Origin of the sequence: Rhodococcus daqingensis (assembly GCF_042665615.1) — a bacterium.
Classification (GTDB): Bacteria; Actinomycetota; Actinomycetes; order Mycobacteriales; family Mycobacteriaceae; genus Rhodococcus_G; species Rhodococcus_G daqingensis.
Map to the genome: position 1 here is coordinate 1 of NZ_JBHTCS010000022.1, position 57,671 is coordinate 57,671.

51 protein-coding genes (1 of these 51 running past the window's edge) are annotated in these 57,671 nt (G+C 69.3%); 28 read left to right on the top strand and 23 right to left on the bottom strand.

Going from position 1 to position 57,671, the window contains the following annotated elements:
- Window positions 1-301 (top strand): TIGR03118 family protein (locus ACFQS9_RS17825; protein ID WP_378407080.1); only part of this gene is annotated, 301 nt, incomplete at its 5' end.
- Window positions 302-330: 29 nt separating this feature from the next.
- Entirely contained in the window at window positions 331-1,728 is a 1,398-nt protein-coding gene (locus ACFQS9_RS17830) for a hypothetical protein (protein WP_378407082.1), read from the top strand.
- A gap of 85 nt (window positions 1,729-1,813) precedes the next feature.
- On the opposite strand, the gene ACFQS9_RS17835 is transcribed toward ACFQS9_RS17830, so the two are convergent.
- From ACFQS9_RS17835 to ACFQS9_RS17875, 9 genes are all read right to left on the bottom strand, one after another.
- The gene (locus ACFQS9_RS17835) at window positions 1,814-2,419 is read right to left on the bottom strand and encodes an MspA family porin (protein WP_378407494.1); all 606 of its coding nucleotides are present in this window, start codon (window positions 2,417-2,419) and stop codon (window positions 1,814-1,816) included.
- A gap of 221 nt (window positions 2,420-2,640) precedes the next feature.
- The gene (gene narI / locus ACFQS9_RS17840) at window positions 2,641-3,375 is read right to left on the bottom strand and encodes a respiratory nitrate reductase subunit gamma (protein ID WP_378407084.1); all 735 of its coding nucleotides are present in this window, start codon (window positions 3,373-3,375) and stop codon (window positions 2,641-2,643) included.
- Window positions 3,372-4,088 (bottom strand): nitrate reductase molybdenum cofactor assembly chaperone, encoded by a 717-nt coding sequence (gene narJ, locus ACFQS9_RS17845; protein WP_378407085.1) that lies wholly within the window; start codon window positions 4,086-4,088, stop codon window positions 3,372-3,374. The genes narI and narJ overlap by 4 nt, the downstream gene beginning before the upstream one ends.
- Window positions 4,088-5,713, bottom strand: a complete 1,626-nt coding sequence (gene narH, locus ACFQS9_RS17850; protein WP_378407496.1) for a nitrate reductase subunit beta — start codon at window positions 5,711-5,713, stop codon at window positions 4,088-4,090. Before narH ends, narJ begins: the two co-directional genes overlap by 1 nt.
- Window positions 5,714-5,721: 8 nt before the next feature.
- On the bottom strand, window positions 5,722-9,435 hold the full coding sequence (locus ACFQS9_RS17855; protein WP_378407087.1) for a nitrate reductase subunit alpha: 3,714 nt from the start codon (window positions 9,433-9,435) through the stop codon (window positions 5,722-5,724).
- Window positions 9,436-9,514: 79 nt separating this feature from the next.
- Window positions 9,515-9,856 carry a Rieske (2Fe-2S) protein gene (locus ACFQS9_RS17860; RefSeq protein WP_378407089.1) on the bottom strand — a complete coding sequence of 114 codons (342 nt, stop codon included), beginning with the start codon at window positions 9,854-9,856 and terminating at the stop codon, window positions 9,515-9,517.
- Window positions 9,853-12,330 carry a nitrite reductase large subunit NirB gene (gene nirB / locus ACFQS9_RS17865; RefSeq protein WP_378407091.1) on the bottom strand — a complete coding sequence of 826 codons (2,478 nt, stop codon included), beginning with the start codon at window positions 12,328-12,330 and terminating at the stop codon, window positions 9,853-9,855. Before nirB ends, ACFQS9_RS17860 begins: the two co-directional genes overlap by 4 nt.
- 191 nt (window positions 12,331-12,521) lie before the next feature.
- Window positions 12,522-13,382 carry a haloalkane dehalogenase gene (locus ACFQS9_RS17870; RefSeq protein WP_378407093.1) on the bottom strand — a complete coding sequence of 287 codons (861 nt, stop codon included), beginning with the start codon at window positions 13,380-13,382 and terminating at the stop codon, window positions 12,522-12,524.
- 181 nt (window positions 13,383-13,563) lie between these two features.
- Complete coding sequence (locus ACFQS9_RS17875) at window positions 13,564-14,460, bottom strand: PAC2 family protein (RefSeq protein WP_378407095.1); 897 nt, start codon at window positions 14,458-14,460, stop codon at window positions 13,564-13,566.
- A 51-nt stretch (window positions 14,461-14,511) separates the two neighbouring features.
- Here ACFQS9_RS17875 and metH point away from each other — a divergent pair, with 51 nt between their 5' ends.
- The 4 genes from metH (at window position 14,512) to hisG (ending at window position 20,075) form a co-directional block, all read left to right on the top strand.
- Window positions 14,512-18,081: a methionine synthase gene (gene metH / locus ACFQS9_RS17880; protein ID WP_378407097.1), complete on the top strand. Its 3,570-nt coding sequence runs from the start codon at window positions 14,512-14,514 to the stop codon at window positions 18,079-18,081.
- Complete coding sequence (locus tag ACFQS9_RS17885) at window positions 18,074-18,787, top strand: HAD family hydrolase (RefSeq protein WP_378407099.1); 714 nt, start codon at window positions 18,074-18,076, stop codon at window positions 18,785-18,787. Before metH ends, ACFQS9_RS17885 begins: the two co-directional genes overlap by 8 nt.
- 105 nt (window positions 18,788-18,892) lie before the next feature.
- Window positions 18,893-19,156 (top strand): phosphoribosyl-ATP diphosphatase, encoded by a 264-nt coding sequence (locus tag ACFQS9_RS17890; RefSeq protein ID WP_027501839.1) that lies wholly within the window; start codon window positions 18,893-18,895, stop codon window positions 19,154-19,156.
- 67 nt (window positions 19,157-19,223) lie between these two features.
- Complete coding sequence (hisG, locus tag ACFQS9_RS17895; protein ID WP_378407101.1) at window positions 19,224-20,075, top strand: ATP phosphoribosyltransferase; 852 nt, start codon at window positions 19,224-19,226, stop codon at window positions 20,073-20,075.
- Window positions 20,076-20,154: 79 nt separating this feature from the next.
- Here hisG and ACFQS9_RS17900 read toward each other — a convergent pair whose 3' ends face one another.
- From ACFQS9_RS17900 to ACFQS9_RS17910, 3 genes are all read right to left on the bottom strand, one after another.
- Entirely contained in the window at window positions 20,155-21,213 is a 1,059-nt protein-coding gene (locus ACFQS9_RS17900) for an oxidoreductase (protein WP_378407498.1), read from the bottom strand.
- Between the two features lie 56 nt (window positions 21,214-21,269).
- Window positions 21,270-21,785 carry a nuclear transport factor 2 family protein gene (locus ACFQS9_RS17905; RefSeq protein ID WP_378407103.1) on the bottom strand — a complete coding sequence of 172 codons (516 nt, stop codon included), beginning with the start codon at window positions 21,783-21,785 and terminating at the stop codon, window positions 21,270-21,272.
- Between the two features lie 84 nt (window positions 21,786-21,869).
- Window positions 21,870-22,595, bottom strand: a complete 726-nt coding sequence (locus ACFQS9_RS17910; RefSeq protein WP_378407105.1) for an IclR family transcriptional regulator — start codon at window positions 22,593-22,595, stop codon at window positions 21,870-21,872.
- 272 nt (window positions 22,596-22,867) lie between these two features.
- On the opposite strand from ACFQS9_RS17910, the gene ACFQS9_RS17915 reads away from it, so the two are divergent.
- Both ACFQS9_RS17915 and ACFQS9_RS17920 read left to right on the top strand, forming a co-directional pair.
- Window positions 22,868-24,013 carry a Rieske 2Fe-2S domain-containing protein gene (locus ACFQS9_RS17915; protein ID WP_378407108.1) on the top strand — a complete coding sequence of 382 codons (1,146 nt, stop codon included), beginning with the start codon at window positions 22,868-22,870 and terminating at the stop codon, window positions 24,011-24,013.
- Window positions 24,013-24,240: a hypothetical protein gene (locus ACFQS9_RS17920; RefSeq protein WP_378407110.1), complete on the top strand. Its 228-nt coding sequence runs from the start codon at window positions 24,013-24,015 to the stop codon at window positions 24,238-24,240. Before ACFQS9_RS17915 ends, ACFQS9_RS17920 begins: the two co-directional genes overlap by 1 nt.
- 53 nt (window positions 24,241-24,293) lie before the next feature.
- Here the strand turns inward: ACFQS9_RS17920 and ACFQS9_RS17925 are convergent, their stop codons facing one another.
- Both ACFQS9_RS17925 and ACFQS9_RS17930 read right to left on the bottom strand, forming a co-directional pair.
- Window positions 24,294-25,103, bottom strand: coding sequence for a thioesterase family protein (locus ACFQS9_RS17925; RefSeq protein ID WP_378407112.1), 810 nt, complete (start codon window positions 25,101-25,103; stop codon window positions 24,294-24,296).
- Complete coding sequence (locus ACFQS9_RS17930; RefSeq protein WP_378407500.1) at window positions 25,100-25,990, bottom strand: RecB family exonuclease; 891 nt, start codon at window positions 25,988-25,990, stop codon at window positions 25,100-25,102. The genes ACFQS9_RS17925 and ACFQS9_RS17930 overlap by 4 nt, the downstream gene beginning before the upstream one ends.
- 115 nt (window positions 25,991-26,105) lie before the next feature.
- Between ACFQS9_RS17930 and ACFQS9_RS17935 the strand changes: the two genes are divergently transcribed.
- Window positions 26,106-26,969 carry a tRNA (adenine-N1)-methyltransferase gene (locus tag ACFQS9_RS17935; protein ID WP_378407502.1) on the top strand — a complete coding sequence of 288 codons (864 nt, stop codon included), beginning with the start codon at window positions 26,106-26,108 and terminating at the stop codon, window positions 26,967-26,969.
- Between the two features lie 82 nt (window positions 26,970-27,051).
- Here ACFQS9_RS17935 and ACFQS9_RS17940 read toward each other — a convergent pair whose 3' ends face one another.
- On the bottom strand, window positions 27,052-27,543 hold the full coding sequence (locus tag ACFQS9_RS17940; protein WP_378407113.1) for a WKL family lipoprotein: 492 nt from the start codon (window positions 27,541-27,543) through the stop codon (window positions 27,052-27,054).
- Between the two features lie 184 nt (window positions 27,544-27,727).
- Between ACFQS9_RS17940 and arc the strand changes: the two genes are divergently transcribed.
- Complete coding sequence (gene arc, locus ACFQS9_RS17945) at window positions 27,728-29,503, top strand: proteasome ATPase (RefSeq protein WP_378407115.1); 1,776 nt, start codon at window positions 27,728-27,730, stop codon at window positions 29,501-29,503.
- Between the two features lie 83 nt (window positions 29,504-29,586).
- Here the strand turns inward: arc and ACFQS9_RS17950 are convergent, their stop codons facing one another.
- The gene (locus tag ACFQS9_RS17950; protein ID WP_378407117.1) at window positions 29,587-30,141 is read right to left on the bottom strand and encodes an NUDIX hydrolase; all 555 of its coding nucleotides are present in this window, start codon (window positions 30,139-30,141) and stop codon (window positions 29,587-29,589) included.
- Window positions 30,142-30,176: 35 nt separating this feature from the next.
- Between ACFQS9_RS17950 and ACFQS9_RS17955 the strand changes: the two genes are divergently transcribed.
- The gene (locus ACFQS9_RS17955) at window positions 30,177-30,557 is read left to right on the top strand and encodes a nitroreductase family deazaflavin-dependent oxidoreductase (RefSeq protein ID WP_378407119.1); all 381 of its coding nucleotides are present in this window, start codon (window positions 30,177-30,179) and stop codon (window positions 30,555-30,557) included.
- On the opposite strand, the gene ACFQS9_RS17960 is transcribed toward ACFQS9_RS17955, so the two are convergent.
- On the bottom strand, window positions 30,471-31,730 hold the full coding sequence (locus ACFQS9_RS17960) for a DUF418 domain-containing protein (protein WP_378407121.1): 1,260 nt from the start codon (window positions 31,728-31,730) through the stop codon (window positions 30,471-30,473). The two genes, ACFQS9_RS17955 and ACFQS9_RS17960, sit on opposite strands and share 87 nt — an antisense overlap.
- A 220-nt stretch (window positions 31,731-31,950) precedes the next feature.
- On the opposite strand from ACFQS9_RS17960, the gene ACFQS9_RS17965 reads away from it, so the two are divergent.
- The 5 genes from ACFQS9_RS17965 to prcA all read left to right on the top strand — a co-directional run bounded on the left by ACFQS9_RS17965 (window position 31,951) and on the right by prcA (window position 36,316).
- Window positions 31,951-32,682, top strand: a complete 732-nt coding sequence (locus tag ACFQS9_RS17965; protein WP_378407123.1) for a carbon-nitrogen hydrolase family protein — start codon at window positions 31,951-31,953, stop codon at window positions 32,680-32,682.
- Between the two features lie 127 nt (window positions 32,683-32,809).
- Window positions 32,810-34,309, top strand: coding sequence for a depupylase/deamidase Dop (dop, locus tag ACFQS9_RS17970; protein ID WP_378407124.1), 1,500 nt, complete (start codon window positions 32,810-32,812; stop codon window positions 34,307-34,309).
- A gap of 128 nt (window positions 34,310-34,437) precedes the next feature.
- Complete coding sequence (locus ACFQS9_RS17975; protein ID WP_072749874.1) at window positions 34,438-34,632, top strand: ubiquitin-like protein Pup; 195 nt, start codon at window positions 34,438-34,440, stop codon at window positions 34,630-34,632.
- Window positions 34,629-35,507, top strand: a complete 879-nt coding sequence (gene prcB, locus ACFQS9_RS17980; RefSeq protein WP_378407126.1) for a proteasome subunit beta — start codon at window positions 34,629-34,631, stop codon at window positions 35,505-35,507. The genes ACFQS9_RS17975 and prcB overlap by 4 nt, the downstream gene beginning before the upstream one ends.
- Window positions 35,504-36,316 (top strand): proteasome subunit alpha, encoded by an 813-nt coding sequence (gene prcA / locus ACFQS9_RS17985; RefSeq protein ID WP_378407128.1) that lies wholly within the window; start codon window positions 35,504-35,506, stop codon window positions 36,314-36,316. The genes prcB and prcA overlap by 4 nt, the downstream gene beginning before the upstream one ends.
- Before the next feature lie 18 nt (window positions 36,317-36,334).
- On the opposite strand, the gene ACFQS9_RS17990 is transcribed toward prcA, so the two are convergent.
- Window positions 36,335-37,753: a bifunctional phosphatase PAP2/diacylglycerol kinase family protein gene (locus ACFQS9_RS17990; RefSeq protein WP_378407130.1), complete on the bottom strand. Its 1,419-nt coding sequence runs from the start codon at window positions 37,751-37,753 to the stop codon at window positions 36,335-36,337.
- A gap of 87 nt (window positions 37,754-37,840) precedes the next feature.
- Here ACFQS9_RS17990 and pafA point away from each other — a divergent pair, with 87 nt between their 5' ends.
- The 8 genes from pafA (at window position 37,841) to ACFQS9_RS18030 (ending at window position 47,057) form a co-directional block, all read left to right on the top strand.
- Window positions 37,841-39,199, top strand: a complete 1,359-nt coding sequence (pafA, locus tag ACFQS9_RS17995) for a Pup--protein ligase (RefSeq protein WP_378407132.1) — start codon at window positions 37,841-37,843, stop codon at window positions 39,197-39,199.
- 26 nt (window positions 39,200-39,225) lie between these two features.
- A complete protein-coding gene (locus tag ACFQS9_RS18000) occupies window positions 39,226-40,233 on the top strand; it encodes a helix-turn-helix transcriptional regulator (protein ID WP_378407134.1) in 1,008 nt (335 codons plus the stop codon).
- Entirely contained in the window at window positions 40,230-41,204 is a 975-nt protein-coding gene (locus ACFQS9_RS18005; protein WP_378407135.1) for a helix-turn-helix transcriptional regulator, read from the top strand. The genes ACFQS9_RS18000 and ACFQS9_RS18005 overlap by 4 nt, the downstream gene beginning before the upstream one ends.
- A gap of 71 nt (window positions 41,205-41,275) precedes the next feature.
- Window positions 41,276-41,536 carry a Sec-independent protein translocase subunit TatA gene (gene tatA / locus ACFQS9_RS18010; protein WP_378407137.1) on the top strand — a complete coding sequence of 87 codons (261 nt, stop codon included), beginning with the start codon at window positions 41,276-41,278 and terminating at the stop codon, window positions 41,534-41,536.
- Between the two features lie 71 nt (window positions 41,537-41,607).
- Window positions 41,608-42,549, top strand: a complete 942-nt coding sequence (gene tatC, locus ACFQS9_RS18015) for a twin-arginine translocase subunit TatC (RefSeq protein WP_378407139.1) — start codon at window positions 41,608-41,610, stop codon at window positions 42,547-42,549.
- A gap of 111 nt (window positions 42,550-42,660) precedes the next feature.
- A complete protein-coding gene (locus ACFQS9_RS18020) occupies window positions 42,661-45,360 on the top strand; it encodes a DEAD/DEAH box helicase (protein ID WP_378407141.1) in 2,700 nt (899 codons plus the stop codon).
- Window positions 45,361-45,479: 119 nt separating this feature from the next.
- Entirely contained in the window at window positions 45,480-46,493 is a 1,014-nt protein-coding gene (locus ACFQS9_RS18025) for a DUF4333 domain-containing protein (RefSeq protein WP_378407143.1), read from the top strand.
- Window positions 46,494-46,616: 123 nt separating this feature from the next.
- Window positions 46,617-47,057: a MarR family winged helix-turn-helix transcriptional regulator gene (locus ACFQS9_RS18030; protein ID WP_378407145.1), complete on the top strand. Its 441-nt coding sequence runs from the start codon at window positions 46,617-46,619 to the stop codon at window positions 47,055-47,057.
- Window positions 47,058-47,073: 16 nt separating this feature from the next.
- On the opposite strand, the gene ACFQS9_RS18035 is transcribed toward ACFQS9_RS18030, so the two are convergent.
- A complete protein-coding gene (locus ACFQS9_RS18035) occupies window positions 47,074-48,036 on the bottom strand; it encodes a 5'-3' exonuclease (protein WP_378407146.1) in 963 nt (320 codons plus the stop codon).
- A 37-nt stretch (window positions 48,037-48,073) separates the two neighbouring features.
- On the opposite strand from ACFQS9_RS18035, the gene ACFQS9_RS18040 reads away from it, so the two are divergent.
- Entirely contained in the window at window positions 48,074-49,219 is a 1,146-nt protein-coding gene (locus ACFQS9_RS18040) for a M24 family metallopeptidase (RefSeq protein ID WP_378407148.1), read from the top strand.
- A gap of 14 nt (window positions 49,220-49,233) precedes the next feature.
- On the opposite strand, the gene ACFQS9_RS18045 is transcribed toward ACFQS9_RS18040, so the two are convergent.
- Both ACFQS9_RS18045 and ACFQS9_RS18050 read right to left on the bottom strand, forming a co-directional pair.
- Window positions 49,234-50,157 (bottom strand): NADP-dependent oxidoreductase, encoded by a 924-nt coding sequence (locus ACFQS9_RS18045; RefSeq protein WP_378407150.1) that lies wholly within the window; start codon window positions 50,155-50,157, stop codon window positions 49,234-49,236.
- Between the two features lie 89 nt (window positions 50,158-50,246).
- Entirely contained in the window at window positions 50,247-53,522 is a 3,276-nt protein-coding gene (locus tag ACFQS9_RS18050) for a BTAD domain-containing putative transcriptional regulator (RefSeq protein WP_378407152.1), read from the bottom strand.
- 119 nt (window positions 53,523-53,641) lie between these two features.
- On the opposite strand from ACFQS9_RS18050, the gene ACFQS9_RS18055 reads away from it, so the two are divergent.
- Together ACFQS9_RS18055 and ACFQS9_RS18060 are read left to right on the top strand one after the other, a co-directional pair.
- Window positions 53,642-54,283 (top strand): hemerythrin domain-containing protein, encoded by a 642-nt coding sequence (locus ACFQS9_RS18055; protein WP_378407154.1) that lies wholly within the window; start codon window positions 53,642-53,644, stop codon window positions 54,281-54,283.
- 38 nt (window positions 54,284-54,321) lie between these two features.
- Window positions 54,322-54,759 carry a DUF4267 domain-containing protein gene (locus ACFQS9_RS18060; protein ID WP_378407156.1) on the top strand — a complete coding sequence of 146 codons (438 nt, stop codon included), beginning with the start codon at window positions 54,322-54,324 and terminating at the stop codon, window positions 54,757-54,759.
- A 54-nt stretch (window positions 54,760-54,813) separates the two neighbouring features.
- On the opposite strand, the gene ACFQS9_RS18065 is transcribed toward ACFQS9_RS18060, so the two are convergent.
- Both ACFQS9_RS18065 and ACFQS9_RS18070 read right to left on the bottom strand, forming a co-directional pair.
- The gene (locus tag ACFQS9_RS18065; protein WP_378407158.1) at window positions 54,814-55,959 is read right to left on the bottom strand and encodes a site-specific integrase; all 1,146 of its coding nucleotides are present in this window, start codon (window positions 55,957-55,959) and stop codon (window positions 54,814-54,816) included.
- A gap of 217 nt (window positions 55,960-56,176) precedes the next feature.
- Window positions 56,177-56,878, bottom strand: a complete 702-nt coding sequence (locus ACFQS9_RS18070; RefSeq protein WP_378407160.1) for a helix-turn-helix domain-containing protein — start codon at window positions 56,876-56,878, stop codon at window positions 56,177-56,179.
- A gap of 324 nt (window positions 56,879-57,202) precedes the next feature.
- Between ACFQS9_RS18070 and ACFQS9_RS18075 the strand changes: the two genes are divergently transcribed.
- Window positions 57,203-57,671, top strand: partial view of a hypothetical protein gene (locus ACFQS9_RS18075; protein ID WP_378407162.1) — the 5' end (the start) only. Its footprint extends 497 nt past the window's final position; the window shows 469 of its 966 coding nt (coding positions 1-469); the start codon lies at window positions 57,203-57,205; the stop codon falls past the right edge of the window.

Below are 57,671 nucleotides of genomic sequence, written 5' to 3' on the forward strand. Positions count from 1 at the left end.
GGGCCGACTCAACGCCCCGTGGGGTGTCGCGCTGGCCCCGGCGGACTTCGGTGCGCTCAGCGGCAAGCTGCTGGTCGGCAACTTCGCGGGCGCCGGACGCATCCTCGCCTTCGACGACGGCACCGGGGAGTTCGTGGACTATCTGCGGGACGAGGCGGGCGACCCGGTGGCGGTGGAGGGACTGTGGGGACTGCTGTTCGGCAACGGAGAGAGCCTGGGCGACGCCAACGCGCTGTACTTCGCCGCCGGCCCCGAGGACGAGAAGGACGGCCTCTTCGGCGCGCTCCGCGCAGCCAATTGACCGCACACAGCGTCGACAGGACAGGGGAGATGACACCTGGCATCGGATTGACCATCGGGACGACCGACGCGGTGGCCGCGACCCGGACCGATGATGCCGCGCCGGGGCGGACCGTGCGGCGTGCGGCATTCGCCGGCGAGGTCCCGGTTGGCGCCGCGGTGCGCTGCCTCCTCGACGAGGTCCGCACGAGCGATCCCGCGGTGCGCACTGCGGGGGTCGTGCTCACCTACCCGGCCGTCAGTACTGAGCACACGGTCGTCGCGTTGCGGGAGGCGTTGGACGCCGACGGTTTCGTGGATGTCGAACTCGTTGCCGAGCCGACTGCCGCGGTCGCCTGGCTCGCGGCCGACCGGGGGACGCTCGACGACGGGCTGGTCCTGGTGTACCACCTGGGTGGTTCGAGCCTGGACATCTGCCTGGTCGCTGTCGGGCCACACTGTGGGCACCATCCGATCGTCGGGCGACCGTTGCGCTCCACGCAGTTCGAAACCCAGCCGACCGGACAGTCGAGCGCGTCGGTCGATCTGATTCGCGATTGTCTTCAGGTCGCGGGCGCCGTCCCCGCTGATCTGCAGTACGTGTTGCTGACGGGCGGCGCGGCCGAGATCCCGCTTGCCGGGGGCCTGATCGCCGAGGAACTGAACGTGCGGGTGATCTGCGGCCCGGATCCTGCCGCGACCGCCGCTCGAGGCGCCGCGATCCTTGCGTCGCGATTCTCGGAGATCGCCACCACGGAGGTCCTCCGTGGCACACCACGCGGCGCTGCCGGGGTGTCGGTGCGGCGCAAGCGATGGCGGGCCGCCGTGGGGATAGCCGCCGTGGGGATGGCAGCCGTGGCGACCCTGGCCATCCCCGGGGTGGTGCTGAGCCGTGGGACGGTTCCGCCGTCGAAATCGGCCCCACCGGCGGCGAGTGCACCGGGCCGGCCGGACGTGACCCCTGAACGCCGGCCGGACTTGCCCCCAGCACCGCCGCAGGCCGGGAGCGTCGAGCCGGGCGCGGCGCCGACGGGTGCCCTCACAGCGGTCGGGTACCTCCCCGCCATCCCGCGGCAAGGTGCGGCGGATCCGATTGGGGCACTCGAACAGGACGGTGAGCGGCCGGTCCGCCGCGAGGTCGGACCGGTTCCCCGCGCCACCGTGACCCCCGCGGACCCGGTCTCGTGGCCCGCAATCGTCATCGCGCCGACCGCCCCCGCTCGCTCCACGGGGGTCCCGGAAAGTCCGTCGGCGCCTGATCCGGCGACGACACCCCCGGGCGATGACGAGCGCGATGGCCAGGGCGAGCCGCCGTCGCCGCCGGCGGCCCCACCCGAACCCGAGCCGGCCACATCACCGGGGGTTGAGCATCCCGATTCCGTACCGGCGGCGCCGCGAGAACCCGATCACGATGCAGGCTCGGGGGAGCACCCGCCTGGAGTCGGCTGACAGTGCCCGACCAACAACGAGGTCGGGGACGCACGGTGGCGTCCCCGACCTCGATTGCCGTAGAGCATTGGCCCAGCGTGATCGCCTACAGCGGAACGGGCGCGCCGTAGGTCATCGCGATATCGCCCGAGGCCGTCTCGACCCGGGCGTACGGCCGGAGCGTGACCTGTCCGAGGGCGCCGGAGATGCTGCCGTGCACTCCCGCGAGCCGGATCCTGGCACCGGTACCGTCGAACTCCTTCTCGCTGACCAGCGGGACATCGGTGATGCCACCGGGTTCGAGGTCGAAGACCAGATTCTGCTGCGGGATGATGTCGCCGACCAGCATGCCGCGGTTCTCGAAGCCCAGTTCGGTGACCTCACCGAGGATGATCCCGTTGGTTTGCTCGAGTTCGAAACCGAGGCCAGGCGTGTTCAGCTGGATCGTCGCACCGGTGAGCGCGACCGGGTAGCCGATCTGGTAGCCGAAGGACAGCTTGGTGCCCGTGAACTCCCCTGCGGTGGGGCCGTCGATGCTGACCTGCGCGTAGCCGTCGTGGAAGAACTCCCGGCTCAGCGGCGAACTGTCGAGGGGTGGCACGGCGGTGATGCGCGTGTCGCCCTGTGAGACTTCGACCCGATTGCCCTTGTAGTCGATGAGGCTGTTCGCATTGTTCACCACAGCGGCCGAAGTGCCGTTGCTCAGAACCATTCCCACGGCCGCGATGGCGGCGATCGCAGCCGCCCGACCAGGCCCGGTACCGCGACGGCCCCGAGGTCCACGAATTCTTGCCATGAATCCACATCCGTTCGGTCGAGTTTCCAACCGCGCACTCGCGGTGGGTTCAAATCAACACTGGTCCCCGATGCTTCTCGAACGCTAGTTGATGGCGCTGGATCCCGCGACTCTTTCGGCGGTGTGGCGGCAGGTGTTCACGCGCGGTTTCGGTTCGCGGTTTCCCAAGCCTTGTCGTACCTGTTGCCGCCGGGACGCTTGACGTCCTTGCTGCGGTAGACCACGTACGGTCGGCCGAGGTATCCGATCGGCGCGCTGAACACGTGCACCAGGCGGGTGTAGGGCCAGATCGCCAGGAGCGCCAGCACGGTCAGGCCGTGCAACTGGAAGCTGAGCGGGACGCCGACCATCAGATCCGGCTGCGGGTTCAGCGAGAACAGGCTCCGGAACCACGGGGACACGGTGGTGCGGTACTCGTACGTGCCGAGGATCAGGTTCTCGCCGAGGGTGTTGAACATCCCGGTCGCGATGACGGCGATGAACAGCACGTACATGATCTTGTCGCTGGTGCTGCTGGACTGACGCACGGCAGGCACGCTGATCCGCCGGTACACGAGGATGGCCAGCCCCACGACGGTGGCGATGCCAGCAGGTACGCCCAGTCCCACCGCGAGCAGGTGATAGGTGTGATCGGAGATGCCCAGCGCGCGTGTCCAGCTCGCCGGGATCAGCACACCGCCCACGTGGCCCGCGAGCACGGCGAGGATCCCGAAGTGGAACAGCGGGCTGCCGAGCCGCAGCAGCCGGCTCTCGTACATCTGGGACGAACGGGTGGTCCAGCCGAACTGGTCCTTGCGGTAGCGCCAGACGTGCCCCACCACGAAAGAGGTGAGGGCGATATAGGGCAGGGTCAGCCACATCAGCGTGGTCACCGTCGTTCTCCCATCTGGGGGTACTGATCGACCTGGGGGTTCAGGGCAGGGTCGAGCGCGTAGGTGTCGAGGCCGACCGCTTCCTCGGGCGGCCCCTCGGCTGCCATCTTGGCCACCTTCTGCCGGTCGTCGGTGTCGAGCTCCGGCAGGGTCGCGCACAGCGCGTCCAGGACGGGGGCGAAGGGGGAATCCGCGTCGCGCAGGGACAGTCGCAGCACCTCGACCACGGCCCGGTGTTCGACCAGCAGCCGCCACCCGCGCGCGGCATCGGTCGTCGCCGCGAACTCGAGGACGACGGGCAGGTAGTCGGGCAGCTCGTGGTCACCCAGCGTCACGCCGCCGTTGCGGTAGGCGTTCTTGAAGCGCAGCAGCGCCATTCCGCGATTGCGGGTGTCGCCGTACGCGTAGTAGGACAGGTGCAGGCTGCTGCGCCTGCGCAGGTCGAACGTCTCGACGTACAGCGAGGACAGCTCGATCCGGGGCGTGCGCTGCATGAAGTCCACGCACGACACGAGGTTCGTGCCGGCCGGCCCCGGTACCGTCTCGGCCGCCGCGCGCAGGTCGTCGAGCATCCCGAGGGTCTGCTCGGTCGGGTAGTCGAGCAGGAGTGCGGCGATCCGCCACACCACCCGCTGGTCCCGCTCGGACAGGGACGTCTCCGCCCCCGGCCGGAACCTGTTGGACACCTTGCGGCGCAATCCGAGCGCGACCATCAGGCGCCGTCCCTGTTCGAGGCCGCCGCGGCGGGGATCAGGCCCGCCGTGCTCTTGCCATCCCAGTTGAGCAGGTTGATCCGGCCGGACTTGTTCTCCGGTGCCGCATCGGAATTGGTGTCGACGACCTGCTCGGTGAGGTGGAACTTGTCGGCCATCACGTCGAACGCCGTCATACCCGGTCCACCGTCGCCCTCGAGGCTGCACCCGGTGGCGAGCGCATCGAGCCGGTGCGCGTCCGAGCCGGCCCCGTTCGGGATGACATAGCGGTCCTCGTACTTCGCGATCGCGAGCAGACGGTACATCGACTCGAGCTCGGTCTCGGTGAGTCGAACCGCGTTCGCGACCTCGGGTCGGGTCGGCTCGCCCAGGTTGACCTTCCGCATGTGCGCACGCATCGCCGCCAGGCGTTGCAGGGAGGCGCGCACGGGTCCGATCTCGCCTGCCGTGAAGAGTTCCGCGAGGTACTCGACAGGGATGCGGAGCGAGTCGATGGCGCCGAACAGGTTGTCGGCCTCCTCGCCGTCGTGCCCGGTATCCGAGAGGGCCTCGACCATCGGCGAGAGCGGCGGAATGTACCAGACCATCGGCATGGTGCGGTATTCCGGGTGCAGCGGCAGCGCCACCTGGTAGTCCACGATCAGCTTGTAGACCGGCGAGTTCTGCGCGGCCTCGATGAACTCGGCGGAGATGCCTGCCCGTTCCGCCTCGGCGATCACGCGCGGATCATGCGGGTTGAGGAACACACCGAGCTGCGACGGGTAGAGGTCCTTGTCGTCGGTGACCGACGCGGCCTCCAGCACCGCATCGGCGTCGTAGAGCATCACGCCGATGTACCGCAGCCGGCCGACGCAGGTCTCCGAACAGATCGTCGGGATGCCGACCTCGATCCGGGGATAGCAGAACGTGCACTTCTCGGCCTTGCCGGTCTTGTGGTTGAAGTAGATCTTCTTGTAGGGGCAGCCGGTGACGCACTGCCGCCAGCCGCGGCACTTGTCCTGGTCGACCAGGACGATGCCGTCCTCGGAGCGCTTGTAGATCGCGCCCGACGGGCACGACGCCGCGCAGGCCGGGTTCAGGCAGTGCTCGCAGATCCGTGGCAGATAGAACATGAAGGTCTGCTCGAACTCGAGCTTGACCTTGTCGGAGACCTTGGCCAGCAACGGGTCCTTGCCGACCTGCTCCGGTCCGCTGCCGAGATCGTCGTCCCAGTTGGCACCCCAGGTGACCTTGGTGTCCTCCCCGGTGAGCAGGGACTTCGGGCGAGCGACGGGAACCGTGTCCATGGCGGGCGAGGCCAGCAGGTTCTCGTAGTCGTAGGTCCACGGCTCGTAATAGTCCGAGACCGTCGGCAGGTCGGGGTTGGCGAAGATGTTGAGCAGGCGCTTGAGCCGGGAGCCGGTGCGCAGCGTCAGCTTGCCGCGCTTGTTGAGCGTCCAGCCACCCTTCCACTTCTCCTGGTCCTGGTACTGCCGCGGATAGCCCTGCCCCGGGCGGGTTTCCACGTTGTTGAACCACGCGTACTCGACGCCGCCGCGGTTGGTCCACGCCTGCTTGCAGGTGACGCTGCAGGTGTGGCAGCCGATGCACTTGTCCAGGTTCATGACCATGGCCATCTGCGCCATAACTCTCATCAGTACGTCACTTCCTGGTCGCGGCGGCGGATCGTGGTGACCTCGTCGCGCTGATTGCCGGTCGGGCCGTGGTAGTTCATCGCGAAGGACTGCTGGGCGTAGCCGCCGATCAGGTGCGAGGGTTTGATCATCAGCCGGGTCAGCGCGTTGTGGATTCCGCCGCGCTTGCCGGTGCGCTCGGTGCGCGGCACGTCCACCGCGCGGTCCTGCGCGTGGTACATGAACACGGTGCCCTCCGGCATCCGGTGGCTGACGATGGCGCGGGCGACGACGATGCCGTTCCGGTTGCTCGCCTCGATCCAGTCGTTGTCCGCCACACCGATCTTGGCGGCGTCCACGTCCGACATCCAGATGGACTGACCGCCGCGCGAGAGCGTGAGCATGTGCAGGTTGTCCTGGTATGCCGAGTGGATCGACCACTTCGAGTGCGGGGTGAGGTAGCGGACGGTGACGGTCCCGCCGACCCCGTTGCCGTGGGTTTCCCCGACCGCGGGCTCGCTGAACAGCGCCGTCATGTCCAGTGGTGGACGGAAGATCGGCAACTGCTCACCGAGTTCGGCCATCCAGTCGTGGTCGAGGTAGAAGTGCTGCCTGCCGGTGAGCGTGTGCCAGGGCTTGAGCCGCTCGGTGTTGATGGTGAACGGCGAGTAGCGCCTGCCGCCCGTCTCCGACCCCGACCACTCCGGCGAGGTGATCACCGGCACCGGGCGGGCCTGGGTGTCCGCGAACCGGATCCGGGTGCCCTCGTTCTCGGCGGCCAGGTCGACCAGCTCGGTCCCGGTGCGCTCCTGCAGGTGTTCGAATCCCTGGGTGGCGAGCCGGCCGTTGGTGGTGCCGGAGAGGGCGAGGATCGCCTCGCAGGCGTGCTTGTCCTTGGCCAGGGAGGGCCGTCCGGCCGCGACGCCGGTCTGGACCGTCCCGTTCACGCCGCGCAGGTACTCGACCTCCTCGGTCGGGTGCGTGGTGACACCCTTGGTCGTCAGTCCGAGCTCCTCGACCAGCGGACCGAGCGCACCGAGCTTCTCCGCGATCGCGGAGTAGTCCCGCTCGACGACCACGAGCTTCGGCATCGTCTTGCCCGGGATCGGCTCGCACTCACCGCGTTTCCAGTCCAGCACCCGCCCGCCCGGCTGGGCGGTGGCGTCGTTGGAATCGTGGGTCAGCGGCACCGCCACGATGTCGCGCCGGGTGCCGAGGTGCTTCTCGGCCAGCCAGCTGAAACCGCGGGCGATGCGATGGAACGCCTCGAAGTCGGTCTTGGTCTCCCAGGGCGGGGAGATCGCGGGGGAGAAGGCGTGCACGAACGGGTGCATGTCCGTGCTGGACAGGTCGTGCTTCTCGTACCAGGTGGCGGCGGGCAGCACGACATCGGAGAACAGCGTGGTGCTGGTCATCCGGAAATCCAGCGTGGTGAGCAGGTCGAGCTTGCCTGCGGGGGCCTCGTCCCGCCAGATCAGCTCCTCGGGCCGGATGCCCTCGGAGTCACGGGCATTGAGGTTCGAATCGGCGCCGAGCAGGTGCTTGAGGAAGTACTCGTTGCCCTTCGCGGACGAGCCGAGCAGGTTCGAGCGCCACACCGTCAGGCAGCGCGGGAAGTTCTCGGGGGCGTCCGGGTCCTCGACGGCGAACTGGAGATGGCCGGTCTTGAGCCCGTCCACCACGTGCTCCGCGGGATTCTTGCCCAGCCGGTCCGCCTCGTCCGCCAGGTCGAGGGGGTTCCGGTTGAAGGTCGGGTAGCTCGGCATCCAGCCGAGGCGGGTGGCGAGCGCGATGTTGTCCGCCGCCGTCCGCCCCGCGAACGAGCCGTTCGCCAGTGGCGAGGACATCACCTCGGCGGTGAACGGGTCGTAGCGCCACTGGTCGGTGGCCAGGTACCAGAAGATGGTGCCCTGCATCTGCCGGGCCGGCCGCGACCAGTCCGAGCCGAATGCGAGTGTCGCCCAACCGGTGACGGGGCGGCACTTCTCCTGTCCGACGTAGTGCGCCCAACCGCCGCCGTTGACGCCCTGGCAGCCGGTGAGCATGGTCAGGGTCAGGAAGGACCGGTAGATCTGGTCGGAGTGGAACCAGTGGTTGGTGCCCGCGCCCATCAGGATCATCGACCTGCCGCCGGACCGGTCGGCGTTGTCGGCGAACTCGCGGGCGACTCGCGCCGCGGCGGCCGCGGGCACGCCGGTGATGCCCTCCTGCCATGCCGGGGTGTACGGCTCCTCGGTGTCGTCGTAGCCGGTCGGCCAGTTGCCCGGCAGGTCCGGACGCCCGACGCCGTACTGGGCGAGCATCAGGTCGAAGACCGTGGTCACCCGCCTGCCCGCGACCATCCGGGTGGGCACGCCGCGACGCAGCACCCCGGGGGTGGAGGTGTCGTAGCGCGGGAAGTCCACGGCGACCGCGTTGGCCGCCATGTCCGGATCCTCGTGCATGGTCATCAGCGGGTCCACGCCGTGCAGGTCGAGGTTCCAGTGGCCCTTGCCGGATTCGGTGAACCGGTGGCCGAGGGAGCCACCGGGCACCACCGACTCGCCGGTCTCCGCGTTCAGCAGCACCGTCTTGTGCTCGGCACCCTCGGCGGTGTCACCGAGATCGGCTGCGGTGAGGAACTTTCCGGGCACGTACCCGTCGCCACGCTCGTCGAGCGTGATCAGGTACGGCAGGTCGGTGTACTTCTTGACGTAGTCGGTGAACCGTTCGGTGTCCTTCTCGACGAAGAACTCCTTGAGGATCACGTGACCCATCGCCATCGCGAGGGCGCCGTCGGTGCCCGGGCGCGCGGGCAGCCACTGGTCGGCGAACTTGGTGTTGTCGGCGTAGTCGGGCGAGACCACCACGACCTTCTGGCCGCGGTAGCGGGCCTCGGTCATGTAGTGCGCGTCCGGGGTTCGGGTGACCGGGACGTTCGAGCCCCACATGATCAGGTAGCCGGCGTCGAACCAGTCGGCCGATTCGGGCACGTCGGTCTGATCGCCGAACACCTGCGGCGAGGCCTCGGGAAGGTCGGCGTACCAGTCGTAGAAGGACAGCATCGCGCCGCCGATCAGCGAGATGAACCGGGTGCCGACCGCGTGGCTGACCATCGACATGGCCGGGATCGGCGAGAAGCCGGCGACGCGGTCCGGACCGAACTTCTTGATGGTGTGCACGTGCGCGGCCGCGACGATCTCGGCGGCCTCCCACCACTCGGATCGGACGAACCCGCCCTTGCCGCGGGCGGACTTGTAACGCCTGGACTTCTCGGGGTCGGATGCGATGTCCTCCCACGCGAGGACGGGATCCTTGAGCCGTTCCTTCGCCTCCCGGTACATCTCGAGGAGCACGCCGCGCACGTACGGGTAGCGGACCCGTGCGGGCGAGTAGGTGTACCAGGAGAACGAGGCGCCGCGGGGGCAGCCGCGCGGCTCGTACTCCGGCTTGTCCGGGCCGATCGAGGGGTAGTCGGTCTGCTGGGCCTCCCAGGTGATGATCCCGTCCTTGACGTAGATCTTCCAGGAACAGGACCCGGTGCAGTTCACACCGTGGGTCGACCGGACCACCTTGTCGTAGGACATCCGGTCGCGGTAGAAGTCGTCCGACGAACGGCCACCGATCTGGTAGAGCGTGCGCAGGTCCTCGGACGCCTCGCCGCGCTGGAAGTGCTTGCCGAACTTGAGCAGGGAATCCGCGAGATCTGTTCCCGCGACACCGGTTGCGGTTCCGGGTTTGGTTGAGCTTGGCATTGGTACCTCTCCGAGGATCTCTCGGGGCCTGATCGCTGGCGGGCCCCACGTGTTGAGCTGCGTCTGATGTGCCCGGTGCCTAGATGTCCACCATCACCATTCCGTTGACGATCCGAGCCGCGTAGGTCTGCGCCGCGCCGACTCCCTCCGATGTGCACGCCCCCGTGTCGAAGGAGAATGCGTACTGGTGCAGCGGGCACATCACGACGCCGCCGTCGATCTGGCCGTCGGCGAGCGGGCCGCCCTTGTGCGGGCAGACCGCATCCATTGCACGAACTGTTCCGTCCGACAACAGGAACACCGCCAGCTGGAGGCCACCGATCACATAGGCGCGGCCCTCGCCCGGGGTCAGGTCGGTCACCGCGCCGAGCGTCGTCGGCGTCGCGCCCGCAAGGGACTTCGGCGAGCGGATCGCGGTCATCGGACCGGCACCTGGGGGAGCGGGAGCAGCGGAAGGGACGGCACGAACTGCGCCGGCGACTTCGGCTCGGTGCGTTCCTGCCACGGGTCGCGGTAGCCCGCGACCGCGATCGCCATGCGCTCGTCCAACCCGGCCACGGCCCCCTCCTCGTCGCGGACCAGTATGGCCTGTAAGTGTTCCAGGCCCACCCGTGGAACCCAGGTATATGTTCGTTCCAGCCACTTCGCGTCCTCGCGGTAGTACTGGATGAAGCGGCCGGCCAACTCGAGCACCGCACCGGCCGACTCGACCGTCGCGAGCAGATCGCCCTTGCGGATGTGTGCGCCCGCCGCACCTCCGACGTAGATCTCCCACCGGTCGTCGCCGACCGACACCACGCCGAAGTCCTTGCACAGCGCCTCGGAACAGTTGCGCGGGCAGCCCGCGACCGCCAGCTTGAGCTTGGCCGGCGTCTCGAGGCCCTGGAACCGATCCTCGAGCGCGATGCCCAACGCGGTCGAATCGCCGAGACCGTACCGGCAGAAGTCGCTGCCGACACAGGTCTTCACGGTGCGCATGCTCTTGCCGTAGGCGTAGCCCGACGGCATGTCCAGATCCCCCCAGACCTTCGGCAGATCCTCCTTGCGGATGCCGAGCAGGTCGATGCGCTGCCCGCCGGTCACCTTGACCAGTGGCACCTGGTACTTGTCGGCGACGTCGGCGATACGCCGCAACTGGTCCGGGGTGGTGACCCCGCCCTTCATCTGTGGCACCACCGAGAAGGTGCCGTCCCGCTGGATGTTCGCGTGGACCCGGTCGTTGATGAACAGTGCACCGCGCTCGTCGACCCAGTCCGGTCCCCAGATGGTGCGCAGCAGCGAGGCCAGCGGCATCTTGGCGCCCGCGTCCTCCGCGCCGTCGACGGCGAGCGCGGCGAACACCTGGGAGACCGCGCGCAGGTCCTGTTCGCGGATCGCGGCGATCAACTCGGCCTTGGTCATCGGGATGCAGGGGACGTACCAGTCGGCGGACGGGTCCGGTACCAGCGCACCGCCTGCGGCGCAGGCGACGATATCGGCCACGAGGCCCTTGCACGAGCCACAGCCCTTGCCCGCCCTGGTCTTCGCGATGACCTCGCCGAGCGAGGACGCGCCCGCGTGTACGCAGGACACGATGTCGCCCTTGCTGACCCCGTTGCAGTTGCAGACCTGGGTGTCGTCCGGCAGGTCGGCCGCGCTGGACCCCGCGCCGCCGTCGGCGAGATCGAACAGCAGGCTCAGCCTGTCCTTGGGAAGGTCGATCTTGCCGTCGAAGGCCTGGGTGAGCATCCCGGCCTTGCCGACCTCGCCCATCAGGGTCGCGCCGATGAGTTTGCCGTCGCGGACCACGACGTTCTTGTAGGTGCCGTTGCGAGAGTCGTAGAACTGCAGGAACTCGTCGTCCTCGAGTTCGGGGCCCTTGACGCCCATCGCCGCGACGTCGACGCCCGCCACCTTCAGCTTGGTGGTGGACCGCGAACCCTCATAGGCGGCTTCGGGATTCGATCCGGTCAGGTGTTCGGCCAGCACGACGGCCTGTTCCCAGACCGGGGCGACCAGTCCGTAGAGCTCGCCGCGGTGCTGAGCGCACTCGCCGACCGCGTAGATCGAACCCTCGTCCTCGCAGCGCATCTGGTCGTCGACGACGATGCCCCGCTCGATCACCAGTCCGCCGGCGCGGGCGAGTTCGGTGTTCGGCCGGATGCCTGCGGTGACGACGACCATGTCCGCGTCGAGGGAGCTGCCATCGGTGAACGAGACGCCGGTGACCCGTCCCTGCTCGTCCCGCAGCACCGCATCGGTGCGGACCGAGGTGTGCACGCCCACGCCCAGCGCCTCGATCTTGGCGCGCAGCACGGATCCGCCGCGCTCGTCGAGCTGCTGGTTCATCAGGTGACCTGGGGAGTGCACGACGTTCACCGTCAGACCCTGGGTGCGCAGTCCGTAGGCCGCCTCGAGTCCGAGCAGGCCGCCGCCGATGACCACGGCGGAGACGTCGTCGCCGGCCTGCGCCATCTGCAGCATGCCGTTCGTGTCGGCGATGGTCCGGAATCCGAAGACGCCGCGCGCGAGCCTGCCGTCGGACTCGCGCAGGCCGTCCATGTTCGGGAAGAACGTGTTGCTGCCGGTCGCCACGATCAGCACGTCGTAGCCGACCTCGCGGTCGCTCTCGCAGGTGACGGTCTTGGCGAAGCGGTCCAGCCGGACGGCCCGGTCGCCTGCGTAGAGGGTCACACCGTTCTCGCGGTACCAGCTCATCGGGTTGAGGATCAGGTCCTCGTCCTCGGTGGAGGACTCGCCCGCCAGCACGTGCGAGAGCATGATCCGGTTGTAGTTGCCGTACGGCTCGTCGCCGATCATCGTGATGTCGAACTGGTCGGAGCCGCCCCTGGCGAGGATTTCCTCCACCGTGCGGGCGCCGGCCATCCCGTTGCCGATCACAACCAGTCGTCGCATCAGATCACCACCTGTCCGAGGTCCGTGACGGCCTCGCCGGTGTGCCTGTCCACGCTGTGAAGGAACCGCCGTGTGCTCGCCATGGAATCGAGGGTGCTGCGCTCCGGTGACGAAGTGGCTGCGCAGAGGTTACGTGGGAATCAGGAAGAACTCACCGGTCGTACTGGACGCATGTCAGGACCGCGATGCGCTCAGCCGAAGCGGGCGACGATCGTATCGGCGATCCGGTCGGGCGCGTCCTCCTGGATGTAGTGCTTGGCCCTCGGCAGTTCGATGAGGACGTGGTCGGGGAAGGCGGCCTGCATTCGCGGCAGGTTGAGGCGGGGCGGGAAGGCGAAGTCCTTCATGCCCCAGACGAGCAGCGCCGGCTTGGATCCGAGCAGGGCGGGCACCTCCCGTGCGAGCCGCTGCAAGAGCGGCGCGGCGGCGCGGATCTGCCTGGGCATCTCTGCGATGCCCCGGCGTGCCTCTGGTGACGGCTGTACGAGTCGATAGTGGTCCATCTCCCTCGGCGAGAGATGTCTCGCGGTGCCGTTCGGCACCAGCCGTTCGACGAAGAAGTTCTTCTCGAGGATCGCCCGCTGCATCCGCCGGGTCGACATCACCCGGCTGAACGTCTTCATCCGCAGGGCGTCCGTCGGCCAGAACCACGTGTTGCCCAGCACCACACCCCGGATTCGGTCGGCGCGGGCGACGTCCACGGCCATGCTGATCGGACCGCCCCAATCCTGGCCCACGGTCACGAGGTTCTCGAGGCGCAGGTGGTCGACCAGTTCACCCACCACGTGGGAGTGCTCCTCGATCGTGTACCCGAATCCCGGCGGGCGGTCCGACAATCCGAACCCGAGGTAGTCGACCGCGACGCATCGGAACCGGTCCCGCAGTCCGATGACGATGCGTCGGTACAGGAAGCTCCACGTCGGGTTGCCGTGGAAGAACAGCATCGGCGGGCCCGTTCCCTCGTCGATGTAGTGCACCCGGCCGGCCGAACTGTCGAACCACCGGGACTCGAACGGATACAGCGCGGGATCGGGGGTGAACTCGATCTTCATGACCGCTCCTCGGTCGAGGGACACCCCGGGCCCGACCCGACAGCGCGCAGGTGGATCGGCCGGGTCCGTGGTTCCATGCTCCGCTCGACGGTCGCGGGTCACAAGGCTGCGATCGGGCGGTATCGGCCCCGCTAACCGGGGCCGAAACTGCCGAAAGGCGCCACGAGAGGGGAGATGAACGTCACAGTCCGCCGAAGCTGCCCGGTCCGCGCCTGCGCAGATAGCGTTCGAACTCGGCCGCGATGGCGTCGCCGTCGATCTTGGAGATCACCTCGGAGATGTCGACCTCCGCGTCGCCGCGCTCCTCCAGCGAGCGCACGTACTCGGTGATCTCCTCGTCGTCCTTGGTCATCTCGGTGACCGACTGCTCCCATTCCTCCGCCTGCGCGGGCAGCTCGCCGAGCGGCACCTCCACGTCGAGCACCTCCTCCACCCGCTGCAGGAGCGCGACGGTGGCCTTCGGGTTCGGCGGCTGCGACACGTAGTGGGGGACGGCGGCCCAGAACGAGATCGCCGGGACCCCGGCCTTGACGCATTCGTCCTGGAGCACCCCGGTGATCCCGGTCGGTCCCTCGTAGCGGGTCTGTTCCAGGTTGAACCGCTCGGCCGACTCCGTGCTGTACGCGGTCCCGGTGACCGGCACGGGACGGGTGTGCGGGGTGTCGGCGAGGAGGGCGCCGAGAATGACCACGGTGGTGACCCCGAGGTCCTCGATGATCTCGAGGAGGTCGTCGCAGAAACTCCGCCAGCGCATGTTCGGTTCGATGCCGCGCAGGATCAGCACGTCCCGTTCGCTACCGGGGGGCGAGCAGACCGACACCCGGGTGGCGGGCCATTCGATCTCGCGGGTGACGCCGTCGACCTGACGGACCGTCGGACGATTGACCTGGTAGTCGTAGTAGTCCTCGGAGTCGAGCTCGGCCAGCGGCCGCGCGTCCCAGATGAGTTCCAGGTGCTCGACGGCGCCGCTGGCGGCGTCGCCCGCGTCGTTCCACCCCTCGAAGGCGGCGACGAGGATCGGGTCACGCAGCGCGGGCGCGTCGTGCTCGGACGTGACTTCGGGTTCGAGTGGACTCACCCAACCAGCCTACGACCAGGGTCCTTCAGGGGGCCCACTACTCTGGACGGCATGTCTGCCCCATTTCACTCCGCCCTGTTGGATGCGCTCTCGCGGCGCGTTGTCATCGGCGACGGTGCGATGGGAACCATGCTGCAGGCCGCGGACCTCACCCTCGACGATTTCCTCGGCCTCGAGGGCTGCAACGAGATCCTGAACGAAACCCGCCCCGACGTGCTCGCGGACATCCACCGGGCCTACTTCGAGGCGGGCGCCGACGCCGTCGAGACCAACACCTTCGGATGCAACCTGCCCAACCTCGCCGACTACGACATCTCGCACCGCATCCGCGATCTGTCCGAGCGCGGCACCCGGATCGCGCGCGAGGTCGCCGACGAGATGGGACCCGGCCGGGACGGCATGGCGCGGTTCGTGCTCGGCTCGATGGGGCCCGGCACCAAGCTGCCCACCCTCGGGCACGCACCGTTCGCGGTGCTGCGCGACGCGTACACCGAATCCGCGCTCGGCATGATCGAAGCCGGCGCCGACGCCATCCTGGTCGAGACCTGCCAGGACCTGCTCCAGGTCAAGGCCGCGATCATCGGCAGCCAGCACGCCATGGAGAAGCTCGGTCGCCGGGTCCCGATCATCACCCACGTCACCGTCGAGACCACCGGCACGATGTTGCTCGGCAGCGAGATCGGCGCCGCGCTCACCGCGCTCGAACCCCTCGGCATCGACATGATCGGCCTCAACTGCGCCACCGGACCCGCCGAGATGAGCGAGCACCTGCGGCACCTGTCCAAGCACTCGACGCTGCCGGTGTCGGTGATGCCGAACGCCGGACTGCCGGTGCTGGGCGCGAAGGGCGCCGAATACCCGCTCACCGCACCGGAACTCGCGGAGGCGCTGAGCGGCTTCGTCTCGGAGTTCGGCCTCGGGATGGTCGGCGGCTGCTGCGGCACCACACCCGAGCACATCAGTCAGGTCGCCGAGGCGGTGCGCGCGGTCGAGAAGGCCACCCGCAATCCCGTCCCCGAGCCCGGCACGTCCTCGCTGTACGCGGCCGTACCCTTCGAGCAGGACGCCAGCATCCTGGTGATCGGCGAGCGCACGAACTCCAACGGGTCCAAGGCCTTCCGCGAGGCGATGATCTCCGGCGACTTCGACAAGTGCATCGACATCGCGAAGGACCAGACCCGCGACGGCGCGCACATGCTCGACCTGAACGTCGACTACGTCGGCCGCGACGGCGCCGTCGACATGACCGAGCTCGCGAGCAGGCTCGCGACCTCGTCGACCCTGCCGATCATGATCGACTCCACCGAGCCGGACGTGATCCGCGCCGGCCTCGAGCATCTCGGCGGCAGGTCCGCGGTCAACTCCGTGAACTACGAGGACGGCACCGGGCCCGATTCGCGGTTCCAGAAGATCATGCGACTGGTCAAGGAGCACGGCGCCGCCGTCGTCGCGCTGACCATCGACGAGGAGGGACAGGCCCGCACCGCGGAACACAAGGTGCGGATCGCCGAGCGGCTGATCGAGGACATCACGGTCAACTGGGGCCTCGACGAGTCAGACATCATCATCGACGCGCTCACCTTCCCGATCTCCACCGGTCAGGAGGAGGTGCGCAAGGACGGCATCGAGACGATCGAGGCGATCCGTCAGCTGAAGGCGGCCCACCCCCGCATCCACTTCACCCTCGGCATCTCGAACATCTCGTTCGGCCTCAACGCCGCCGCCAGGCAGGTGCTCAACTCGGTCTTCCTGCACGAGTGCACGGAGGCGGGCCTGGACACCGCGATCGTGCACGCCTCCAAGATCCTGCCGATGGCACGGATCCCGGAGGAGCAGCGACAGGTCGCGCTCGACCTCGTCTACGACCGCCGGAGCGAGGGCTACGACCCGCTGCAGAAGCTGATGGAGCTGTTCGAGGGCGTGTCCGCGGCCTCGGCCCGCGAGACCCGGGCGCAGGAGCTCGCCGGCCTCCCGCTGTTCGAGCGGCTCGAGCGGCGCATCGTCGACGGCGAGCGCAACGGCCTCGAGGCCGACCTCGACGAGGCGATGACCGAGAAGCCCCCGCTGGTGATCATCAACGACACGCTCCTGAACGGCATGAAGACCGTCGGCGAGCTGTTCGGTTCCGGACAGATGCAGCTGCCGTTCGTGCTGCAGTCCGCCGAGGTGATGAAGGCGGCCGTCGCGTACCTCGAGCCGCACATGGAGGCCACCGACGAGGACGGCAAGGGCCGGATCGTGCTGGCCACCGTCAAGGGCGACGTGCACGACATCGGCAAGAACCTGGTCGACATCATCCTCAGCAACAACGGCTACGAGGTGGTCAACCTCGGCATCAAGCAGCCGATCGCGACCATTCTCGACGCGGCCATCGACAAGAAGGCCGACGTGATCGGGATGTCCGGGCTGCTGGTGAAGTCGACGGTGGTCATGAAGGAGAACCTCCAGGAGCTCAACGCCAAGGGGGTCTCCGAGCAGTTCCCGGTGCTCCTCGGCGGCGCCGCGCTGACCCGGACCTACGTCGAGAACGACCTGGCCGACATCTACGAGGGCGAGGTGTCGTACGCCCGGGACGCATTCGAGGGCCTGCGGCTGATGGACACGATCATGACCACCAAGCGCGGCGGCGGACCCGATCCGGACAGCCCGGAGGCCCTCGCCGCGAAGGAGAAGGCCGCCGAGCGCAAGGCGCGGCACGAGCGGTCGAAGCGAATCGCCGAGGCGCGCAAGGCCGCCGAGGTCCCCGTCGTCGTGCCGGAACGATCCGACGTCGCCACCGACATCGGTGTCCCGGCGCCGCCCTTCTGGGGCAACCGCATCGTCAGGGGAATCTCGCTGGCGGACTACTCCGGCCTGCTGGACGAGCGAGCGCTGTTCCTGGGGCAGTGGGGTCTGCGCGGTCAGCGCGCCGGCGACGGCCCCACCTACGAGGAGCTGGTGGAGACCGAGGGCAGGCCGCGACTGCGCTACTGGCTGGACCGGCTGAGCACCGACGGGATCCTCGCGCACGCCGCGGTGGTGTACGGCTACTTCCCGGCGGTCTCCGAGGGCGACGACGTGATCGTGCTGACCGAGCCGGCTCCCGATGCGCCGGAACGGTTCCGGTTCACGTTCCCGCGCCAGCACCGGGACCGGTTCCTGTGCATCGCCGACTTCGTGCGTTCGCGCGAGGAGGCGCGTCGCACCGGGCAGGTCGACGTGCTGCCGATGAACCTGGTGACGATGGGGCAGCCGATCGCGGACTTCGCCAACGAACTGTTCGCGGCGAACTCGTACCGGGACTACCTCGAGGTGCACGGCATCGGGGTCCAGCTCACCGAGGCACTCGCCGAGTACTGGCACCGTCGCGTCCGCGAGGAACTGGTGCTGGCGGGTGGGCACAACCTCGCCGAGCAGGACCCGGACAACGTCGAGGAGTTCTTCAAGCTCGGCTACCGCGGCGCTCGCTACTCGTTCGGTTACGGAGCCTGCCCCGACCTCGAGGACCGGGCCAAGATGGTGGCGCTGCTCGAACCGGAGCGGATCGGCGTGACCCTGTCCGAGGAGCTGCAGCTGCATCCCGAGCAGTCGACCGACGCGTTCGTGCTGCACCACCCCGAGGCCAAGTACTTCAATGTCTGAGGCCTCGCTGTTCGAGGCTTCGACGTCGGTACGGGGTCCCGACCTCAAGGCCGTGCTCTGGGACATGGACGGCACGTTGCTCGACTCTGAGAAGCTCTGGGACGTCGCGATGCACGAGCTCGCGGCCGAACTCGGCGGCGTGATGACGCCGAGCACCCGGCACTCGATCATCGGGGCGTCGGGTCCGGATGCGCTGGCCGCGATCTTCGCGGCGCTCGAACTCGATCCGACGCCGGCCGCGATCGCCGAGGCCGCGTCATGGGTGAACGGCCGTGTCACCGAACTGTTCTCGCTCGGTATCCCGTGGCGGCCGGGTGCGCGCGAGGCGCTGGGCGCGGTGCGGGGGAGTGGGCTGCGCACCGCGCTGGTGACCAATACCGAACGAGTGCTGGCCGAGCAGGCCCTGGACACGTTGGGGCGCGAGCACTTCGACGTGACCGTCTGTGGCGACGAGGTTCCGCGGGGCAAGCCGCAACCCGATCCGTACCTGCGCGCGGCGGAACTGCTCGGCATCGCCCCCGAGCACTGCCTGGCCGTCGAGGACTCGCCGACCGGGTCGGCGGCGGCGGAGGCGGCCGGCTGTGCGGTCCTGGTGGTGCCGTGTGAGGTCGCGGTGGAGACCGGGCCGCGGCGGGTGCATCGCGCGAGCCTCGAGGGCATCGGGGAGTCCGGGTTCGTCTCGGCGTGGCGGGCCGTGCACGTCTGAGCGGCTCACTTTGTGCACCCGGACGCTGCTGTCATATGGGCCGCGAACGTGGGTTGTGGCGGGGCGGTGGGGAGCACCGGTTCGCCCGTGAAAGAATCGTGACCCGTGAAGACCTTCGATTCGCTGTTCGCCGAGCTGACCGACCGTGCCGCCACCCGTCCCGAGGGCTCCGGCACCGTGGCCGCGTTGGACGCGGGCGTCCATGCGCAGGGCAAGAAGGTGCTCGAGGAGGCGGGCGAGGTGTGGATCGCCGCCGAGCACGAGAGTGACGAGTCGCTGTCCGAGGAGATCTCCCAGCTGCTCTATTGGGTGCAGGTGCTGATGGTCGGCCGTGGACTCAAGCTCGAGGACGTCTACCGACATCTGTGAGTCGCGTTCCGCACCGACTCCGCACGTCCTCTGGCCACTCTCTCGCCACTTCCGGAAGGAACACACCATGCTGCGCGTCGCAGTACCCAACAAGGGCTCGCTGTCCGAGTCCGCCGCCGAGATCCTCGACGAGGCCGGTTACCGCCGCCGCACCGATTCTCGTGACCTGACCGTCCTCGACCCGTCGAACCAGGTCGAGTTCTTCTTCCTTCGTCCCAAGGACATCGCGATCTACGTCGGGTCGGGCGAGCTCGACCTCGGCATCACCGGCCGCGACCTCGCGCTGGACTCCGGGGCGCCGGTCTCCGAGCGGCTGTCGCTCGGCTTCGGTCGCTCGAGCTTCCGCTATGCGGCCCCCGCGGGCAAGGACTGGTCGCCCGCCGACCTGGCCGGCCTGCGGATCGCCACCTCGTACCCGAACCTGGTCCGCAGGGACCTCGATGCCCGCGGCATCGACGCGACCGTCATCCGTCTCGACGGCGCGGTGGAGATCTCCATCCAGCTCGGTGTCGCGGACGCCATCGCCGACGTCGTGGGTTCCGGCCGCACGCTGCGTCAGCACAACCTGGTGGCCTTCGGCGAATCCCTCTGCGACTCCGAGGGCGTGCTGATCCAACGGGACGGCGCCGACGGCTCCGACAAGGCGCGCAACCAGCTGGTCGCCCGCGTGGAGGGCGTGGTGCGCGCGCAGCAGTACGTGATGCTGGACTACGACTGCCCGCGTTCTCAGCTCGACGAGGCCATGCGGATCACCCCGGGACTCGAGTCGCCGACGATCGCCCCGCTGGCGGACGAGAGTTGGGTCGCGGTCCGCTCGATGGTGCCGCGCAAGGTGAGCAACGACGTGATGGACCAGCTCGCCGAGATCGGCGCGAAGGCGATCCTGGCCACCGACATCCGGACCTGCCGGGCCTTCTGACGCGCCGGTCTCTGCATCGGGGAACCTCGAACGGCCCCGGTCACACCCAAGGTGTGACCGGGGCCGTTCGGTTCCACGGTCAGTGCAGTCGGCGCTCGTGCAGTTCGCGGTCGAACGCCGGGATGGGCCGGCCGTCGCGGAGGATCGTCGCGAGGGCGGGATCGGCCAGGTGCAGTCGTCCGATGGCGACCAGGTCGAACTCCTCGTCCTCGAGCCGGCGCAGGAGCCCGTCGAGATCGGCGGGTCCCGGGGTGCCGGCATCACGAAGTGACCTGTCGAGCCCGACGCTGCCCACGGCCATGCTGATCGCGCCGGTGAGCTTCTTCGCCCAGCCGGCCAGGGTCAGCTCGCTGCCCTCGAACGCGGGGGCGTCGAACCGGCGGATGCTCGCGTCGAGCACGTCCACACCGGCCTCGACGAGCGCGTTCAGTACGACGGCGAGTTCGTCGGGGGTGTTCGCGATACGTGCCCCGTAGTCCTGTTGCTTGTGCTGCGAGAACCGGTAGAAGATCGGTAGGTCGGGACCAATCTCACGCCGGATCGCGCGGACCACCTCGACCGGGAACTGCGTGCGCCGACGCAGGTCGCCGCCCCAGCTGTCGTTTCGCCTGTTGGTCGACTCCCACAGGAAGGCGTCCAGCAGGTAACCGTGCCCGGCGTGGATCGCGATCCCGTCGAACCCGACGTCGACCGCGTTGCGCGCCGACCGCACATACGCGGCGATGACCTCCGCGATGTCGCACTCGGTCATCGGCGGGGTGGGGGCGCTCGCCCGCGCGAGGTAGTCCTCCGGATAGACGGTCTTGCCGACCTGGCCCCACAGCCCGGAGGGGCGCATCGGCGTCAGTGCCGGATCCACCGCGCTCATCGCACCCCACAGCGGGCCGACGTGCCAGAGCTGGGGGATGATCCGGCCGCCGGCCGCGTGCACGTCGTCGACCACGGTGCGCCACCCCGCCAGGGCCGATTCACCGTGCAGGCGGGGGACTCTGGGGCTGTCGACGGCCGTCGGGTGGTCGATCGCCACGCCCTCGGTGATCAGCAGCCCGGTGCCGCCCTCGGCGCGCCTGCGGTAATAGGCGGCTACGTCGGGGCCGGGCACCCCGGCAGGCGAGTGTTCTCTTGTCATGGGGGACATGACGATTCGGTTCGGCAGCGCCAGCGACCGGACCTGCAGCGGGGTGAAGAGCGGGTTCACAGCGACTGCAGGTAGTCGAAGAAGCCCTCGGTCACGTCCTCGCGCAGGCGGGTGAGCTTCCGGTAACTGATCAGCCAGCGGCCGTCCACCTTCCGGTACTCCTCGTGGTAGTGCCCGTAGCCGTGGAGATGCTCCTCGTGGTCGCCGTTGGTCCACCACAGCTTGTCCTCCATCGCCCAGATCCCGCGGGCGGTCTCGTCGGAGGTCAGCTCGATCTCCGGGGTGTGACCGTGGTGCACGGTGGTCACCGCGGTCGGCCCGCCGAGCAGGGTGCTGATCGCGCGGGTCAGGTTGTCCTTGCCCACGACGCGGTTCGAGGTGCCCTCGGTCTGCGGCTGCTTGTCACCCGGCAGGCCGCCCCACGTCTCGGAGACCACGTCGTCGGTGTGCAGTGTCGGGTAGACGTCCCACTGCTTGTTGTCCATGCATCGCAGGCGCGCCGCGAAGGTGCGCTTGATCTGCTCGATCGCCAGGAGTTGTTCGGGAACGGTCAGGGTGAGCTCGGATTTCATGGCAACACGCTGTCAGCGGTACGTCGCGCGGGCAATTCTTCCTTCCGATGAGCGGACTGAGGCCAGGTCAGGGCCGGGGACCGGTCACGTCCGCAATGGCGTCGCTCCGGTGAGGTCGAAGTAGTGCGCGATGGCCGCTGCCGCCATCCGCACGGGTGCCGCGTGCCGTTGGTCGAACTTCAACCGGTTCATCGGCCCGCTGACCGACAGGCCGACCTCCGCACCGCCCAGGGAGCCGACACGCGCACCGATGCAACCGAACCCGGCGGCGCAGGTGCCGAACGAGACACCGGTCCTGCGCGGGGCCTCCCGCTCGTCGCCGCCGTCGGGCGCCGCCCGGCCGGGGTGTGGAGCGGCCGCGAGCAGCGCCTTGCCTATCGTCGACGATCGCGCGGGGATTCGCGCCCCGACCCGCGTCTGCAGATGGGGTGCCGCCGCACCGCCGACCTTCTCGAGGTAGAGCACGTCCTTGCCGTCGAGGATGCCGAGATGGACGACGTGCCCCGTCACCAGATGCAGTTCGCGCAGAAGCGGTGTCACCACTCGGTCGACACTGCCCCGGTACAGCGACAGGGCCCCGAGTTCGGCGAGGGTGTCGCCGAGTTCGTACTCGACACCCCTGCGGCGGAGCCACCCCATCCGGACCAGGTGATCGAGCATCCGGAGCGTGCTCGTCCGGGGTATGCCGGTTCGGCGGGACAACTCCGTCAGACTGAGCCGTGACGCGCCGCGAAAGCTGTCCAGGATCAGGGCCAGCCGATCGAGCCCGGAGGTCGGCAGGCTCGTTCTCGAGCTGTCTCCGACGGACATGCGCATCTCCTCCCGTGCGACCTCGCGGCTGCGCCCGCCCACGTACCTCCGGGCGGGCGCAGGCACCGTCATCTCACAGCGAGGCGAGGCGCGACGCCAGGGGTGCGTCCGCTCAGTGGGATGTTTCAGACCACCTGGTCTATTCTGATCCCGGGGGGGAATCTGACGGCGCGCCAAGGGTTTCGGCTGCCAGCCGCCTCTCGCAATGATCCTGATCACATCTACAAAGCCGGGCTGACATCTCGAATGCGCCAGGCAGCGAAAGGACCACTGTGGACATCGGGGAATCCGACGAGGTTCGCATCATCGAGGAGGGCACCGCCCCCACCCGCTTCGCTCGGGGGTGGCATTGCCTGGGGCTGCTGGCGGAGTTCCGGGACGGCGCACCGCATTCCGTCGAGGCGTTCGGGACCAAGCTCGTGGTGTTCGCCGACAGCAAGGGTGACATCAAGATCCTCGATGCCTACTGCCGGCACATGGGCGGCGACCTGAGCCAGGGCACCGTCAAGGGCGACTCGATCGCCTGCCCGTTCCACGACTGGCGCTGGGGCGGCAACGGAATGTGCACCGCCATCCCCTATGCCCGCCGGGTTCCGCCGCTGGCCCGCACCCGCACCTGGAGGACCATGGAGCAGGACGAGCTGCTGTTCGTGTGGAACGACCCGGAGGGCAACCCGCCGCCGCCGGAGGTCGCGATCCCCGCCGCGCGGTCCGAGGATGCCGAGTGGACCGAGTGGCAATGGATGTCGATCGTCATCGACACCAACTGCCGCGAGATCATCGACAACGTCGTCGACATGGCGCACTTCTTCTACGTGCACTACTCGTTCCCGACGTACTTCAGGAACATCTTCGAGGGCCATGTCGCCATCCAGGAACAGGCGGGCGTGGGTCGCGAGGACATCATGGGGTGGACCGATCCCGACGTGCCGAAGCTGCTCGGACACCGCTCGATCGCCGCCTATCACGGGCCGTCGTTCATGATCGACGACCTCGTCTACCACACCGACAAGTACGACGTCGAGTCCGTCCTGATCAATTGCCACTACCCGATCTCGCCGGACAGGTTCGTGCTCATGTACGGCATCTCCGTGAAGAAGACCGAACAGATCCCGGCCGATCTCACCGACCAGGTGGTGGACCTGATGATCGCCTACATCGGCATCGGCTTCGAGCAGGACATCGAGATCTGGAAGAACAAGACCCGGATCGACAACCCCCTTCTGACCACCGAGGACGGACCGGTCTACCAGCTGCGCCGCTGGTATGAGCAGTTCTACGTCGACGTCGCCGACATCAACCCGGACATGGTGGACCGCTTCGAGTTCGAGCTCGACACCACCAAGCCGGTCGAGGCGTGGAAGCAGGAGGTCGCCGACAACCTGGCCCGATACGCCGGTGCGGAGTTGTCGGTCTGATGCGGCACGTCGACTGTGCGCGGTGCGGGGTCGAGGTCCTCGCCGAGAAGAACAGCTGGCAGCACACCAGTGTCCAGTGGAACACTGCTCACCCGGAAACCGTCTGTCACGAGTACCGGGACGATCCGTCGTTGACGGTGCGTGGCGCACGCGTGGGGCGCTGCTCCGCACTGCGCGAGTCGATCGCCACGGCCGCCGTTGACGGTCGTGTCCCCGTCTCCGAGTGACCGCCGGACGGGTAGGCCACGCGCCGAGGTGCGAGGCCTAGCCGTCTCGCCTGCTAGCGGGCCCGGACCTGCACCGTCTGGTTGATCCGGCCGACGGGACCGGTCTCGTCGTGCAGCACGCCCGCGCACATGCCGACGCCGTCCGGACCGTAGGAGGTCTCCGCCGAGATGCCGACCCATTCGCCCTCCGGCACCCGGAACAGGTGCACGGTCAGGTCGGTGTTCAGGTAGGTCCACTCATCCGGGTGCAGCTTGGCGCCGACACCGTTGGCCACGTCCGCGACGGTGAAGAGCCGCTGGACGGGGGTGAGCGGTTCGCCCTCCACCAGAGCGGGATTCGGTCGCGCCCAGACCTGGCCGGGGCCCTCGCAACCGATCTCCGCCAGCCACTGCCAGTCCAGGGTCGCGACGAACCCGCTACCCCAGAAACGACCCTCCATCTCGATCGTGTGCGACTCCGACAGCGGAGCGAGCGCTGGATCCGCCGCGTGTTGGACCGGGGTGGTGTCCGCGGTCTGCATGCGCCACCCGGTGCCGCGGGCGACCGCGCGCTTGGTTCCGTCGGGGCCGGCGGCCCACAGCTCCGCCACCACGAGCTCGACCCGCTTGCCGGGCCGCTCCACCCACGAGCGCACCTCGATCTCGCTCAGCGGCACCGGGCCGAGGATCTCGATCACGACGCGGGTCAGCCGCGTGTCGTCGCGCTGCTCGCACCGTTCGAGCGCCCGGACCAGCAGAGCCGAGGGGGGAGCGCCGTGCTGCATGGTGTCCGCCCAGGTGCTCACGGTCAGCTCGGTGGTGGCGAAGCGCTCGACACCGTCCTCCGCGGATTCCAGCGGGACGTAGTAGGCCTGATCACTCACTCGACGATCTCCTCGAACTTCTGCACTTCGTCAGCCGGGCTCTCCGGCCACCCCGGATACGGCGGCGGCGTGCCGCCGAACGCGGGGCAGCGCACCTTATGATCGCACCAGCTGCACAGCCGCCCCGGATTCGGTCGGAAGTCCCCGGTTGCCCCGGCGGCGAGAATGGCCTTCCAGATCGCGGACAGCGTCCGTTCGAAGCGCAGCAGCTCTGCCTCGTCCGGCGCGTAGGTCAGGATCTCGGCGTCCGCCAGGTAGATCAACCGCAGCTGCGCCGGCACGATTCCTCGGGTGCGCAGGAGCACGAGCGCATAGAACTTCATCTGGAACAGCGCCTTGGACTCGCTCATCTCCCGGGGCGCCCGGCCGGTCTTGTAGTCGACCACCCGGAGGTGCCCGTTGGGGGCGACGTCGATGCGGTCAACGAAGCCGCGCAGCACGACGCCGTTGTCCAGTTCGGTCTCCACCCGCAACTCGCACGACTCGGGACTGAACCGGGTGGGGTCCTCGAGCCGGTAGTAGCCCTCGATCAGCGCGCGTGCCTCCGCCAGGAACGCGGCCCGCTCCCCGGTGGGGACGGTGTCGGCGATCTCGGGGGCTTCCGTGAGCAGTTGCTCCCAGGCAGGGTCTACCAGGGACACCGCGCGGGCGGGGACCCGCTCGGGGGCGGGCAGCGTGTACAGCGACTCCAGCGCCGCGTGCACCACGGTCCCCTTGAGTTGAGCCTTCGACGGCACCTCCGGGATCCGATCGACCGCACGGAAGCGATACAGCAGCGGGCACTGCTTGAAGTCGCCCGCGCGGGAGGGGGACAGGGCCGGCCGTGAGCGCGGTCGCACGGTCCCCGCGTCGGCGGCGTCGGGGGACTCGGCAGGGGGCGTCGACACGGGAAGGCTCACACCTGGCAGGGTATGCGGCGGGTCCGACACCGCTGTCGGGGCCGGCGCGTGGGTCGCCGGGTGTGCTGAATACGAGGAGATCTGAGTCGTGGCTGGGCAAGAAGTGAGCGCGCGCGAGAAGCGACCGACCGGACCGTTTCGGGCGGGCGACCGTGTACAGCTCACCGACGCGAAGGCGCGCAAGTACACGGTGGTGCTCGAGGCGGGCAAGGAGTTCCACACCCATCGCGGCGGGATCGTGCACGACGACCTGATAGGCGCCCCCGAGGGCAGCGTCGTCACCTCCACGAACGGCACCCCGTACCTGGCGCTGCGCCCGCTGCTCGTCGACTACGTGCTGTCCATGCCCCGGGGCGCTCAGGTGATCTACCCGAAGGACGCGGCGCAGATCGTGCACGAGGGCGACGTGTTCCCCGGCGCGAGGGTGTTGGAAGCCGGAGCCGGCTCGGGTGCGCTGACCTGTTCGCTGCTGCGGGCGGTCGGGCCCGAGGGCAAGGTCATCTCGTACGAGGTCCGTGACGATCACGCCGAGCACGCGGTCCGCAATGTCGAGACCTTCTTCGGCGGCCGCCCCGACAACTGGGAGCTCACGGTCGCGGACCTGGCGGACTTCGACGCCGAGGCGGCAGGCGGTCCGGTGGACCGGGTGATCCTGGACATGCTCGCACCCTGGGAGACGCTGCCCGCGGTGTCGAAAGCGCTGGTGCCCGGCGGCGTGCTCATCGTCTACGTCGCGACGGTGACACAGCTGTCGCGGGTGGTCGAGGCGCTGCGCGAACAGGAGTGCTGGACCGAGCCGCGGTCCTGGGAATCGATCGTGCGCGGCTGGCACGTCGTCGGCCTCGCGGTCCGTCCGGAACACCGAATGCAGGGGCACACCGCGTTCCTCGTCAGCGCGCGCAAGCTGGCCGAGGGCACCGTCACCCCGAAGCCGCAGCGTCGCGCGGGCAAGGACAAGAAGGTCTAGGGGGAGGCGCTTCGCGCTCGTGAGCACTTGTGGAGCCCATGGGCTCCAGAACCGCTCACGAGCGGCGTCGCCGCCTGCTCGCCTATTTCACGCAGGTGAGCTTGCCCATCGAGAGGATGGTGCACGCGGCGTCCTCGGAGAGCACCCACTTGCCGTCGACCTGATCGAAGACGACCTCGGACGCGGCGCCGCCGTGCGGGCCCGCGATGGTCGTGGTCGCCGAGACCGTGTCCTCGTCCACCGCGGTCACCTTGGTCACCTCCGCGGTCAGCGGGTAGCCCCGCAGCACCCCGTTGAACTGTTCGAGCACGGCCGTCTGCCCGGTGCCGTCCTCGACGAGGGCGACCTTCTCGGTGGTGGCGACCGCGGGGTCGAAGAAGGTGACCAGGGTCGCCTGCAGCTCGCCTGCCGTCGGGGTGGCGGCCGTGGCGGCGGCGGTGGTGGTGCCGGCGGTCGTGGATGCGGTGGTGGAGGTGGCGTCCGCGGCGGTGCTCGAGTCGTCGGAACCGCAGGAGGCGACGCCGGCGGCCAGCGCGATGGTGCCGACGGCGATGAGGGACTTGCGAATGATCACGAGTGGGCCTTTCTCATTGGCGAGGGTGCCATTTAGTCAGGTAAGGCTAACATCAGAGATGGTGCGTGTGAGGCGGCTCGCCGTCCCACACTGTGCGACGGCAGCCGCACGTGTCCGCCTGTCGGTCCGCAGTTTTGGTACAGCGGCTGTAGCGTTGATAGATCGTCACTGGGAGGAGTCGCACATGAGCGCAACAGAGAATCCGGACTCGTTCGCCGCCCGGGCCGAACTCGAGGCGCTACGACTGGAAGCCGCTGGTCTTCGCCGTCAGCTCGCCCAGTCACCCGAGCAGGTACGTGAGCTCGAGTCCCGCGTCGACTCGCTGTCGATCCGCAACTCCAAACTGATGGACACGCTCAAGGAGGCCCGTCAGCAGTTGATCGCGCTCCGCGAGGAGGTCGACCGGCTCGGTCAGCCGCCCAGCGGCTACGGCGTGCTGATCTCCACCCACGTCGACCAGACGGTCGACGTGTTCACCTCCGGCCGCAAGATGCGACTGACGTGCTCGCCGAACATCGACACCGAGGCCCTCCGGCCCGGCCAGACCGTTCGCCTGAACGAGGCGCTCACCATCGTCGAAGCGGGCGCCTTCGAACGCGTCGGAGAGATCTGCAGCCTGCGTGAGGTCCTCGACGACGGCGAACGGGCGCTGGTGGTCGGTCACGCCGACGAGGAGCGTGTGGTCTGGCTCGCGCATCCGCTGGCGCTGGCCGCGTCCGACTCGACGGTCCATCCCGACGACGAGGACATCGACTCGCCGTCGCGCAAATTGCGGCCCGGCGATTCGCTGCTGGTCGACTCCAAGGCGGGCTACGCCTTCGAGCGGATCCCGAAGGCGGAGGTCGAGGACCTTGTGCTCGAGGAGGTGCCCGACGTCGACTACGGCGACATCGGCGGGCTCGGTCGACAGATCGAACAGATCCGCGACGCCGTCGAGCTGCCGTTCCTGCACAAGGACCTGTTCCACGAGTACTCCCTGCGTCCGCCGAAGGGCGTGCTGTTGTACGGCCCTCCCGGCTGCGGCAAGACGCTGATCGCCAAGGCCGTCGCCAATTCGCTGGCCAAGAAGATCGCCGAGGCCAGGGGCCAGGATGCGAAGGATGCCAAGTCCTACTTCCTGAACATCAAGGGACCGGAGCTGCTCAACAAGTTCGTCGGCGAGACCGAGCGGCACATCCGGATGATCTTCCAGCGCGCCCGGGAGAAGGCCTCCGAGGGTACCCCGGTGATCGTCTTCTTCGACGAGATGGACTCGATCTTCCGCACCCGCGGGTCCGGTGTCTCCTCCGACGTGGAGACCACGGTCGTCCCGCAGCTGCTCAGCGAGATCGACGGCGTCGAGGGCCTGGAGAACGTCATCGTCATCGGTGCGTCGAACCGCGAGGACATGATCGACCCCGCGATCCTGCGCCCCGGCCGGCTCGATGTGAAGATCAAGATCGAGCGTCCGGATGCCGAGTCGGCGCAGGACATCTTCTCCAAGTACCTGACGGAGAGCCTGCCGGTCAACGCGGACGATCTCGCGGAGTTCGGCGGCGATCGGGCGGCCTGCATCAAGACCATGATCGAGCGGGTCGTGGACCGGATGTACGCCGAGAGCGACGACAACCGCTTCCTCGAGGTGACGTACGCGAACGGCGACAAGGAGGTGCTGTACTTCAAGGACTTCAACTCGGGAGCAATGATCCAGAACATCGTCGACAGGTCCAAGAAGTACGCCATCAAGTCGGTGCTCGAGACCGGGGCGCCCGGACTTCGGGTCCAGCACCTCTTCGACTCGATCGTCGACGAGTTCTCCGAGAACGAGGACCTGCCCAACACCACCAATCCCGATGACTGGGCCCGTATCTCGGGAAAGAAGGGCGAGCGGATCGTCTACATCCGCACGCTGGTCACCGGCAAGAACGCCAGTGCCAGCCGCGCCATCGACACCGAGTCCAACACCGGTCAGTACCTCTAACGCAGCGACGACATCGGGCCGGGCACCAGTTCGCGGGTGTCCGGCCCGATCCGTGTGGGGCGTCGGGACGGCCCGGGGTCGGCTCAGGCGAAGTAGTCGGTGAGCAGCGCCCGTGTGTCGGGCACGAACGGCCACGACGGGTCGGCGAGGTGAGAGCGGAGCTCCGCCTCGGTCCACCACCATCCGTCGACGATCTCGCTCGCCTGGTGCCGGATCGGGCCGTCGAAACGCGCCTCGAACGCGAACAGGTGGCAGCGCAACGGTTTGCCGTCCCAGCGGCCGTCCCACCTGATGCGGGCGATGGGTGTCAGTTCGACGCCGCTGACGCCGAGTTCCTCGGCGAGCTCGCGGATCGCGGTCTGGCGAGGGCTCTCGCCGGGATCGACGACTCCGCCCGCGAGGCAGTCGTGCATGCCGGCGAAGACTGCCTTGGTGGGGGAGCGGCGGTGCACGTAGACGCGGGACCCGTCCACGGAACGCAGCAGAACGCCCGAGCTGGCGTGCCACAGGCCCTCCGCATAGACCCGCGAACGCGGTGCGGTACCGATCGGGGCCCCCTCGGCGTCGTAGACCGTCACCACCTCGTCGGGTGCGGCGGGGCCACCCTCCGGAGGCGGCGGTGCCGGGCGCTGATCCATGCACTCATCGTTCCATGCGGGGATACCCTGGCGACGTGCCCCTACCGCGCAGGCTCGCCGAGATCAACAGGGTGGTCACCAATCGCGTCACCCGGCTCGTCGCCGGATGGTTACCGGGCTTCGCCATCGTGTTGCATCGCGGGCGCCGATCGGGCCGGCTGTACCGGACGCCCGTCAACGTGTTCCGGCGCGGCGACGGGTACCGGTTCGCGCTGACCTACGGTCCCGACAGCGACTGGGTGCGGAATGTGTTGGCCGCCGGGCACGTCGACATCACGACCCGCGGCCGGTTGGTCACGCTCGTGGAACCCCGAGTTGTCCGGGACCAGTCAGCGAACTGGGCGCCGCACGGGGTGCGCCTGGTGCTCCGCAGGGTCGGCGCCGACAGCTACCTGCAGTGCAGGATCGAGCGCTGATCCCTCCGCTGCGTCGGGGCCGGTTCGGCCGCGACCGTCTCCCGAGAGCAGCAGATAGCTTCGGTGCCACAGCCATTCGACGGGTCCCCGCCGGAATCGCCGCAGCCACAGGTGGGCGGCGATGATGACGACGGTGCAGACACCGAGGTAGATCCCCACGGTCGCGGGCACCCGGGCGTCGGGGGAGAGCCTGGCCGCGATACCGAGACCCCATCCGTAGCAGAGCACCGACGCGACGATGTTCTGGAGGACATAGCCGCTCAGCGCCATCCGCCCGACGTCCGCGAGCCTGCTGCCGCAGAAGCCGATACGAGGTCGGCGGCAGTAGAACTCGGCGACCAGCGCCAGCAGTCCGAGCGAGACGATCGGTGCGGTGCCGTACCGGGCGACCAACAGGCCCGCGTCGCCGCCGAACACCCCCGTCACGAAGTCGACGGGTGCCGCGACCCCGAGTCCGAGGATCATCAGCCGGCGGCGGATCCCGGCCCCCTCGGGTGCCAGTACCCCGGCGCGAAAGAGTCTGGCGCCGAGCAGGAACAGGGCGATCGACAGCGCGAAGATGAAGATGGGTTCGATCCGGAACGCCACGACGTTGTCGACCCGGAAAGCGACGAGATCCCACCACGAACCGTCGGCATAAGGGTTCGGGTCGAGCGGAGCGGGATCGGTGGGCGCGGGCTGAGCGGCCAATGCGAGGCTCCCGAGCGTGAGGAGCCCGAGGTGGACCGTCGCGGCCCAGATCATCCAACGGCGCTGTGCGCGTTCGCTGCTCGCAAGCACGAACGCGACGACCAGGCCGGTGACGGCGTATCCCATGAGCACGTCGAACTCGACAACGAGGAGGTAGTGCACGACGCCGTCCGCGAAGAGCAACGCAGCGCGCCACGGGTATCCACCCGGCCACGGCCTGCCCGCTCGAGTGGCGGAGCGCTGCTGGATGGCGAGGCCGATCCCGAACATCAGCGTCAGCAGCCCGAGGAACTTGCCCTGCGCGAGCTGTTGGAGCACCTTCTCGGTCCACCCCCACACGCCGTCGGCGGCCGCGGTTCCGTTCAGGTAGCCGACCAGACCCTCGGGATTGGTGAAGATCCAGATGTTGGTCGCGAGTGTTCCGAGGATCGCGATGCCGCGGAGCACGTCGAGGCTGAGGTAGCGGGGTAGGGGTTCGGACATGAGGCAAGGGTGCCCGGAAGCGATGAAAGGGGAGTCCGCCGAAGGGATGATTCGAGGGATGACGTCCTCGCCCTCACCCAGACGCCACCTGCGCTTATCCGGAATAATGTCATAACGCAGCTTATCGGCGTTTAAGCCGAGGGGCGTCAGGCGCACGCCGAACGATCTAGAACACGCCTAGAGAAGGGGCCGGACGGCCCGGCTGTGTTTCGATTCAAGGGTGGTTGGCGAAGACCGGCGGGGCGCAGGCGAGAACATCCGGGTTGCGGTTGCGCAGCCCGCGACCGTCCTCGGTTCCCTGTCGGGCAACGTTGCCGCACACGCGCGGGCGGTGAACCGTGCTGCCGCCGATCTCGTCGTCTTCCCGGAGATGTCGTTGAGCGGATACGCGATGGACGCGCCGACGGTCGCTCTCGACGACCCGCGCCTCGGCCCGCTGATAGCGGCATGCCGGCACACGGGCGCCATCGCCTTGGTCGGGGCTCCGGTCCACACCGGCACCGGCACCGGCGGCCGGGGCATCGGAGTGCTCGCCGTGTCCGGCGACGGAGCCACCGTGGCCTACATCAAGATGTCCCTCGGCGCGGAGGAGGCGAGACATTTCGAGTCCGGTCACGCACCGGCGAGTATCGAGGTGAGAGGCAGGCGGGTCGGCATCGGGGTGTGCCGGGACACGCGAATCGCGCATCACCTCGACAGCACCGCGGCCCTCGGCATCGATGTGTACGTGGCGGGCCTTGTCCACGCGCCTGCCGAGCTGGCCGAACTCGACGCCCGAGCGCGGAGGATCGCGGCGGCACACGACGTGCCGGTCGCATTCGCGGGGTTCGCCGGTCCGACCGGTGGTGGTTTCGGGCAGACCAGCGGCGGCTCGGGGGTGTGGGATCGAACTGGGACCGTGCTGCGGCAGCTCGGAGCCGAACCGGACGCGGTCGCCTCGGTGGACCTGTGACCCCGATCGTCGGGTCGCGCTCCGCCGAGCACGGACTGCGGCCGTGGGGGACCTCCTACGACGGCACGGCACCGCCTAGGGGGAACGGTCGAAAGATCGAGCGCACCGACGATCTAGGCTCGTGGGCATGCAGCGCATCATCGGTATCGAGGTCGAGTACGGGATTTCCTCCCCGACGGAACCGACCGCGAACCCCATCCTGACCTCGACTCAGGCTGTACTGGCCTACGCGGCCGCCGCAGGTGTACCGCGCGCCAAGCGCACCCGGTGGGACTACGAGGTGGAATCGCCGCTGCGCGATGCCCGCGGGTTCGACCTCGGCCGCTTCAGCGGACCGGCGCCTGTGATCGACGCGGACGAGGTCGGGGCGGCGAACATGATCCTCACCAACGGTGCCCGGCTGTACGTCGACCATGCCCACCCCGAGTACTCCGCACCCGAATGCACCGATCCGCTGGACGCCGTCATCTGGGACAAGGCAGGCGAGCGGGTCATGGAGGCGGCGGCACGGCACGCATCGAGTGTGCCCGGCGCGCCGCGCCTCCAGTTGTACAAGAACAACGTCGACGGCAAGGGGGCCTCGTACGGCACCCACGAGAACTACCTCTGCTCGCGGGAGACCCCGTTCTCGGCGATCATCGCCGGGCTCACGCCGTTCTTCGCCTCACGGCAGGTCATCTGTGGGTCCGGGCGGGTCGGCATCGGGCAGTCCGGCGACGAGTCCGGCTTCCAACTCTCGCAGCGAGCCGACTACATCGAGGTGGAGGTCGGCCTGGAGACCACGCTCAAGCGCGGCATCATCAACACCCGCGACGAGCCGCACGCGGACGCCGACAAGTACCGGCGCCTGCACGTGATCATCGGCGACGCGAATCTCGCCGAATGGTCGACGTACCTCAAGATCGGCACCACCGCGCTGGTCCTGGACCTGATCGAGGCGGGGGTGGACCTGTCCGACCTGCAGCTCGCCCGCCCGGTGACCGCCGTGCACCTGATCAGTCACGACCCGACGCTGCGGCAGACCGTGGCGCTCGCGGACGGTCGGGAGCTGACCGGACTTGCGCTGCAGAGGATCTACCACGAGCGGGTCGCGGCATTCGTCGAACGCCGCGGCGACGAGGACCCGCGGGTGGCTGACCTGCTCGACAAGTGGGCCACGGTCCTCGACATGCTCGAGCGCGACCCCATGGAGTGCGCCCACCTGTTGGACTGGGTGGCGAAACTCCGCCTGTTCGAGGGCTTCCGGCAGCGCGAGGGCCTTTCCTGGTCGGCCCCCAAGCTGCACATGCTGGACCTGCAGTACTCGGACGTACGCCTGGACAAGGGCCTCTACAACCGCCTCGTCGCCCGCGGATCGATGGAACGGCTCGTCAACGAGCAGCAGGTGCTGGACGCGATCCGCAACCCGCCCACGGACACCAGGGCCTACTTCCGCGGCGAATGCCTGCGCAGGTTCGGGGCCGACATCGCCGCGGCCAGTTGGGACTCGGTGATCTTCGACCTCGGCGGCGACTCCCTCGTCCGCATTCCCACCCTCGAACCGCTCCGGGGCAGCAAGGCGCATGTCGGCCGGCTCCTCGATTCGGTCGATTCTGCCGCTGACCTGGTCGATCAGCTCACCAGCTGAGACGAGGCCAAGCGACACGCTCGTCCACCGCCGCAGGGTGCCCCGCACTCGGTAGGGTAGGGGTCCGTGCACGAGCGCACACTGGTTGTGCGGGTAGATGTGCAAGAGATTGAAGGAGGTCGGCGGCTATGGCGCAGGAGCAGACCAAGCGCAGTGGCGGTGGCGACGACGACGATGCCCAGATCGGCGACGGTGCCGCGGGCCAGGAACGTCGGGAGAAGCTCGCCGAGGACACCGACGACCTCCTCGACGAGATCGACGACGTGCTCGAGGAGAACGCCGAGGACTTCGTGCGCGCGTACGTGCAAAAGGGCGGCCAGTGACGTCGGATCACCTGCGGTCCACGGTCGGGGGCGATCGGCTGCACTTCGGTTCGCAGCTGTCCTCGTTCTCCGATCACCTCCGCAAGCATGCGCCGGAACTGTTGCCCGAGAACAGGATCGACCTCGGGCGTCAGCGCGCCGGAAGGGGTGACGCGATGGACGCGGCGGACATCGCTCCGCACGGGACCACGATCGTCGCGTTGACCTTTGCAGGCGGCGTGCTGATCGCGGGCGATCGCAGGGCGACGATGGGGAACCTGATCGCGAGCCGGGACGTGGAGAAGGTCTACGTCACCGACGACTACTCGGCGGCCGGGATCGCGGGCACGGCGGGCGTGGCGATCGAACTGGTGCGGCTGTTCGCCGTCGAACTCGAACACTACGAGAAGATCGAGGGCGTCCCGCTGACGTTCGACGGCAAGGCCAACCGGCTCTCGTCGATGGTCCGGGGCAACCTCCCCGCCGCCATGCAGGGCCTCGCCGTGGTGCCGCTGCTCGTCGGCTTCGACCTGGACGCGGCCACTCCGGACAAGGCGGGCCGGATCGTGTCCTACGACGTGGTCGGCGGGCGCTACGAGGAACGGGCCGGATACCACGCGGTCGGTTCCGGCTCGCTGTTCGCGAAGTCCGCTCTGAAGAAGACCTACGACCCGAAGGGCGACGAGGACAGCGCGCTCCGGGCCGCGATCGAATCCCTCTACGACGCGGCGGACGACGACTCCGCCACCGGCGGTCCCGATGTGAGTCGCGGTATCTATCCGACCGCGGTGGTGATCACGGCGGCAGGCGCCGTGACCGTTCCCCAGGAACGGACGTCCGAACTCGCCAGGGCGGTCATCGCCGAGCGCACCAAGGAAGCAGGTGACAACGCATGACGATGCCGTATTACGCCTCCGCCGAGCAGATCATGCGGGATCGCTCGGAGCTGGCGCGCAAGGGTATCGCCAGGGGACGCAGCGTCATCGTGCTCACCTACGCGCACGGGGTGCTGTTCGTCGCGGAGAACCCGTCGACCGCGCTGCACAAGGTGAGTGAGCTGTACGACCGGCTCGGGTTCGCCGCCGTCGGCAAGTACAACGAGTTCGAGAACCTGCGGCGCGCGGGCATCGTGCACGCCGACATGCGCGGCTACTCGTACGACCGCCGCGACGTGACCGGCCGTTCACTGGCCAATGCCTACGCGCAGACCCTGGGCACGATCTTCACCGAACAGCCCAAGCCGTACGAGGTGGAGATCTGCGTGGCGGAGGTCGGCCGCGTCGACCAGTCCAAGCACGCGCAGCTCTACCGCATCACCTACGACGGGTCGATCGTCGACGAGCAGCAGTTCGTGGTGATGGGCGGTGCGACCGAACCGATCAGTACCGCGCTCAAGGCGTCGTACACGCCCGACCTCGAGCTCGGTCCCGCGATCGAGATCGCCGTCAACGCGCTTCGGGTCGGAACGGCGTTGCCCGGGAACGGCGAGGCCGAACCGCGGGCCATCGGCGTCGAGGCGCTGGAGGTCGCGGTCCTCGACCAGACCCGCCCGCGCCGGGCGTTCAAGCGCATCACCGGGGCGGCGCTGGCCGAGTTCCTGCCGGCCAACATGGTCTCCGAAGCGACACCGGCGGAAGCGCCCGAGACCGCTCCCGGCGGCACCGAGGACGCCGGTTCCACCGAGGACGGGACCGACAAGGCCTGACCGGCTGCGCCGGTCGGTTCACCGGTAGAGCCGCAGCGCCAGCGGCCTACCGGTGAACCGGAATCGGCGGCCCTGGCCGACGACCTCTCCGTCGGCGGCGAGCGAGACGGGCTCCCCGTGTACCCGAACCTCCAGATCGGCGACCAGGTCACGCCCGTACTCGGGGGAGCCGCCGAGGGTGCCGGTCGCGGCGGCCCAGAGCAATCGGGCCCGGGACCAGCGCCGGTCCGCGCGCAGCCGGCGCACATCGAGAACGCCGCGATGCAGTTCCGGCCGTGACATCGGGACCTGGTCGGACGGCGAGTAGCGGCCGTTGCCGACGAAGAGCATCCACACCGAGCTGCCGCGGCCGTCGGTGGACAGCGCGAGCGGCCGGGCCCGGGCGAGGACCCGCACCATCGCGGCAGCGGCGGCGGGCCACTTGCCCACCCGGTGCTCCCACCGCTCACGCAGCCGGACCGCGTCCGGATATCCGCCGAGGCTCGCGGTGTTGACGAAGGTCGTGGGCGGCCCGCCGTCCACGCTCACGTCCGCGACGTCCACCAGGATCGCTCGGCCGTCCGCCAATGCGTCGCGGGTGGCGGCGACGTCGTCCACACCGGTGTCGCGGGCGAAGTGGTTGAGCGTGCCGCCGGGGAACACCGCCAGCGCGAGATCGTGGCGGATCGCGGCCGCGGCCGCGGTCACCACCGTGCCGTCGCCGCCGCAGACCCCGAGGGCGATCGGCCGCACACGTGCGATCTCCTCGTCGAGTTGCCGTCCGACGTCACCCTCGGGATCGGCCGGGACGATCGTCGCCTCCGGCAGGAGCCCGGCCAATTCGGCCGTCGGGTCGTCGTCCGTGGTGCCGGACCCGGGGTTGACGAGGACGAGCAACCCGGCCCCGTCGGGGACCTCCGGCGCCACCGCAGGCGGGCCGAGCGTGGCAGGCTCCTCGGTCCGCACGGCCCACCAGCGACGGGTCAGCAGGGCGATGCCACCCCCGACGGCGGCGCCGACGACCACGTCAGACGGCCAGTGCACGCCGATGTGGACCCGGGAGTACGCGACTGCGGCGGCCACCGGTGCGAGTACCGCGGCGGTGGCGGGCGATTCCAGCGACACCCCCGTGACGTAGGCGGCGGCGGAGGCCGCGTGGCCCGACGGGAACGACGACGACGACGGGATCCGCCGCGCCTGCCGGTGCCGCGCCACCCACCCGAGGGGTGGCCGTCGCCGGGGGAGCGCCGGCTTGAGCACTCCGTTCGTCAGCGCGCTCGCGCCGCTGAGGGAGAGCAGTCCACGCACGGCCGCCCGCCTAGGCCGACCTCCGATCACGATCAATCCGGCGCTGATCCCGAACCACAGCACGCCGTGATCGGCCGCCCGGCTGAGCGCCCTGAGGCCGCGGTCGGACGCGAGCGGCGCCAACGGCGAGACCCGCTCCGACGTGGTCATCCACTCAGGGTAGACGGCGCGAAACGTCGCGCGGATATGTATCGGTTGAGCCGGTCCGGGGGAGGCTCGGCGCTGTACTGTCAAAGTGTGCAGCGACGAATCATGGGTATTGAGACCGAGTTCGGTGTGACGTGCACCTTTCACGGCCACAGGAGGCTGAGCCCCGACGAGGTGGCGCGCTACCTGTTCCGTCGCGTGGTGTCGTGGGGCCGCAGCTCCAACGTCTTCCTCCGCAACGGTGCTCGCCTCTACCTCGATGTGGGTTCGCACCCCGAGTACGCCACCGCCGAGTGCGACAGCCTCGCCCAGCTGGTCACCCATGACCGGGCGGGCGAGCGGGTGCTCGAGGATCTGCTCATCGACGCGGAGGAACGGCTCGCCGAGGAGGGCATCGGCGGGGACATCTACCTGTTCAAGAACAACACCGACTCGGCGGGCAACTCCTACGGCTGCCACGAGAACTTCCTGGTCGTGCGCGCCGGCGAGTTCTCCCGGATCTCCGACGTGCTGCTGCCGTTCCTGGTCACCCGCCAGCTGATCTGCGGCGCGGGCAAGGTGCTGCAGACACCGAAGGCGGCGACCTTCTGCCTCTCGCAGCGGGCTGAGCACATCTGGGAGGGCGTCTCGTCGGCGACGACCCGCTCCCGGCCGATCATCAACACCCGCGACGAGCCGCACGCGGACGCGGAGAAGTACCGGCGCCTGCACGTCATCGTCGGCGACTCCAACATGTCGGAGACCACCACCATGCTCAAGGTGGGCACGGCGGCGCTGGTGCTGGAGATGATCGAGGCGGGGGTCTCGTTCCGTGACTTCGCGCTCGACAACCCGATCCGGGCGATCCGCGAGGTCAGTCACGACATGACCGGTAAGCGGCCGGTCCGGCTGGCGGGCGGACGCCAGGCCAGCGCCCTCGACATCCAGCGCGAGTACTACGCCCGCGCGGTCGAGCACCTCGCGACCCGCGAACACGACCCGCAGGTCGACCAGGTCGTCGAACTGTGGGGGCGCACGCTCGACGCGGTGGAGTCCCAGGACTTCGCGAAGGTCGACACCGAGATCGACTGGGTGATCAAGCGCAAGCTGTTCCAGCGGTACCAGGACAAGCACAACCTCGAACTGTCGGACCCGAAGATCGCGCAGCTCGACCTGGCGTATCACGACATCAAGCGCGGTCGTGGCGTCTTCGACCTGCTGCAACGCAAGGGGCTGGCCAAGCGGGTGACCGAGGACGATCAGATCGACGAGGCGGTCAACACCCCGCCGCAGACGACCAGGGCGAAGCTGCGTGGCGAGTTCATCTCGGCCGCGCAGGACGCAGGCCGCGATTTCACCGTGGACTGGGTGCACCTCAAGCTCAACGACCAGGCGCAGCGCACGGTGCTGTGCAAGGACCCGTTCCGTTCGGTCGACGAGCGCGTCGAACGCCTCATCGCATCGATGTGATCGTGCGGCCACTAGGCTGCTGAGCCGTGGCGATCACCAAAGTCGAGCGGCTGATGAACCTGGTCATCTGTCTGCTCTCCACCCGGCAGTTCCTCACCGCCGAGAAGATCCGGCACAGCGTGGCGGGCTACGACGAATCGGCCAGCTACGAGGCGTTCAGCCGGATGTTCGAACGGGACAAGAACGAGCTCCGCGACCTCGGCGTGCCGCTCGAGACCGGCCAGGCCTCCCGATACGGAACGGTGGAGGGCTACCGGATCAACCGGGACGCCTACGAGCTGCCGGACATCGACCTGAGCAGCGAGGAGGCCGCCGCCGTCGCGATCGCGGTGCAACTGTGGGAGTCGCCGGAGCTCAGCTCGGCCGCCCAGGGAGCGCTCCTGAAGCTGCGTGCGGCAGGCGTGGTGGTCGACCAGGACTCCGCGTCGGCGATCATCACCGCGCTGCCTGCGCGGTCGAGGGGATCGGAGCCGGCACTGGAGAAGCTGCTGGCCGCGGTCGACGCCGGCCAGAGCGTCCGCTTCGAACACCGGTCGGCGCGCAACGAGCCGCTGCGCACCCGCAGCGTGCAGCCCTGGGGCGTGGTGACCCACGGCGGCCGGTGGTACCTCGTCGGGCACGACACCGACCGGGACGCGACCCGAACGTTCCGGCTGTCCCGGATCGGTGACGATGTCACCGCGTTCGGTCCGGTCAATTCGGTACACAAGCCCGACGGTGTGGACCTGCGGGAGATCGTGGACCGGATCGTCGGGTCGGGTGGGGTCACCGGCACCGCCACCGTGTGGGTCGCGGACGGACGCGCTCAGGAACTCCGGCGGCTCGGCCGCGCGGCGTCGGACCGGACCGTCCGGGGCCGCGCGGGCACGATGCTCGAGGTGCCGGTGCGATCCTGGGACTGGGTGGCCAGGCTGATCGCCGGCTACGGGGAGGACGCGCTGGTGTTGGCGCCCACGGAACTGAGGGAGGACGTCCTGGAGAAGCTGCGCGCGGCGCTGTCGACGCCTGCGGGCCACGGAGGGGACGGCCGATGAGTCAGAAGCTGTCGTCCCGGCTGGCCCGGTTGCTGAACATGGTCCCGTACTTCATCGCCAACCCGGGGATGAGCGCCGAGGAAGCGGCGGCGGAGCTCGGTGTGAGCACCGGCCAGTTGATGGACGACCTGAACCAACTGTGGATGTGTGGGTTGCCCGGCTACGGCCCCGGCGACCTCATCGACCTCTCGTTCTCCGAGGAGAGCATCGAGGTGACGTTCTCGGCGGGCATCGACCGGCCGTTGCGGCTCACCTCGACGGAGGCGACGGCACTCCTGGTCGCGCTGCGTTCACTGGTGGAGATGCCCGGCACCGCGGATCCGTCCGCCGTGCAGGGCGCGATCGCCAAGATCGAATCGGCGGCGGGCATCGCCGCGGGCGGGGCCGTCACCGGGGTGGCGGACCGGCGCGAGCACGCGGAGGATCCGGTGGCGGCCACCGTGCGCTCCGCGGTACGCCGGGGCAGGGCGATGGAGCTGACGTACTTCTCCGCGTCGCGTGACGCGGTCTCACAGCGCGTGGTGGACCCGGTGCGCATCGTGCTCGTCGACAACCACAGCTACCTGCAGGCGTGGTGCAGGCAGGCGGGGGGAGTCCGGCTGTTCCGGTTCGACCGGATCGACGCGGCGGTCGAGCTCGACGAGCCGGCGGCCGCACCCGAGGCAGCGCTCGAGGACGGACACTCCATGGACCTGTTCCACGACGACCCGACGCTGCCGCAGGCGCGGCTGCTGATCGCACCGGAACACGCCTGGGTGATGGACTACTACCCGATGACCGACGTCACCGTCGCCGCTGACGGCTCGATCGAGGCATCGATGCGGTACGGCTCGCCGGACTGGATGACCCGGCTGATGGTGGGGTTCGGTCCGGGTGTCCGCGTGCTCGGGCCCGACGATCTGGCGGCGTCCGTGCGAAACCGTGCACAGGCCGCCCTCGCCGCCTATGGTGAGGCCTCGACCGCTGACTGACCCGCACTCTCCGCGGGGGCCTGACCGTGCTGGTCCGGTAGCATCGAATCATCTGATACCTGGAGGTAAAAATGGGAGCCATGAGCCCCTGGCACTGGGCCATTGTGGCGCTTGTCGTCGTCATCCTGTTCGGCTCGAAGAAGCTGCCCGACGCCGCGCGCGGTCTGGGTCGGTCGCTGCGGATCTTCAAGAGCGAGGTCAAGGAGATGCAGAACGACGGCACCGCCGCCGCCTCGACGCCCGTTGCCTCGCCTGCCGAGCTGCCCGCCTCGGCGCCGGTCGCCGATCCGACGCAGTCCGCGGCCACCCACACCGAGCCCCGGACGTCCTAGTCCCGATTCCGACGGTCCCGGGGCTGCGCATCGCGCCCCGGGCCCACTGCTGACCAGAACCAGGGCCCACTGTGCGCATCCCATTCGACCCGCGGCGGAGCAAACGCAGGGTCAATCCCGACGGCAGCATGTCGCTGATCGATCACCTGTACGAGCTTCGGACCAGGTTGCTGCTCGCGCTCCTCGGCGTGCTGATCACCACCGCTTTCGGATTCTTCTGGTACTCGCACGAGATCCTCGGCATCGAGAGCCTCGGCGAGCTGATGCGCGGTCCGTACTGCTCGTTGCCGCCGGAGAGCCGGGCCGACCTCACCAGTGACGGCGGCTGCCGACTGTTGGCCACCGGTCCGTTCGACCAGTTCATGCTCCGATTCAAGGTGGCCTTCACCGCGGGCGTCGTGCTCGCCTGCCCGATCTGGCTGTACCAGCTGTGGGCGTTCATCACGCCGGGCCTCTACGCAAAGGAGCGCCGCTACGCGATCGGGTTCGTCGCCGGTGGCGCCGCGCTGTTCGTCGCGGGCGCGGTGCTGGCGTACGTGGTGGTGTCGAAGGCGCTGCACTTCCTCCTGACCATCGGCGGCGACGTCCAGGTCACGGCGCTCAGCGGTTCGGAGTACTTCGGGTTCGTGATCAACCTGATCATCATCTTCGGCGTCAGCTTCGAGATCCCGTTGCTGATCGTGGCGCTCAACGCGGTCGGCGTGCTCAGCTACGAACGGCTCAAGGCCTGGCGCCGCGGCATCATCATGGGTCTGTTCGTGTTCGCCGCGATCGCCACACCCGGCCAGGACCCGTTCTCGATGATCGCACTGGCATTGGCCCTGACCATCCTCGTCGAGTTCTCCATTCAGATCGCACGGCTCAACGACAAGCGCAGGGCACGCAAGCAGGAGGAGGGCTTCGGCGCGCTCGACGACGACGAGGCCTCGACCATCTCCGCGGCGGCACCCCTGGACGACGCGTCGAGCGTCCCCGGTGCGACACCGGTCGGCGATCTGTCCGACACGCTCTGACACAGCCGCCACGACGAGCGGGCCGCTCCCCGATCACCCTCCGGTGATCGACCGCGAGGCGGCCCGCTCGTCGTCGGCCGGCCCGGCCGGGTCGTTGGCTAACCTGGCTGTGTGGAACTCGAGACCTTCGCGGCGCAGCTGAGCTTTCCGCTCGACCCCTTCCAGAGCGAGGCCTGCCGAGCCTTGGAAACGGGGCACGGGGTCCTCGTCTGCGCGCCGACGGGTGCGGGCAAGACGGTGATCGGCGAGTTCGCCGTGCACCTGGCCCTGACATCGGGGCGAAAGTGCTTCTACACCACGCCGATCAAGGCCCTGAGCAACCAGAAGTACGCCGACCTGGTCGACCGGTACGGCAAGTCCTCGGTCGGCCTGCTCACCGGTGACCTGAGCATCAACCCGGAGGCGCCCGTCGTCGTGATGACGACCGAGGTGCTGCGCAACATGCTGTACGCGGATTCCCCGGTGTTGCGCGGGCTCTCCCACGTGGTGATGGACGAGGTGCACTACCTGGCGGACCGGTTCCGCGGCGCGGTGTGGGAGGAGGTCATCCTGCACCTGCCAGAGGAGGTCCGGCTCGTGAGCCTCTCCGCGACCGTCAGCAACGCCGAGGAGTTCGGCGCCTGGATGGAGACCGTGCGCGGGGACACCGAGATCATCGTCGACGAGGTCCGGCCCGTGCCGCTCTGGCAGCACATCATGGTGGGCCGCAGGCTCTTCGACCTGTTCGACCACGACGCGCAGGCGGCGGACAGCGCCGCCAAGCTGATCGTCGACCGCGAGCTGGTCCGCTATCTCAAGCAACGGCAGGCACTCGACCGGGCCGACTCGTGGCAGCCGCGCGGCCGGGGTCGCGGTGACCGGGGCGGCTCGGCGAGCAACTTCCGGCCGCTGGCCCGTCCCGAGGTGATCGCGCGCCTCGACGAGGAGGGCCTGCTGCCCGCGATCACCTTCATCTTCAGCCGGGCGGGCTGCGATGCGGCGGTCGCCCAGTGCCTGCGGTCGCGGCTGCGGCTGACCACCGAGGAGCAGATCGCCGAGATCACCGCGATCATCGACAAGCACACGGGGGAACTACCGCGCGCCGACCTCGAGGTGCTCGGCTACTGGGAATGGCGGGAGGCCCTCGAACGTGGCATCGCCGCCCACCACGCCGGGATGCTGCCCGCGTTCCGGCACACCGTCGAGGAACTGTTCGTCAACGGGTTGGTCCGGGCCGTGTTCGCGACGGAGACACTGGCGCTGGGCATAAACATGCCCGCCAGGACCGTCGTGCTCGAGCGCCTGGTGAAGTATAACGGCGAGACGCACGCCGAGCTCACCCCCGGCGAGTACACCCAGCTCACCGGGCGCGCGGGCAGGCGAGGCATCGACGTCGAGGGCCACGCCGTCGTGCTCTGGCAGCCGGGCATCGAGACCACCGAGGTAGCCGGTCTGGCCTCGACGCGGACCTTCCCGCTCCGGAGTTCGTTCCGGCCTGCGTACAACATGTCGATCAACCTGATCGATCGAATGGGCGCGGCGGAGTCGCGCTCGCTGCTGGAGCGCTCCTTCGCACAGTTCCAGGCGGATCGATCGGTGGTCGGGATCGTCCGCACGATCGAGCGCAACCGGGTCGTTCTCGCGGAGCTGAGCGAGCAGCTCGGCGGCGTGGATGGCGAGTTCTTCGAGTACGCCCAACTGCGCGAACGAGTTCGCGCCCGCGAGCGGAAGCTGGAGAAGCAGGGCCGAACGGACCGCCGACAGGACGCGGTGAACTCCCTCACCGCGCTCCGCCGCGGCGACGTCATCGCGATCCCGGTCGGCCGGCGATCCGGACTGGCCGTGGTGCTCGAGACGGATTCGGACCCGAACGACCCTCGCCCCCTGGTGCTCACCGAGGACAAGTGGGCGGGCCGGATCTCGGCTGCCGATTTCCCCGCACCCGCCAAGTCGCTGGGCAGCATGCGGTTGCCGCGCCACGTCGACCACCGCACCGCACGCAGCCGACGAGATCTCGCCTCGGCGTTGCGCAGTACCGGAATCGTGCCACCCGGCCGGTACAGCAAGCGGAAGTCGCCCGCGGCCAGTGACCGCGAGTTGGCGACTCTGCGGCGGGCACTGCGCTCGCATCCGTGCCACACCGCGCCGGATCGCGAGCAGCTCAGTCGGATCGGGGAGCGGTACAACACGCTGGCCCGAGAGACGGAGACATTGCGTCAGAAGGTCGCCGCGACAACGAATTCGTTGGCTCGGACGTTCGATCGCATCGTCGCGCTGCTCGCCGAACGCGAGTACATCGAGCCGGAGGGGCACGGGATCACCGAGAGCGGGCAGCGCCTGAGCCGGATCTACTCGGAGAGCGACCTGCTCGTCGCGGAATGCCTGCGCGGGGGGCTGTGGAAGGGGCTCGGACCGGCAGAGCTGGCCGGCGTCGTGTCGACGATGGTGTACGAGTCACGCCAGGACGGCGACATCGGCGACCGAGGCCCCACCGGACCCTCACGCCATGCGCTCGCCCGAACCCTGCAGGTGTGGAGCGAGATCCGCGAGGACGAGGTCCGGCACAAGCTGCCACTCACCAGGGAGCCGGATTTCGGCTTCGTCTCGGCGATCTACAAGTGGGCCCGGGGGGAACCGCTCGTGGACGCCCTGCTCGCCGCCGGCGATCGTGGGCAGGCCCTCTCGGCGGGCGATTTCGTCCGGTGGTGCAGGCAGGTGATCGATCTCCTCGATCAGGTGCAGTCCACCGCGCCGGACCGGGAGGTGCGGGCCGCGGCAACCAAGGCCGTGCACGCCATCCGGCGGGGTGTGGTCGCCATCGACGCGGCCTGACCCCCGCGCCGAATGTGATCGGATTCGACGGCCTTTCGGACGCCCACGCGGTTGACCACGGGGTGGAGCGCCGCGGGGGACTACGGTGTACCTCAACACAACCTTCAGGGGAGGCAACGATGAGTGGCCCGGTCGGACCCAACCATCCAGACGAACGCCGGGGGACCTCAGACGAGGACCAGCCCGGCACCGGTGAGCAGTCGCCCACCGAATCCGCGGTCCCCGGAACGAACCCGCCGCAGGCCGAACCGCCGCAGCCGGCGGGCGAACAAGCACCCCAGCAGGGCGGCGAGGAGACGCAGCGGTTCCCGTCGCCACCACAGTTCCCGTCGCAGCAGACCGGCGCGGAGCCGACGCAGGCGTATCCATCGGCGCAGCAGCAGTATCCGGGCGTCGGCCAGCCTCAGTACCCCGGGCAGCAGTACCCGGGCCAGCAGTACCCCGCGCAGCCGCAGGCCGATCAGCAGCAGCAGTGGAGCCAGCAGGCGTGGGGCGCACAGCAGCCCGCGCAGCCGCAGTACCCCGGGTACACCGCGCCGCAGCAGCCGTATCCCGGTCAACAGCCGTACCCGGGCCAGCAGTACCCCGGGCAGCCGCAGGCCGATCAGCAGCAGTGGAGCCAGCAGGCATGGGGCGCACAGCAGCCCGCGCAGCCGCAGACGGGCGCCCAGCCTCAGTTCCAGGCGTACAACGCACCGCATCAGCAGTACCCCGGCCAGCCGGGGCAGTATCAGCAGGGCGGGTATCCGCAACCCGGTCAGCCCGGACAGCCGCAGTGGGGTGCACCGGTCCCGGCGCAGCCCGGTGCCGGGACGTCCAAGGTCGCACTGTGGATCGCACTGGGCGTGGGCGCCGTCCTGGTGCTCGGCGTCATCGCCACGATCGCCGGGATCGCGCTCACCAGCGCGGACAAGCTCGACCGGGCCGCCGTCGAGAGGGGCGTCGAGCAGGTGGTCACCGGCTCGTACGGGATCACCGACGTCGACGACGTGGTGTGCCCCGCCGACCAGAAGGTGGAGAAGGGCAAGAGCTTCACCTGCGAGCTGACCGTCGACGGCGAACCTCAGCGGGTGACCATCACGTTCACCGACGACGAGGGCACCTACGAGGTCAGCCGGCCGACAAGCAGGTAGGTCCCTCCGATCGTCCACCCGGCTGCCCGTTGACCGTCGGGTGGACGATCGGGATCATCCCTTCCGCCACGGGGCATCTTCCAGCCATTCGATTGGCGGCCCCAACGATGTAGGGTTTCCGCCGTGGAGGAGAGACCCGCACGCCTGACGTCGAAGCCGAGCTGGCTGCTCACCCAGTTGGCAGTGCACGCGCACCGGTTGGTGTCCGACAGCTTCGGCGAGGTGGGTGCGCGCGGGTACCACTACCGCATTCTGGCCGCGCTGGACGAGTTCGGGGTGGCCAGCCAGGCCGAGCTCGGTCGCCGGTGCAGCATGGACCGCAGCGACGTGGTCGCCGCGATCAACGAACTTGCCGACCAGGGTTTCGTCGAGCGGACGCCGGACCCGGACGATCGACGACGCAACATCGTGAACCTCACCGAGGCCGGCGATCGGCAGCTGCGGCGGATGGACCGCGCGCTCGACAAGGTGCAGGACGACCTGCTCGGACCGCTTTCGGTCGAGGACAGAGCGAACCTGACCCTCCTGCTCACCCGGCTGCTCACGCACCATCAGCAGGGGTGACGGTCCGGACCGCGACCTACCCGCCGTACCCGTTCCGCGGTGCCGCCATGGCCTTGGTCAGGCGGCCGATCGATGCGCCGATCGCGAGCTCGTCCGCGAGCGCAGCCAGCCGCTCCGGGTCGACCGGTGCGACGGGCAACGGGTCCGGACGCGACATCTCGACCTCCGCGTCGGTGGCCACGCGGACCACCGGCAGCGCGGCGTCGAGATAGTCGGAGGCCGCCGTGAGCTTGGCCCTGATCCCCTTCGCCAGACCGGACGCGGGATCGTCGACGGCCGCACGGAGCGCCCCCACGGACCCGTACTCGAGCAGCAGGGACGACGCGGTCTTCTCGCCGACCCCCTTGACGCCGGGCAACCCGTCGGAGGGATCGCCGCGCAACAGGGCCAACTCCGCGTACCCGACGCCCGGCCGATCCGCAGGCACGCCGTACTTCTCGGCCACCTCGACGGGACCGAAGAGTTCGGCTTTCGACAGCCCGCGCCCGACGTACAGCACCCGGACCGGCACCGGCTCGTCAGCCACGACCTGCAGCAGGTCCCGGTCGCCGCTCACCACGACGACGGTGTCGGTGCGTTCGCGGGCGGCGAGCGTGCCCAGCACGTCGTCCGCCTCGAAGCCCTCGGCGCCGGCCGTGGCGATGCCGGCCGCGGCGAGCACGTCGAGAATCATGTCGACCTGCGGTGTCAGCGTGTCCGGCACCTCCTCGACATCGGGCCCGACCTCGGTCAGGGCAGCGACACGATGGGTCTTGTAGGAGGGCACGGCATCCACCCGGAACTGCGGGCGCCAGTCCAGATCCAGGCACACCGCGAGCCGTTCGGGCTGATGTCGCGTGATCAGCGAGGCGACCATGTCGGTGAACCCGCGGACCGCATTGACCGGCCTTCCGTCGCGGGACGTGAACGATTCGGGCAGCGCGTAATACGCGCGGAACCACAGGCTCGCGCCGTCGAGGAGAAGCAGAGGGCCAGTCATGGCCCTCATCCTGCCAAACCGAACTAACCTGAGGGGCATGAGTTCCCACGGCGGTCCCGCGAGCACCTCACGATTCCCGACCTCGATCTACGCGGACCGCCTGCGCCGGGCCGCCGAGCTCACCGCGGCGGCGGGCTTGGACGCACTGCTCATCACCCCGGGCCCGGACCTCCGGTACCTACTCGGTTCGCGCGCGGATTCCTTCGAACGACTCACCTGCCTCGTCGTCCCCGCCGACGGATCCGGTGCCTCCGTGGTGGTTCCACGGTTGGAGCTGGCCGCGCTCGGCGATTCCGCGACGGCGGAGCTGGGCCTGACCGTGCGCGACTGGGTGGACGGCGTCGACCCGTACGCCTTGGTCGCATCGGGGTTGCCCTCGCCCGCACGGACGGCGGTCGCCGACGCGATGCCCGCGCTGCACGTCATTCCGCTGACCGCGGCCTTCGGTGCACCGCCGGTCCTGGCGACGGAGGTGCTCCGCGATCTTCGGATGATCAAGGACCCGGCCGAGATCGACGCGCTGCGGCGCGCCGGCGCGGCGATCGACCGGGTTCATGCCCGAATGGCGGAGTGGCTCAGACCCGGACGCACCGAAGCGGAGGTCGCCGCGGACATCGGTGCCGCGATCGTCGCCGAGGGGCACACCGCCGCCGAGTTCATCATCGTCGGCTCCGGGCCCCACGGGGCGGATCCCCATCACGAGGTCTCGGATCGGACGATCGAAGCGGGCGACGTGGTGGTCATCGACATCGGCGGGCCGGTCGAGCCGGGCTACAACTCCGACTCGACCCGCACCTACTGCCTCGGCGAGCCCTCGGCGGAGGTGGACGCCCGGTTCGCGGTGCTCGAGCGGGCACAGAAGGCCGCCGTGGCCGCCGTTCGTCCCGGCGTCACCGCCGAATCCGTGGACGCGGCAGCCCGCGACGTGCTGGCCGCGGAGGGCCTCGCGGACGTGTTCGTACACCGCACGGGCCACGGGATCGGCCTGTCGGTTCACGAGGAGCCGTACATCGTCGCCGGCAACCGCATCGAACTCACCGAGGGCATGGCCTTCAGCATCGAGCCGGGCATCTATTTCCGCGGCGAGTGGGGCGCCCGGATCGAGGACATCGTGGTGGTCACGGCCGACGGCTGCGAGCCGATGAACACCCGTCCGCACGGGTTGACGGTGCTCACGAACTGAGGACCGCGGTTTCCTCAGGGCTCGAGCACGTAGCGACCGCGTGTCCCGCCCTTGGCCATGCCCCGGTGGGCGTCCGCCGCCTGGGCCAACGGCAGAACAGCATGCACTCGGGTCGGCAACAGGCCGGACGCGGCGCGGGCCAGCAGCTGCCCCAGTCGAGGACCGTCCGACTGCGCCATCAGTACTTTCACCGTGATCCCGCGCTCGGCCGCGGGCACGATATTGGGCCGGACGCCGACGAAGGCTCCGCCGTCGCGGACCGGGGTCAGGCCCCACGCCTGCTGGGACGTGGTGTCGACGACCGCGTCCCAGCCCGGCTCGGCCTCGGCCTCCGTGACGAAGTCGGCGCCGAGGCCGCGGACGAACTGCTCGTCCTCGGCTCGGGCCAGACCGGTCACCCGCCAGCCTCGATCGGGTGCGAGCGCGGCCACGTTGGCCCCGATCGCACCGGCCGCACCGGTCACCAGCAACCGGTTGCCGTCGGCGGGCGCGTCGCCGAGCAGATCGACGATCTGCGCCGCACTCAAACCGCTGAGTGGCACCGTCGATGCCGCGACCAGGTCGAGTCCGTCGGGCACCACGGCGAGCTCGGCGGCGGGCACGACGAGTTGTTCGGCATAGGTGCCGAAGTCGCGGTCGAAACCGAGGACGACACCGGCAACCCGAGTGCCGATGGCCAGGTCCACGCCCGGACCGGCGGCGAGCACGGTGCCGGCGAAGTCCCAGCCCAGTCCGGTGTGGTCGGGCTGGTTGATCATGCCCAGCTCGTGGAAGAAACCGCCCACGACCCCGAGGTCGGTGGGGTTGACCGGCGCGGCCGCGACCGCGACCCGGACCTCGCCGGGGCCGGGCTCGGCGACCGGGACATCGATGATCTCAATCGAGTCGGGTCCGCCCGGTGTGCGGACGACGGCGGCCTGGAAGGTCGGTGTGCTCATGTTTCGCTCCCTCATCGTTTGTGTTCGATGTGGTCGAGACTGCTCCCGGGGGTTTGGAAGGCACTTGGAGCCGGCTTGGGAGGGTGCTCTCAGCGTTGCTGCGGGGGCGAAACATGGACGCCGAGAACACGATCGGCGTGTGTTCGGGCGTCGGCGGACCAGTGCGGGGCGTTCCACTGGTCCGCGATGACAGCGGCCCGGGCGAAGTGGGCGGCGGCCTCGTCGTCGCGGCCGAGCAGGAGCGCGAGTTCGCCGAGCGTGTGGGCGACCGGGCGCACAGCCAGCGACACGCTCTCCGCTCCCGCAGGGGGACCGTCTCGGTGGGGGAGCAGGTCCGCGTAGACCTGCTCGGCCGCGTCGCGGTCGTTCGAGGCGATGATCGCCATCGCGCGCAGGCTGGTCAGGAAGGTGAAGAAGAAGTCGGGCCGGATCGGGGTCGGTGATGTGCCGGCCCGGTGTGCCTCGTCGCTGCGGCCGGCGGCGTGGAGGGCGAGTGTGAGCAGGTCGGCGACCATCGGGCCGAGCGCCTCGTGGAAAGCGCGCACGTCATCCAGATGGTCGCCGAGGGTGCCGTCGTTCAACCAGACGGCCGCCTGCGCGAGGCGGAGGAAGCCCGCGGCGTGCACCGATCCGGCGCGTTCCATGCGTTCGGTGGCCTCGGCGTAGAGGCGCTCGGCGTCGGCGAACCGGCCCTCGATGAGCACCAGAGTCGCCAGCGCGATCTCGGCGGCGCCGATCGCCTCCGGCATCCGGTACGCCCGGGCGAGGTCGAGCACCTCCCCGGTCAGGCGGCGCATGGCCGCCGGGTCGTTGGCCGCGGCGGCGTTCGCGGCCTGGTTGAGCAGCCCTGTCACGCGGTAGACGGGCAGGTCGTGCTCGACGCCGATCTCCACCAGTTCGTGGGAGTACTCCTCCCGCCCGGTGCCGCGGGCGAGGACCAGCAGAGCCGCGGCCCGGAGGCGGGGATCGGTGGCGAGGTCGAGTGCTTCCTGTGCCGCAGCGACGACCGTCGGATCGTCCTCGCCCAGCAGTTCGTGGGTGTAGGCGATGAGCAGGTGAGACCGCACGCCGGGGGCGAGGTCGCTCCGCTCGAGCACGCGGCGGAGGCGGTCGACGATGGGACGGTCGACCGTGCCGTAGGTGCGGGCCTGCCAGGGGGTGGGCTCGGTCCATGCAGTGAACGAGGCGATGATCAGGTCGTCGCGGCCGATCGACTCGGCGTACTCCACGGCCCGCTCGCGCGTACTCCTGGCCGCGGCAAAGGATCCGGCCCGGACCTGTGCGCGCAGCAGCCTGCCGAGCAGACCGACGCGCTCGTCCGGGTCGCTGGAGTTGGTGACGGCGTCGGTGAGGAGCGCGGCCGCCACGTCGTGGGCATAGCGCGCCTCGGCCAGCTCGGCGGCCCGCACGCAATAGCCGACGGCCTTCGGTGACCCGGCTCGCGCATAGTGATGGGCGAGGGCCGCGATATCGCCGCTGCCCTCCAACGCCGCCGCGATCCGGGCGTGCATCCTGGTGATCCGCACCCGGCTGACATCGGTGACCAGCGTGTCCCTGACCAGTGCGTGCACGAACCGGACGCGCCCAGGCCCGGGCTCGTCGAGCAACCCGGCGATCACGCCCGCGTCCAGCGCGTCCAGCACGCCGTCCTCGTCGGCGTCGGCGGCCCGCACGAGCACGTCGACCGAGCTTTCCCGGCCGGCCACAGCAGCCAGCCGCAGGACGGACACCCCGCTCTCGGGGAGCCTGGCGAGCCTGCGCCGCAGCACATCCCGTACGCCCTCGGGAACCTCGGAGAGGGCGATCAGCGCGCCCTCGCCGTTGAGCAGCCGCGCACTCTCCCGCACGTAGAACGGGTTGCCGCCGGTCCGCTCGGCGATCCCGGCCACGATCGCGTCGTCGGCCTCGCACTCGGCGCGGACGAGCTCCGCGACGGCATCGCCGTTCAATCCGGGCAGGTCCAGTCGCAGGGGCGCGGTGCGGGCGAGGGACCCGAGCGTTTCGGTGAGGCGCTCGCTCTCGTCCGCGCGGTAGGCCGCGACGACCAGGATCGGGGCGCGCGCGCCCACGCCGCCGCCGAGCAGTTCCAGCGTCGCGGAATCGGCGCTGTGCAGGTCGTCCAGGACGACGACCACCGGCCGGTCGGCGGCGGCGGCCGAGAGCCAGTTCCACACCGCCTGCCGCAGCCGGAATCGTCCGGCCGCCGCGTCACCGTTCCCCGCCGCGGAGTCGGAGAGCAGTGGCGTCAGGTCGTCCGCGAACTCCCCGGGCGGAACGCTCACGGCGACCTTGCGCAGCGCCTCGACCCACGCCCACGCGGGCGGCGCACTGTCCACGTCGGGACAGCGCCCGGCGGCCACCAGCCACCCGTCCTGTTCGAGCCGCGCACCGAGGTGCTCGAGCAGCGTCGACTTGCCGAGCCCCGCCTCCCCGGTGACGAGCGCGACGCGCACCCCATCGGCGGCGGCCTCCCCGGCGGCCGCCAGCAGAGCCGAAAGCTCGCCCTCCCGCCCCACGAATGTTGTTGCGCGAGGGCCATTCTTCGGCAGCGGCGGCGCGGTGGCCTCGGGCCCGGGTGTGTCCGCGGGAGGCGGGGGGACGGCGGCGTGGAGGATATCCGTGCGCTGGGTGAGGACCGCCTCTTCCAGGACCACCAGGTCCGGGCTGGGGTCGAGGCCCAATTCGTCGGCGAAGGTGGCGCGGGCGCTGCGGAGCGCGGCCAGGGCGTCGGCCTGGCGACCGCTGCTCCACAGCGCGAGGGCGTACAGGCGCCAGCCCTCCTCGCGCAGGGCCGCGTCGCGAGTGAGGCGCTCCGCCTCGGGCACCACCGTCGCGGGGTGGCCGAGCCGCAGTCCCGTCGCAACGTTCAGTTCGCGTGCGACCAAGCGCAGTTCGTGCAGCCGGGCGGTCTCGGCGACTGCCCACGGCTCGTCGGCGACCTCGGCGAACGCCGGTCCCCGCCACAGCGCCAGCGCCTCGTCCAGCCGGGCACGGGTAATACGGGGATCGGCGAGCGCCCGGGCCTGGTCGAGCAGCTGCTCGAAGTGCCAGGCGTCCACCGCCTCCGGCGGCAGCCGCAAGGCGTAGCCGGGCGATGCGCTCACCAGCAGGCGGGCCGGGGTCCGTGGCGGGCGGCCGGGTTCCAGCAGGCGACGCAGGTTGGATACGTACGCCTGCAACGACGCCAGGGCGCGCGACGGCGGTTCGCCGCGCCACAGGTCCTCGACCATCCGGTCGACCGGTACGACCTGTCCGCGCGCGGCCACCAACAGTGCCAGCACGCCGCGCTGCCGCGGTCCGCCGAGCGGAATGGCTTCGCCGCCGGCCTCAGCCGCGAACGAGCCCAATACCCGAATCAAGACCATGACGTGACACATCGTACGCACAGCCGCCGCCCCAGCGCTCCAAGCCGGCTCCAAGTTCCTTCCAAAACCCCGGGCGCAGTCTCAAGCACATCGAACCGAACAGATAAGGGGCAGAACAGATGAGCGTCAATACCCAGGACATGGAGATCGTCCACCGCGCCTTCCGCCGCGAGTCACGGCTGCTGATGGAGCTCGTCGCGGCGGTCGCCCCCGGTGACACCGCGCGCGCCACGGTGATCGCCGACCACTTCCGCGACTACCGGCTGGGCCTGCAGAACCACCACGAGGGCGAGGACGAGCTGCTGTGGCCACCGCTGCTGGCTCGGGTCGATCTGGGGGCGGACATCATCCTGCGCATGGAGGCCCAGCACGAGCGCGTCGAAGCCACGCTGACAAGTTTGGACGCCGCGGTCCCGGCGTGGGAGGCCACTGCCGGAGCCGACGAGCGCGACACCCTCGTAGCGATCCTCGCCGATCACCGGGCGGTCCTACTCGAACACCTCGACGACGAGGAGACCACCCTTCTTCCGCTCGCGGCCGAGCACATCACCGCACAGGAATGGGCCTCCCTGGGCGACCACATGGTGGCCAACACGCCCAAGCTCACCCTGCTCACGCTGTTCGGCCTCGTCCTGGAGGACGCGACCCCCGCCGAACGTGCCATCCTCCTCGGCGTTCTCCCCGCACCGGTCCGCGGCATCTGGCACGTGATCGGTCGCCCCCGCTATACCCGCCGCATCCGCCGCGTCCGCGCGGCCTGACCCTGCCCATACGCACCGACGAACTGAGGAGAACAATCATGACGAGGTATCGATTGACCACCCTGCTGGCCGTGATCTGCGCGGCCGCACCGTTGTACTTCGGGCTGAGCTTCCTGCTCGATCCCGCCGGCGCCCCAGACGGTTACGGCATCGAGCCTTGGCCGACCGGCAACGCGGACGGCTATTTCGTCGTCAAGGCCGGGCGCGACATCGCAGCCGCGGCCGTCATGTTCCTGCTGCTCGGCCTCGGCCGGCGTCACGTCCTCGGCTGGGTTGTGCTGATCAACGCCGTGATACCGATCGGCGACGGACTGGCGGTGGTCACGCACGGCGGCACCGTGGCAACGGCGCTGACCGTGCACGGCTCGGCATTGACGTTCGTCCTCCTGACCGCCGCACTCCTGCTGACAGAGCGGCCGCAAGTCGCGGAACCCGCCGCCACTGTGACACGTCCCGTAGCCAACGCCCAGGGTTGATCGGTAGTGGTCGCCGTGGTTCTCGGCATGCCGCCACAGCGACGAAGGCGCAAGTCAGAGGCCGAGCGCGGTGACGGCGTTGCCGTGCAGGCCCGCGTGCTGGCGGGAGTAGATCGCGATCATCCGCTGGTCGGTGTGTCCGCTCTGGGTCATGATCTGTTCGGCGCTCGCGTCATTGCGGACCGCCTGGGTCACGAATCCGGCCCGGAGGCTGTGCCCACCGAGCAGGGCCACGAACTCCTCCGCATACCCGGCCCCGACGGCGCGGCGCTTGATCATCGACGCGATCGCCTGTCCGGACAGGGCTTTGGCACCCAGGCCACCGGTGCGGTGCACGGGCCGGAACAACGGCCGGACCTCGGACTCACGGCGCCCGAGTACGCCACGGCAACGATGCGCGAGGGGCTCGGTGTCGGGCTCTGCGAGCAACGCGCTGACCGCGGGTTTGCCGTCCCGGTCCCACGCGTCCAGCACCTCTCGCCACCGCCAGTATGCGCACACCGGGCAGGTGATCTCGGCGGAGCCGTAGGGCAGTGTGACCGTGCGTCCCACCGCGGCTTGGTCGGTCTTCGACCGGCGGATCGTCACATACAGTCCGTCCGCCCGGTGCGGGACGACGTCACCGACCGCGAGCCCCGACAGTTCCGATCGCCGCATCGCGCCGGTCAGTCCGAGCAGCAGCAGCGCGGTGTCCCGCCGCTCGGCCGCCCGGTCGGCCCACGAGCCGTGTGCCGACCGGGCACGCATGGACTCGACGATGCTGCGGATGTCGGCGGTGAGCAGCGGCTCGCGCCGAACCGGCGGCGTGGCCCGGGTACGGGCGATACCACGCAGGATCTCGCGAACGGTGGAGGACTGCCCGGGCTTGGGATGGCCGGCGAGCGAATGGATCTTGTTGATCGAGGCGACCCAGCGCGTCAATGTCGACGACGCGTAGGCGGGTCGGCCGTCCGTCCGCACCTCCGAGGATTTCTCGGCCAGGAACCAGCCGACGAGGTCGGGAGAGGCGGGCAACGGATCCCGGCCGACGCGCTTGCACCAGCGAATGAAGCTGCTCCAGTCACTCAGTTGCGCGGCGCGCGTGTTGGGGGAGACGGACTCGACGCGCAGGCGCTGCATGGCCGCGGCGGCGTCGACCGGAACCGCGAGTGCTCCGGCCGACGCGTCGCCGGCGGTGAGGGATTCGAGTTCGGCCGCCACGGCACAGGACGATACGTGGCCGAGCCGACAGTTCGCGGCCGCGAGGACCATTCAGGGGCGCGACATCTCGGCCAACCCATCACGTGACGTAATGGGACAGGGGCTGGCGGGGGGGGGGCAGGGCGAGGGTCATGGACATGGGTTGTCCGCCCCTTTCTCAGATCAGCCCCCTTGGCGGGCACGATGTTTCGCAGGCACTCGTGCGGTCCACGCCTGTTCAGCCTGTTCCGAGGACATCACGCCAGCACTGTTCTGTGGTCCGAACGATGTCGTTGCCGAGTCGTTCGAGGAATCGGCCCGCCAGGGCGAGCCGATTTCCGGCGACGGTGTCGGCCCCGAAGAGTGCGGCGCCGTGCAGTGCGGTGGCGGCGAGGTGTTGGTTGGCGCGGACGCTCACCATTGCGGACCGAACTCCTGCGTCTTCGTCGAGGAAGTACCGGTGGCGTCTGCCGTCGCGTTCGTGCCGTACCAGCCCCTGATCTTCCAGCAGCCTGACCGCGTGTGAAATGGTCGCCGCGCTGACCTGTAGCAGTCGCGCGAGTTCTGCCGCTGTGTGACTGCCCGTCTCGGAAGTGAACAAGCTGGCCATCACACCCGCGGCTGTGCGCGGCATGCCGGTCTGGACGAGTGCCGCGGCGAAATCGGTGACGAACGCGGCCCTCCGGTCTGGATCGAGACCGCTGGGCTGGCTGATCGATTGTGCGACTGGTGAGTGCGGCCTGCGCCGGGCACGGCGATGGGTCGCGAGCTGAGCCAGGTCCGCGCGATAGCGGCCCGGCCCGCCGTTGCGTGCGACCTCGCGGCTCACCGTCGAGGTGGGGCGACCCAGGTGTCGGGCGATGGCGGCGAGATCCAGTCCCTTCGCCAAGCCCGCGGAGATCTGTTGCCGATCGGCTCTGGTCAGTCTGTGTCCCGGCATCCGGCCCGGCCCTCCGCTTCGATTGTTTCGACGCCAGTATGCGGGCGGATCCTCGATCATTGCAACGCACGGCCATTGACGTGCATTAACGGACATCGTCATTGCAATCACCAATTGCACGGTTGACCTGTGCAAACGGGTCGAATCCGGGGGGATCTTCGTTGACAGACACTTCGATGCGGACTTAATGTCCGAATCCAGCAGCCGGACAACAGTATTCGGCGACTACCACACGTAAGCAACACAGGACCGAATCCGCCTGCGCGGATGGTCGGACATGGACAGGGTGGCCGCGGTTCCGGTCATCCGGTGAGGACTCATCACATGCGCGCCAAAGGCATCACATACGACACCGGCTTCACCCCCGGCGGGCGGAGTTCGCGGCCCGACTTCGACACCGACCAGGTGAAACGAGAGCTCCGTGTCATCGCCGACGATCTGCACTGCGATGCCGTCCGCATCACCGGCGGCGACCCCGACCGGCTGACGGTCGCGGCCAGGCACGCCGCCGAAGCTGGACTCGAGGTCTGGTTCTCACCGTTCCCGTGCGAACTCTCCCCGGCCCAGCTACAGCCGTACTTCGCCGAGTGCGCCGACCGCGCCGAGGCCCTCGGAGTTCCCGTCTTCGTCACCGGCTGCGAACTGAGCCTGTTCGCCGCCGGCCTCCTGCCCGGCGCCGACTCGTTGGCCAGGGTCAAGACCTTCACCGCGGGCGAACCCGTCACCCCGGCCGAGCTTTCCGAGCTCTCCACCCGGCTCAACGCCCTGTTGGCCGACAGCGCCGCCACCGTGC

Coding starts and splice junctions, on each gene's coding strand:
- ACFQS9_RS17830 (WP_378407082.1), top strand. CDS start 331: ATGACACCTGGCATCGGATTGACCATCGGGACGACCGACGCGGTGGCC.
- ACFQS9_RS17835 (WP_378407494.1), bottom strand. CDS start 2,419: ATGGTTCTGAGCAACGGCACTTCGGCCGCTGTGGTGAACAATGCGAAC.
- narJ (WP_378407085.1), bottom strand. CDS start 4,088: ATGGTCGCGCTCGGATTGCGCCGCAAGGTGTCCAACAGGTTCCGGCCG.
- narH (WP_378407496.1), bottom strand. CDS start 5,713: ATGGCGCAGATGGCCATGGTCATGAACCTGGACAAGTGCATCGGCTGC.
- ACFQS9_RS17855 (WP_378407087.1), bottom strand. CDS start 9,435: ATGCCAAGCTCAACCAAACCCGGAACCGCAACCGGTGTCGCGGGAACA.
- ACFQS9_RS17860 (WP_378407089.1), bottom strand. CDS start 9,856: ATGACCGCGATCCGCTCGCCGAAGTCCCTTGCGGGCGCGACGCCGACG.
- nirB (WP_378407091.1), bottom strand. CDS start 12,330: ATGCGACGACTGGTTGTGATCGGCAACGGGATGGCCGGCGCCCGCACG.
- ACFQS9_RS17870 (WP_378407093.1), bottom strand. CDS start 13,382: ATGAAGATCGAGTTCACCCCCGATCCCGCGCTGTATCCGTTCGAGTCC.
- metH (WP_378407097.1), top strand. CDS start 14,512: ATGTCTGCCCCATTTCACTCCGCCCTGTTGGATGCGCTCTCGCGGCGC.
- ACFQS9_RS17885 (WP_378407099.1), top strand. CDS start 18,074: ATGTCTGAGGCCTCGCTGTTCGAGGCTTCGACGTCGGTACGGGGTCCC.
- hisG (WP_378407101.1), top strand. CDS start 19,224: ATGCTGCGCGTCGCAGTACCCAACAAGGGCTCGCTGTCCGAGTCCGCC.
- ACFQS9_RS17900 (WP_378407498.1), bottom strand. CDS start 21,213: ATGTCCCCCATGACAAGAGAACACTCGCCTGCCGGGGTGCCCGGCCCC.
- ACFQS9_RS17905 (WP_378407103.1), bottom strand. CDS start 21,785: ATGAAATCCGAGCTCACCCTGACCGTTCCCGAACAACTCCTGGCGATC.
- ACFQS9_RS17910 (WP_378407105.1), bottom strand. CDS start 22,595: ATGTCCGTCGGAGACAGCTCGAGAACGAGCCTGCCGACCTCCGGGCTC.
- ACFQS9_RS17920 (WP_378407110.1), top strand. CDS start 24,013: ATGCGGCACGTCGACTGTGCGCGGTGCGGGGTCGAGGTCCTCGCCGAG.
- arc (WP_378407115.1), top strand. CDS start 27,728: ATGAGCGCAACAGAGAATCCGGACTCGTTCGCCGCCCGGGCCGAACTC.
- ACFQS9_RS17950 (WP_378407117.1), bottom strand. CDS start 30,141: ATGGATCAGCGCCCGGCACCGCCGCCTCCGGAGGGTGGCCCCGCCGCA.
- ACFQS9_RS17960 (WP_378407121.1), bottom strand. CDS start 31,730: ATGTCCGAACCCCTACCCCGCTACCTCAGCCTCGACGTGCTCCGCGGC.
- dop (WP_378407124.1), top strand. CDS start 32,810: ATGCAGCGCATCATCGGTATCGAGGTCGAGTACGGGATTTCCTCCCCG.
- ACFQS9_RS17975 (WP_072749874.1), top strand. CDS start 34,438: ATGGCGCAGGAGCAGACCAAGCGCAGTGGCGGTGGCGACGACGACGAT.
- prcA (WP_378407128.1), top strand. CDS start 35,504: ATGACGATGCCGTATTACGCCTCCGCCGAGCAGATCATGCGGGATCGC.
- ACFQS9_RS17990 (WP_378407130.1), bottom strand. CDS start 37,753: ATGACCACGTCGGAGCGGGTCTCGCCGTTGGCGCCGCTCGCGTCCGAC.
- ACFQS9_RS18005 (WP_378407135.1), top strand. CDS start 40,230: ATGAGTCAGAAGCTGTCGTCCCGGCTGGCCCGGTTGCTGAACATGGTC.
- tatA (WP_378407137.1), top strand. CDS start 41,276: ATGGGAGCCATGAGCCCCTGGCACTGGGCCATTGTGGCGCTTGTCGTC.
- ACFQS9_RS18025 (WP_378407143.1), top strand. CDS start 45,480: ATGAGTGGCCCGGTCGGACCCAACCATCCAGACGAACGCCGGGGGACC.
- ACFQS9_RS18035 (WP_378407146.1), bottom strand. CDS start 48,036: ATGACTGGCCCTCTGCTTCTCCTCGACGGCGCGAGCCTGTGGTTCCGC.
- ACFQS9_RS18040 (WP_378407148.1), top strand. CDS start 48,074: ATGAGTTCCCACGGCGGTCCCGCGAGCACCTCACGATTCCCGACCTCG.
- ACFQS9_RS18045 (WP_378407150.1), bottom strand. CDS start 50,157: ATGAGCACACCGACCTTCCAGGCCGCCGTCGTCCGCACACCGGGCGGA.
- ACFQS9_RS18050 (WP_378407152.1), bottom strand. CDS start 53,522: ATGGTCTTGATTCGGGTATTGGGCTCGTTCGCGGCTGAGGCCGGCGGC.
- ACFQS9_RS18055 (WP_378407154.1), top strand. CDS start 53,642: ATGAGCGTCAATACCCAGGACATGGAGATCGTCCACCGCGCCTTCCGC.
- ACFQS9_RS18060 (WP_378407156.1), top strand. CDS start 54,322: ATGACGAGGTATCGATTGACCACCCTGCTGGCCGTGATCTGCGCGGCC.
- ACFQS9_RS18070 (WP_378407160.1), bottom strand. CDS start 56,878: ATGCCGGGACACAGACTGACCAGAGCCGATCGGCAACAGATCTCCGCG.